The following is a 57,671-nucleotide window of genomic DNA, read 5'->3' as shown; positions in this document are numbered from 1 at the left end:
TAGCTACCGCCGCTGCCTTTTTCTTCGCTAGATCGTCGCCGTCATTTGCCGGTGCTGTTACTGGCTCGGATGCTTCGGCCTTAACTGGTTCCGCCGGTTTTTCCTCCTGCTTCGGAGTTGGTGAGGCTTCCCCTGCGGCCTTCGCCGCCCGTTTCGCCGCCGCTGCCGCTTTGGCCTTTTCAACGGCTTCCTTTTTTAACTGATCAAGATCTTTATCCCCACTCATCGGTTAGATCACCTTCTTCCCAGTCTTCGCCTCATAGCGAATCTTTTCCTTTAATTTATTGATTCCATAAATTAAAGCGGCTGGGTTTGGAGGGCATCCAGGTATATACACATCGACAGGAACGATTTGATCGACTCCTTTAACGACGGAATAAGACTTTACATACGGCCCACCTGCTGTCGCACAAGAACCCATCGCAATGACCCATTTCGGTTCAGGCATTTGGTCATATAATCTTCGTAAAATTGGTGCCATCTTCTTCGTCACCGTTCCAGACACAATCATACAATCCGACTGGCGTGGTGACGTACGGAAAAAGGAACCCGAACGATCCAAATCATAATTCGCTCCGCCTACACCCATCATCTCAATCGCACAACAAGCCAGACCAAATGTCACCGGGTAGATCGAACTGCTTCGAGCCCAAGCTTTAATTTGCTCTAGCGTAGTCATAAATACATTTCTCTGTAACTCGGACATTTCTTGTTGTGAAATGCCATCTAGTTTTAATTCCATCGTAGCACCTTCTTTTTCCAGGCATACACAAGGCCAATTAATAACATAATAACGAAAATCAACATCTCGATTAGTGCAAAAATCCCCAGTTTATCATAAGCCACCGCCCATGGATATAAAAACACGGTTTCTACATCAAAAATAACAAACATCAGGGCAAAAATATAATAGCGGACATTGAACTGTACACGGGAATCGTGAAAAGGCTCAATACCGCTCTCATATGTGGTATACTTCGCTTCGCTCGGTTTATGCGGACGCAGAAGCTTACCTAAATATAAAGCCACCACAGGCAGCAGCACCCCAAGACATAGAAACGCAAAGACGATCAGATAATTATTCTGATATACATTTAGAAGTTCCATGTCTATCCCCTCCAATGTTGTAAATTTTCATACTAATGAATATTGTAACCGAATTCATTATAGCATTGTTACAAACCCATGTCGACAAGCCGAATTCATAATAATTGGAATTCTATCCGCCGAGAAATTCCTGATTAAAAGGCTCTTGAGAGCTCGCTCTCAAAAGAGACTTTCAATCAGGAATTTTGCAAGCTTCAGCGATAGCTGAAGCGCAGGATGCGCTAGCATCCGGAGGGTAGAATTACAATTTACACCTGAACTAAGTCGTCGACATGAAGTCCCCTCCCCTGAGCGTTTGCGTGATCTCACAGAAACACATCCTGAATTACTTCAGAGATGACGCAAGAGCGAACCCGCCACACTAGATTAAAAGGACTTGCTTTAGCTCACGTGATCTGGAGCGTTAGCGGAAGATGACGTGCATAAAGGGTTCGCAAGAACCCAATAACCTACCGAATAATTCGACAACAACCTCTATTTAACAACAAAATGTGTATAATGTCAGTGAGTTTTGTCATTAAAAATACATCGAATATCTCTTTTTTTAGACAAACTTATATTTTTCTAAAAAAGTAATAAACAAACTAAACAAAACTCAACCTCACATTAATGTAAACATGTCCCCTCTACAATCATATTCACACCCAAACTTTTCATGCTTTATTCCGGAATTAGCTCCAGATTTAATAGCCAGTCGGGAGACTGGCTAGGTAACTTTTATTCCCATATCTAGCGGACCACCTAATTCCAACCCCGAAACTCTTTAAAATTACCATCTTTAATAAAACCAATCCCATTTAATTACCCGAAGGACAACTTAAATACCGCCACCAACCCAAAAAGCCAGTCGCAAGACTGGCTAGGTATCTAATTTCCTCAAATAAAAGAACGAGCTGCTCCCTCTTTAACATTTCCAGATACCTCTTTTAATAAATCCTGATATTTACTGTCCACTTTTCCTAATTTACTGTCCATCCCCCAATAAACCCTCAAACCAACCCAAAAAGCCAGTCGCAAGACTGGCTAGGTACCCTTCTTCCCATCATGAATACGCTAAAATCCCCCTCCCTCCACACCACAACCATAGCTACATAAACACCCAAAAACCACAAAAAACCCCTCCAGCAGCATTTAGCCGCCAGAGGGGTTTTACTTTTTTCAAAAAAACTATATTCTTCTATCCGATACGCCGAGGCGATTGATGGCACGCTGCAAGGCAAGCTCAGCACGTCTGAAATCGGTATGATCGACTTGATGGTCTCTCAGACGCTGTTCCGCGCGTTCCTTCGCTCTTAGGGCACGTTCAACATCAATTTCAGACGCAGTTTCCGCTGATTGGGCTAAGATAGTCACCTGATCAGGACGGACCTCTAAAATTCCACCACTGACTGCAACATAATCTGTTTTACCGCCTTTTTTAAGACGAACAGAAGTAATTTCCAGCGGGGCAACCAACGGCATGTGGCCAGGGGAAATCCCCAAATCACCACTTGTTGCCTTGGTACTTACCATTTCTACATCTGATTCATACACCGGGCCATCGGGAGTAACAATACTGACTCGAATCGTCTTCATTTTTTACCCTCCAGGCTCTGTTTAGACCTCTACACCCATACGTTTCGCGCTCTCAATAACATCCTCAATACGGCCAACGAGACGGAATGCATCTTCTGGAAGGTGGTCATACTTGCCTTCAAGAATCTCTTTGAAACCACGAACCGTTTCCTTAACAGGTACATAAGAACCTGGCTGGCCAGTAAACTGTTCAGCAACGTGGAAGTTTTGAGATAAGAACACTTGGATACGACGCGCACGTTGTACCGTTAACTTATCATCATCACTTAATTCATCCATACCAAGGATCGCGATAATATCTTGTAACTCTTTATAACGTTGTAATGTTGATTGTACTTGGCGGGCTACATTATAGTGCTCCTCACCAACAATATCAGGTGACAATGCACGTGATGTCGAAGCCAAAGGATCCACCGCTGGGTAAATACCCATCTCAGAAAGCTTACGCTCAAGGTTTGTTGTTGCATCTAAGTGAGCGAATGTTGTAGCCGGAGCCGGATCCGTATAGTCATCGGCTGGTACATAAATCGCTTGGATCGATGTAACTGATCCTAAGTTTGTAGACGTAATACGCTCTTGTAATTTACCCATCTCAGTAGCAAGAGTTGGCTGGTAACCTACCGCTGATGGCATACGGCCAAGTAGCGCGGAAACCTCAGAACCTGCTTGCGTGAAACGGAAAATGTTATCCATGAAGAAAAGAACGTCTTGTCCTTGCTCATCACGGAAATACTCAGACATTGTCAAACCTGTTAAAGCAACACGCATACGTGCGCCAGGCGGCTCGTTCATTTGTCCGAATACCATCGCAGTTTTCTTGATAACGCCTGAATCAGTCATCTCGTGGTAAAGGTCATTACCTTCACGAGTACGCTCACCAACACCGGCGAATACCGAAATACCACCGTGCTCTTGAGCGATGTTATTGATCAATTCCTGGATTAATACGGTTTTACCTACACCCGCACCACCGAAAAGACCGATTTTTCCACCTTTAATATATGGTGCAAGAAGGTCTACTACCTTAATACCAGTTTCAAGAATTTCAACTTCAGTAGAAAGGTTTTCAAATGTTGGTGCTTCGCGGTGAATCGAATCACGGCGCTCACTTGCAGGAATCTCAGCCGCAAGGTCAATCGTTTCACCCAATACGTTAAATACACGACCAAGTGTTACATCACCAACTGGTACAGAAATCGGTTTACCAGTATCTTCAACTTCTATTCCACGAGTTAAACCATCTGTGGTAGACATCGCGATCGTACGAACTGTATCATCACCTAAATGAAGAGCTACTTCAAGGGTAATGTTGATATCAACTTCGGATGCATTACTCGCTTTACTTGAAATTTTCAACGCATTATAAATCGCAGGCAGATGACCGCTTTCGAACTTAACGTCAACTACCGGACCCATAATCTGAAGAACGCGTCCTTTGCTCATCGTTTTCCCTCCTTACTTACTCTCTCGCAGAAACCACCACAAGCATTGTTATGAAAATGAACTCATTGTGGTCACGCGTCTTGTTCTATAATGAACAAAATGAGTGGGAACGGACCTAGCGTTCCCTGCTCAAAATCTAGTCAAACCCGCTACATCGGGTTCATTTTTAAAATAAAGGTTTTATTCTAGCGCTGCCGCACCGCCAACGATTTCCGTGATTTCTTGGGTGATAGCTGCTTGACGGGCACGGTTGAAAACTAGTGTATAGTGATTAATTAATTCTTTAGCATTATCAGTTGCATTTCTCATTGCCGTCATCCGAGCAGCATGCTCACTCGCTTTGCTGTCTAAGAGTGCTCCGTAGATCAAACTTTCAGCATATTGAGGCAGGAGAACTTCTAATATTTCTTCAGCAGACGGCTCAAATTCATAGGAAATGAGTTTGTTTGAAGTGGCTAAGTCCGATAACGGAAGGAGCTTCTTCTCCTGTACTTCCTGTGAAATGGCACTTACATAATGACTGTAATAGACATATAATTCATCGAAAGTTCCATCGGTAAACATTCCAACCGTTGCTCGGGTAATGTCTTGAATGTCAGCAAAGTTAGGCTGAGCTGGAATCCCAATTGATTCAAGGACCACATTCATGCCGCGTTTGACAAAAAAGTCACGTGCCATTCTCCCGATTGCAATGATCGCGAATTCATCATTCGATTTATGACGGCTTTGGATTGTTTGATAGACATGACGGAGAACGTTGCTGTTAAAACCGCCAGCAAGTCCGCTGTCAGAAGTCATAACAATATAACCGGTTTTCTTAACAGGTCGACTGGTCAGCATGGGATGATTTACTCCGCCTGAGCCAATTGCAATCGATGCTGTTACTTCTTGGATTTTTTCCATATAAGGTACAAATGCTTTCGCATTTACGACGGCACGATTCCACTTTGCAGCAGAGGTCATTTCCATTGCTTTGGTTATTTGACTCGTCTTTTTGGTTGAATTAATACGAGTTTTTATCTCACGTAATGAAGCCATAGGTTCTCACCACCCTTTTTCAAAGAATGTCTGGCAAGGACGTGCGGCACGCCTCACGGGGCCGCACACTCTCACCGTTCTAAATGTCAGACCCTATTATTCGGAAACTGCAAACGTCTTTTTGAAGGCGTTGATTGCAGAAGCCATATCGTCATCAGAAGGAAGGTCCTTCGTTTTTGTAATATGGTCTAACAACTCTTTGCGGTTGTGGTCTAACCAATTAAGGTATTCTGATTCAAAACGACGGACATCCTCTAATGGAATATCATCAAGGAAACCGCGTGTTAATGCGTAAAGGATTGCAACTTGCTTCTCAACTGAAAGTGGCTTGTGAAGCTCTTGTTTCAGAACTTCAACCGTACGTGCACCACGATTAAGTTTCGCTTGGGTTGCTTTATCTAAGTCTGATCCAAACTGAGCAAATGCTTCTAATTCACGGTATGATGCAAGGTCAAGACGTAAGGTACCAGATACCTTTTTCATCGCCTTGATTTGTGCAGATCCACCTACACGTGATACGGAAAGACCCGCGTTGATCGCCGGACGAACACCGGAGAAGAATAAGTCAGATTGTAAGAAAATTTGTCCATCAGTAATTGAGATAACGTTTGTTGGGATATACGCTGAAACGTCGCCTGCTTGCGTTTCAATGAACGGAAGCGCAGTGATTGAACCAGCACCAAGTGTATCGTTAATTTTTGCGGCACGCTCTAGTAAGCGGCTGTGCAAGTAGAAAACATCCCCTGGATAAGCTTCCCGACCTGGAGGACGACGAAGCAGCAAGGAAAGCTCACGGTAGGCAGCTGCTTGTTTAGAAAGATCATCATATACGATCAATACGTGTTTGCCAGCATACATAAACTCTTCAGCCATTGCTACGCCCGCATATGGAGCTAGGTAAAGCAACGGAGCCGGTTGTGATGCAGATGCAGTTACAACGATTGAGTATTCTAACGCACCGTATTTACGAAGCGTTTCAACCGCGTTACGAACAGTTGATTCTTTTTGTCCGATCGCAACATAGATACACACCATGTTTTGACCTTTTTGATTGATAATGGTATCAATCGCAACAGATGTTTTACCAGTTTGACGGTCACCGATAACTAACTCACGTTGACCACGTCCGATTGGCACTAGGGCGTCAATCGCTTTGATACCTGTTTGTAATGGCTCATGAACGGATTTACGAGCCATAACGCCTGGAGCAACTGCTTCTACTGGGCGTGTTTTTGTTGTATTGATTGGACCCATACCATCAACTGGTTGTCCAAGAGAGTTGACAACGCGTCCGATTAGTTCCTCACCAACTGGAACCTCCATGATGCGTCCTGTACGGCGAACCTCGTCACCTTCTTTGATTTCAGTGAAAGGTCCGAGAATGATAATACCAACGTTATTTGCTTCAAGGTTTTGTGCCATACCCATAACGCCGTTTGAAAATTCAACAAGTTCTCCAGCCATGACATTGTCGAGGCCATGAACACGTGCGATACCGTCACCGATTGAGATAACTGTACCGACATCAGTCACTTGAATTTCCGCCTGATAGTTTTCAATTTGCTTTTTTATCAGGGCACTAATTTCTTCAGCTTTGATGCTCATGAGTTTCACCCCTAATCTTTCGAATCTAGCTTAACAATTTACGTTCTAAACGATCGAGTTTTCCTCTTAATGACCCGTCATATATACGATTTCCAATGCGAAGGCGGATACCGCCAAGCAGATTGGAATCTACGATATTTTCAATTTTTAGGGACTTTTTGCCCACTTTTGCTGCAAATACAGACGAGATTGCTTCGCGTTCCGCATCCGTTAATTCACGGGTGCTGTAAACTTTCGCCTCGGCAATGCCCATCTCATCATTTGCCAGCTCTAAAAATTCATTTGCCACGTCAACGATTTGGTCTTCACGGTGGCGGTCGATTAAGATCAACATTGTATTTAATACATTTACATTTACTGTTGCGAAAGATACTTTAATGATTTCTTTTTTCTCTTCAATTGAAAGCTTAGAAGAATTTAAGATATTTTTTAATTCAGGATTGTATTGTACAACTTCCTTCACTACACGAAGTTCTTCTTCAATAACTCCGAGCGCTTGAGTCTCTTTCGCAATTTGGAAAAGAGCCAACGCGTAGCGTTTTGCTACCATTGAGTTACTCATCGCGCTTCTCCTGCCTCTTTAATATATTCGTTAATGAGTTGCTCCTGATCTGCTGCAGTTAATTCCTTTTCAATTACTTTAGAAGCAATTAATACAGATAGAGAGGCAACCTGTTCACGAATAGCGGCAACAGCTTTTTCTTTTTGCTGCTCAATTTCAAGCTTTGCTGCTTCTTTGACGCGTTCAGCTTCTGTACGAGATGCCGCAACGATTTCTTCACGTTGAAGTTCACCTTGCTTTTTGGCATTTTCGATTAAGTTTTGCGCATCATTACGTGCTTCTTTTAAAAGATTTCTTTGTTCTTGTAAAATCTTTTCTGCTTCTAAACGGCTGTTTTCTGCCGCACTAATTTCACTACCAATATGCTCTTCACGCGTCTTCATAATGCCCATTAATGGACCCCATGCAAACTTTTTGAGCAAGGCTAACAATACTAGAAAAACGATAAGCTGGAAGAAAATATCTCCAGTATTAATGTGGCCGCCGCCTTCAGCAGCAGTGGCTAATACTAAACTGTTTGTTAACACCCTCGGTTCACTCCTTTCAAGAGTTGCTTAACGATAGCAAAAACACATAAATGAATGGCGAGGATTTGTTGATCATCGCCATCTGGAATTTTTCTACTATTATCGGTTTAATACCATGAACGCGATAACTACACCGATAATCGGTAATGCTTCTACTAATGCAACCCCGATAAACATAGTTGTTTGAAGCAAACCACGATGTTCAGGTTGACGAGCGATACCTTCTACTGTACGACCTACGATAAGACCGTTACCAATACCTGCACCTACTGCTGCTAAACCGATTGCGATTGCTGCTGCTAAAACACCAATTGATCCTGTCATTACTTTTTTCCTCCTTAAATGTATAAAACATCAATTAATTTTTTATTTTGTTCATAAAAATGAACGGTGTATTATTAATGGTCGTGACTCACTTTATGAGCCAAGTAAACCATTGTTAACATTGTGAAAATATAAGCTTGAATCGTACCAACGAAAATAGAGAACCCTTGCCATACCAATGTTAGCGGCACAGCTGCAATGGTGCCAGCTATTCCTTGATGTGCTAAGCCTGTTGCTAATAATGATAGAAGCAACTCACCCGCGTAAATGTTACCATATAGACGCAGACCAAGAGTCAGCGTATTGGCAAATTCTTCAATGATCTTCAATGGGAATAAGAATTTCATTGGACTGAAGAAACCTTCTGCATAGCCTTTGACACCTTTTAGCTTGACGCCATAATAATGGGAAAGCGCCAGAACCATAACTGCTAGTGTTAAAGTGATGATTGGATCGGCTGTTGGTGATTTCCACCATAGCTTTTCATCCACCACAATCGCAAATGGAAGACCTAGCATATTGGATACAAAAACATACATAATTAATGTAATCCCAAGGATGTGGAATCTTCCGCCATCTTTCCAATCCATCGTGCTGTTGATGATCCCTTTAACAAAGTCCATTACCCATTCAAAAAAGTTTTGCATCCCTGTAGGTTTCATTGCCAGCTTTCGTGTGGAAATGACAGCAATTAGGAAAACAATTAGACTTGCTACTGTGATCATCAGCATATTTGCGCCGTTAAACCAAAGGCCCATAAATTTAAACTCTGGAACCTCATGATGCATGTAAACTCACCTCGCTTCCGCTTCATTTATGTACATGCAATGCATGGTAAAAATAATCTATCATAATGACAATATAGGATGTCATTAATCCTATCACTAAACTAATCATATCGAATTGCTCTGGGTATCTTAATGCGATTAACGCAGCAATTCCCGCCACAGCCATCCTCGAAAGTGAACCTAAGGACTTGGGCTTTTTGCCCTCTGTTACCTTTTTATCAAAGCTTTCCGTCTTTCTAACTAGTATCCAAAGATTTAGATAACTAAAGCATGTCCCAAGAATCAGCCCTAGAAATATGGTTTGGTACGAGGTGAAGCCCCAGCCTAGAACATAAATGGACAACAAGTAAAAAATCCATTTGCGCTGCCTGTTGAACATTACTCTGAAATCTGGCATAGTTATTTATCTCCTGAATAGAAATGGCGGATTGAAAGAAGCATGGAATAGGTACCCGCTCCAAGACCTATAAGCAGTCCGATTATTAAGAAAATTGGTTCGGTACCCCAATGCTGATCCAGCCATCTGCCTGAGAAAATACCTATTAGAATGGAACCTACTAATTGGGAGACGATTGCGGACATTAAAGCCATAGCTTGTAATGGGTTGCGGTTGTTTTTACGCATTATAACACATCCTCACTCTGAGAGAATGTCAATCGGGCAAATGGTAAAATCCATAACCTAAATACTATCTTTAGATAGATTTATTTACATGAAAACCCTATCATTTACACCCTTAGTTAGCATACAATAGCACCCTGTCAATGTCAATGAAATTACGTGAATTATGCCACAAACTATTTCCTTAAGTATTTTCCAATTTAGAATTTACTCAACAATCTTATTGTAGAGTAAATTGTGAAGGAATTTTGTTCATTTTGTGTCTATTTTGTGAACAATTATAATTATACTAATGGTACAATATTATGAACTTTTATTATGATTTTGTTAAAAAGACCATGTCTTGGTGTGGACAAGGTCTTTTCTCAAAATTGCTATTTAGTTTTTTTCCTCTCAATCGTGATCATCCGTTGGATATGGTCCTCTTTGCTGGCCTTTTTGGCAAAAACCTTTACTAAATAGGTCCCGTTTGCTGGAAGCTGGTCGTCTGGGATGTCCTTGCGAACAAGTCCCTTTTTCACATTGGTAATCGTATCTAAATAGCCGACAAACCGATAATCCTCCGGGTTAAACAAGGCAATCCCAAATTCCTCCGCCCCGCCTGGCAAATACACCTCATAGCGGTACTGCCCTGGTTTGTCGCCTTCAGCAAAATCAAAGCCCATGACCCTTGGATAGTCCGGTTCTTCTAAAACATAGAGATAGGGAATCCGAACCGTTGCCCCGCCCCCCTGCAAACGGAGATATCCGTCGTGAATTTTCCCTTTAAACACCTGCGGGTCAACCGTTAACTCGACTGTAATGTCCTTTGTCTGCTTAGGCTCAAGCGTAAACGAAAGCGGCAGCCTCCATTCCAGTCCCTCGACATATGGCGGGATATCAAATGAATAACGCTGGTCTTGCTGGCTTGTATTTTCGACATGCAGATAGGCTTTATGGACGTCACTCTGTTCCGTAAATTTCCCAAACCGGATACTGCTCGGTGTGACGAGTGTGGTGGCTTGGATCGCTTCGTCGACCTGGATTCTGCCTGCCCCCTGTTCAAAGGTGCGGTAGTAGGCGGGTTCCCTCTGTGTCCCAAGGGTTCGGCCATTGATGGTAGTGGTCTTACGTCCGGCTCCGTTCGGGATGGTCGCCGTACGGTCAACACTATTAGACTTTGCGAGCGGTTTTGCCGTGTTCATCAGGGCCGCTTTGATTTGTTCGGGTGTCCAGTCCGGATGGGCCTGCTTAATTAATGCGCAGGCCCCAGCAACGTGAGGCGCCGCCATACTCGTTCCTTGAAGCGACAAATAGCCGCCCGGAATCGTCGAATTAATGGCTACCCCGGGGGCAACAATATCCGGTTTGATTTCCCAAGTCCCCGTCACCGGACCCCGCGAACTAAAGTCAGCAAGCCGGTCTGAATCCTCGCTGACCGTGACCCGTGCCGAGGTGGTTTGTTTTTTTAAGGCCTTTTGTAAAATAACCCCGTCTTCCTTCGAGATGGCCCCGACTGGGATCGACATTTGCGTATCGAGGTTTCCCATGAAACGGCCGCCGCTCATATTGTTGTAGATGAGCACCGCTTTTGCCCCTGCCCGCTTCGCATTTTCCGCTTTTTTTGAAAAAGTTAAGACCCCTCTTTTGATGAGGGCAATTTTCCCTTCAATATTTTTCAATTCATCAGGTCTCCCGATGCCGCCATCGACAAGATCAGCGGAGCGGTCGAGCGCCCACTTGGCTGAGCCTTCAAGCGGTTCAATCTGGAGTTTATCCCGACTTCCTTCTATTAATAGATAGGGTGTCTCCAAAGTTGGGGTCGAGGCACCCACCGATATCGCTTTGGAGGCGGTTCCAGGTGAGCCAACACTCCAAACATTTGGCCCGGAATTACCAGAAGCCGCCACGGCGACAATTCCGCGGTCGACGGCGCGGTTGAGGGCAAGGCTGATTGGCAGGTCAGGCCCGTTTATATCATTTCCGAGCGAGAGATTGACGACATCCACTTTATCCTTAATTGCCTGATCAATCGCCGCGAGCACCTGCTCGGTGGTCCCGCCCCCACCCGGCCCTAGCGCGCGGTACGCAACAATTTTTGCCTCCGGGGCAACGCCTTTTATTTTTCCATTGGCCGCAATAATACCGGCCACATGGGTTCCGTGGATCGTCGCCTTCCCGAGCGCCAGCGTTTCCATCGGATCGCGGTCGTTGTCAACCAGGTCCCGGCCGCCGGCATAATTGCGCTTGAGGTCGGGATGGTTGTAATCGACGCCCGTATCAATGACCCCGACCGTTACCCCTTTCCCCGTCAGCCGTTCATTTTTTTTATCAAAAAAACTGCGGACTTCTTCCCCGCCAATAATTTTGACGCTTTCTTCGGTTTCGGCTTGGTAGGTAATAACAGGCGAGACGTTTTTGATTTGTTTATGGCTGCGGCCGATTTCAGCAAGTGTTTCTGCACTGCCTTCGACCGAGAATCCATCAAGCGCGTGGTGGAAGACACGGCGCAGCTTAACGTCTTTATAGGGTTTCATGAGCTGTTGGATTTCCTGGTCGGTGTGTGGTTTGTCCAAGATTATAATGGCGGTTGTCTCCCGCGTGCTTTTGGTGATCGAAGGATGGATGAGTATTTTCGGAGTTTGAAAAGCTAGCAGTAACGCGAGTAGAAGTTTCATCGATAGATTTCCCCTTTTTCCATATCGTTTTCTTCGAGGGGGAAAAGTATGCACGACTATTTTGGGAAACGGGAATCGGGAATCGGGTATTGGGTATTTCCTATTTACCTGGTGGGAATCGTGTTTGCGTTGATTCCCTTTTTACCTGGTGGGAATTGTGTATGCGTTGATTTCCTTTTTACCTGGTGGGAATTGTGTTTGCGTTGATTTCCTTTTTACCTGGTGGGAATCGTGTATGCGTTGATTTCCTTTTCATCGAGTGGGCACAGGAGTTGATTTTTCGGAAGTGTGTATTTTGTTCCTCGTTTAGATCCATTAGACGTGAGGTTAAGCGCCCTTAGTTGTTTCCCTGCTACAAAGGTGGATTTAATATGTGTAAACTCAGCAAACTGCTTCCTCGTAATCATCGGTCCAATCAAGAGAAAATAATCATCTACAGTTGGAAAATGAGCCGTTTTTGAGATTAACAGGCAATTAGGACAGTGCCAATTTGCTGAATAATAGTCCATCGTGACGTTTTGACACTTAGGACATAACACTCCAGTTATAATGTCGTCTTTTGATAATTTGTAAGTTTGAAGAATATCAGGAATAGGAGTTTGATGGAGGGCTAAAAGGAGGTCCACTAATTGACTGGTTTTTCTTTTGCTAAACACGGGTTTTTGGTACTTCATTTCAAGCTCTTCCACTTTGTCCAGAAGTGACTCGGCATAAATCAACTCATTGAAAATTTGCTGATTGTCAGGAGTTGTTTCCACTTTAGTCGTCGGTTTACTGATGATTACCACTTTTTCAATTGGCAAACCCTGCATTTGCATCTTTCTGAGCCAATTTACGAATTGCAGTTTCTGCCTTTTCACCTGAAGCATTGGATTCGAAATGCCCTCTTCTTCATTATTAAATTCCTTGGTTACATGATTGGTTTCCTTGTTAAAAATCAATTTCTTCGATAGATTTTTGACTTCTGCCAGGAAGATATAATTCTGTGAAAGTATCACTAAATCAATTTGGAATGTCTTCTTGTCAGTTAGCCGCAGGCCATGAAAAATGTAATATTGTTCTTCGGGCAAAAGCGAAAGATAGTAGCTGCATTCCTTCTCGCCGTAGTATCCCTTCAGCCACGATCTTAAATCGCGTTCGACAGTCGGTCTGATTGGATGATTTTTCGATACCCTGCGGAGTATCGCCATACATTGGTAAGCTTGAATTGGTAACTTCAGTTCTAAAACGACCATATACATCACCTCTTTTTATATTCAGTGGTAATTTCTATTAAAAGATTAGATATCCTGCTTAAAAATTAAGCAAATTATATCTTTTTAGTGAAAAATAGTCTTTTTGCCGTTCACTTTTTAGGTCTATTTCGGTTCTTGTTATTGATTTTTGTTCTTTATTCAAGTTTAAAATTGTTCTCGTTGAAGTTTTGTGCCAATTCTCGGTGGTTTTGTGCCATTTTGGGCAGGTTTTGTGGCGATTTCTAGAGTTTTGTGCCATTTCTAAGAGGTTTTGTGCCATTTTCAAGGTGTTTTGTGCTAATAGACAAATTCCCCCAAAAATGGACCCCCTTTTAAAAAAAATAAATGGGTTTCAGTACAGATTTTTCATTTTCTCATTATTTTTCCAAAAAATGACCTATTTTTAATAAAACCAACAAAAAAAAAAGCCGAATAAGCTCGACTTTATTTCAAACGGTATCCTATTTCGTTCCAAACAACCGATCTCCTGCATCACCAAGGCCTGGGACGATGTAGCCGTGGTCATTTAATTTCTCATCCAAAGCAGCGATATAGATATCCACGTCCGGGTGGGCTGACTTTACTGCTTCCACGCCTTCTGGTGCTGCAATTAAACACATAAATTTGATATGTTTCGCGCCGCGCTTCTTCAAGGAGCGAATTGCTTCAATCGCCGAACCGCCTGTTGCAAGCATCGGATCAACCACAATGAAATCACGCTCTTCCACATCACTTGGGAGCTTAATATAATACTCAACCGGCATCAAGGTTTCAGGGTCGCGGTATAAACCGATATGGCCCACTTTCGCAGCTGGGATTAATTTTAAGATGCCATCAACCATTCCGATTCCTGCACGCAAAATGGGCACAATCCCGATTTTCTTACCGGATAGAACCTTGGATTTCGCTGGGCAGACAGGTGTTTCGATATCGATATCCTCAAGCTGCATATCTCTGGTAATTTCAAACGCCATAAGCGTCGCGACTTCATCGACAAGCTCGCGGAACTCCTTTGTTCCTGTGTTTTTATCACGTATGTATGTTAGTTTATGTTGAATGAGTGGATGGTCGAAAACGAATACCTTGGCCATAATCATCGCTCCTTATTTTAAATTATAAACACTTCGTCTCATTTTACAGAAAAAAAAGGCAATGAGCAAATAGAATTCAGCACTTTCAACTAGTTAGATTTTTCAAAAAAAATCGGCCTACGATAGGCCGATTTTCTGTTGCTTAATATTCAGGATAAAGAGTAAATTTGCTTGTTAATGCTTCGACACGACCTTGAGCTTCTTCAAGTTTCGCCTCATCTTCATGGTTCTTCAAGGTAAACGCGATAATTGAAGCGATCTCGTCCATATCTGCTTCAACAAAGCCACGGCTTGTCACTGCTGCCGTACCGATACGGACACCGCTTGTTACAAACGGACTTTGCGGGTCAAATGGAATTGTGTTTTTGTTAACCGTGATGCCAACCTCATCAAGGACCTTTTCAGCAACCTTGCCAGTTAATCCAAGCGTCGTTACGTCCACTAACAAGAGGTGGTTGTCCGTTCCGCCGGATACTAACTTCAAGCCTTCTTTTTGAAGACTTTCAGCTAAGCGCTGAGCGTTCGTGATAATCTGACCAGCATATTCTTTGAAGCTTTCCTGTAATGCTTCACCAAACGCAACAGCTTTTGCAGCAATGACATGCATTAGTGGACCGCCTTGAATTCCTGGGAAGATCGATTTATCAATTTTCTTGCCGAATTCCTCTTTGCAAAGGATCATTCCGCCGCGTGGACCGCGTAATGTTTTATGCGTAGTTGTGGTAACAAAATCAGCGTACGGTACTGGGTTTTGATGCAAGCCTGCTGCAACAAGTCCAGCGATGTGCGCCATATCCACCATGAGGTATGCACCGACTTCATCGGCAATCTCACGGAACTTTGCAAAGTCAATTGCACGCGGGTAGGCACTAGCACCAGCAACAATCATTTTCGGCTTGTGCTCGAGTGCTTTTGCACGCACATCATCATAATTGATGCGGTGCGTTTCTTGGTCCACACCATATTCAACAAAATTATATTGAACACCACTGAAGTTAACTGGGCTGCCGTGTGTTAAGTGGCCGCCGTGGGATAAATTCATGCCAAGCACGGTGTCACCTTGCTCTAGAACTGTGAAGTAAACCGCCATATTAGCTTGTGCACCTGAGTGAGGCTGCACGTTCACGTATTCCGCTCCGAAGATTTCCTTTGCGCGGTTGCGGGCTAAGTCTTCGACGATATCAACATATTCACAGCCGCCGTAATAGCGTCGGCCAGGATAGCCTTCTGCATATTTGTTCGTTAAAACGGACCCCTGGGCTTCCATAACTGCTTCACTTACAAAGTTTTCTGAGGCAATTAATTCGATTTTTGAACGTTGACGACCTAATTCTTTTTGAATCGCTTGAAAAACCTGTTCATCAGCTTGTGGCAAATGCTTCATGACAAAAATCCCCCTTATATGTAAATAAATTAGATACTTTTCGAAAATTCTTTTTTATTTTAGCAGAAACACCCTTAAATTAAAAGAGAAACATTTTTCGGTTTTTAATTATATTTTATACCTAAAGTGAACATCTTTATACGTCAGTACGTTATTTTCCGAACGAAATTAATTTTTATCACATAAACATTCGTGTTTTAGCATAATGCATCAAAATTTACCAGAATATAAAAAACTTTAATGATGGTGCCTGACACCCAAGTTTATTAAGAGCAGCTCGTGTTTTCCTGATTCCGTTCGTATACGGCTCTTGCGCCGCCGATCAGTTTCGGGCGTACTTTGGCGAGTGTTACATGGGCCTGCCCGATGCTTTTTTGCTTCACGCGGACTGGAACGGCGACATGTTTTAAGTGCATCCCGATGAGTGTGTTGCCGATATCAATCCCGGCATCCGCCTTCACGAATTCCACTAAAACCGCGTCATCCATCGCTCCAAACGCGTAAGTCGCCATCGCCCCGCCTGCCTTTCGGACAGGGACAACCGAAACTTCATCGAACCGCCTTTCCTCCGCAACCGCACGTTCGACCACCAAGGCCCGGTTTAAATGCTCGCAACATTGGAAGGCAAGCGCGATCCCCGTCTCCGCCTGAAGGTTTTTCAAACAGCGGTAAATCATTTCCGCCACTTCAACCGTGCCAGAGGTGCCAATTCGCTCCCCAATTACCTCACTCGTACTGCAGCCGACCACTAACAGCTGCCCTTGTCTTAACGCACCCTGCTCTTTGAATTCCGTTAAAATCGCTTCCAGTTCTTGTTCACACGTTTGAATCATATGCCTTGACCTCCCCTAAAAAAGATTTCCAGTCCAGCCCGAGCTAAATTAGAGGTGTTTGTCCTCGTATTCACCAATTTTTCCTATCCTGTTCGCATGACGACCGCCTTTAAATTCACCCGTCAGCCAGATCTCAGCTATATCTCGAGCAAGGCCAGGGCCAATGACGCGTTCACCCATCGTTATGATGTTTGAATCATTATGAGCCCGAGTTGCTTTGGCGCTAAACGTATCATGGACCAAGGCACAGCGAATCCCTTTCACTTTATTAGCAGCAATACTCATGCCAATTCCCGTTCCGCAAATCAGAATCCCGCGGTCAAACTCGCCGCTCGCCACTTTCTCAGCAACTGGCAGCGCGTAATCTGGATAATCAACCGATGTTTCACAGTCACAGCCAAAGTCCTCAAATTCAATCCCCAGTTCGTTAAGTAATTGCGCAATTTCCTTGCGAAGATTCACTCCGCCATGGTCTGATGCTAGTGCCACTTTCATGTGAAAAACCTCCTCTATTCTATTTATCTTTTACAGACTAGCCCCAGCTCCTCGCCACTAGTGTCCGTCACGAAAAGGGGCTTTGCTCTCCTGATTAATTTTGACATACTGCCACAAAAATATAAAGTTTCAATCAAAAAATAAAAGCCCTCTTCGAAAAGAGAGCATCTGTCACTTTAGTTTTCCAATTGTTTTATCAATTAATCCATTTAGTTCACGAAAGGTTTCTTCGTACATGGCGAGCGGTCCGCCGTACGGGTCGACGACATCATGATTGAAGCCTTCCCCGCTGTATTCCTTTAAGGTATATACCTTCTGACCCTCATGAGGGTATTGCTGCAGAATGGCCAACTTATGTGAGGATGTCATCGTTAGGATGAGGTCGGCCCATTCGACTTCATCACTCGTTAACAAACTGGAACGGTGATTGTGCACAATCCCATTGTCCTCCAACACCCTTTTTGCATGTGGCGATGCCTCACTGCCGTTCGCAGCATAAATTCCTGCCGACCTTACTTCGATCTCGTCGACCGCTTTATTTTTCAAAATCGCTTCTGCCATTGGACTCCTGCACGTATTTCCTGTACATACAAACAAAATGCGCTGCAATGTGTTTGCCTCCTTACAAGATTCTTATGTAATTTATTTTATCATAATTAAGTTAGGGATTCGAAAAGGTTGGCCGATCCCGCCCGTTAAAAGAAGGGAGCGAGCAGCTTTAAGCCAAAGGCCAGTAAAATAGCTCCTCCAAGTGCCTCACTATATGACCCGACCCAGCCCTGCATCTTGCGGCCAAGCAGCAGTCCCGCCCATGTTTGGATGGTTGCCATGATTCCAAAACACAAAATAACCATAATCGTCTTCGCACCATAAATGCCTAAGGTAAGCCCTACGGAAAAACTATCCAGACTCACACTCAAGGCAAAGAGCAGCAAGCCGAAACCAATTGGGGAAATAACCTTCTCATCGCTCTTTTTGAGGGTGGACCAAACCATTTGCACACCGAGTAAAATCAGCAGAAAACCGCCGATAAAGGTCGCAAAGGTACCAAATTTATCTGATAAAAATTTCCCAGCAATTAAGCCAAGCAGCGGCATCCATACATGGAACAAACCGATCATGATGCCAATATTAAAAATTTTCTTGAGCCGAAGTTTGTACATCCCCATGCCAAGTCCGACTGAAAATGCATCCATCCCTAGTGCAAACGCCATTAACATAAGAGTTACTATTTCGCCAATCATTTCAGACATTCGGACCCCGCCTCCTTGGACTAACTACCCTAGCATATGCACGTCCAAACTAATTTAGAAGTCATGTTGGGGAAATGGAATATTGGCCGCTTTCGTCTATTATACCGCTTCTTCCACGTTTCTAATTCCAAAATTTGTTACATAATGGTGTTTGCGGCCACATTTAATTGGTGCCTGACACCGAAAAATCCACCAAAAAAATTCAGACTACTACACTACACCCAAAATTAGTGCCTGACACCGAAAAAAAACACCAGGTCCCCTCACAGGAGAACCTAGTGTTTAATCAGCGATTAGTTTATTTCCAGCGGCTTTCTGAAGGCGGTTCATTATTGCATTTCCGACACCTTCGTTCGGAAAGATCTCACTGTAAATGACATCGACCTTTTCTAGATTAAATTTTCGCAGCGTATCATAAAGCGCCGCGGCAACGGTCGTAAGTTCTGCCCGCTTCCCGCAAGCTAGCACCACATCCGCTTCATACACATCCGCCTGCTCTTCCGTTGTCAGCACCCCGACCCGCAATCCCTCCATCCGTTTTTCTTCTATTAGACGCTGGAGAAATTTCGTGGTGCCTGACACCATAAATAGCGGTGCATTCGGGGCGTAGTGTTGGTATTTCATGCCTGGGGCTTTCGGCCGAGCCTCCTCGTCTGTTAACGCGGCATCGACACGTACTTCACCGAGCACAGCCTCAATCTGCTCCTTCGTTACCCCGCCCGGTCTTAAGATAACCGGAATCGCTTCGGTGCAATCGATGACCGTTGATTCCACGCCAATTCCTGTTGCGCCGCCGTCGATCACACCAGCAATTTTCCCATTTAAATCGTCCATGACATGTTGGGCCTTAGTTGGACTTGGTTTGCCCGAACTGTTGGCGCTCGGGGCAGCAATCGGCAGTCCACAACTTTTCAACAATGCCAGTGCGACAGGGTGGTCCGGCATCCTTACCGCAACCGTCGACAATCCCGCCGTGGCTGTTTCCGCTAGGACGCCTTCTTTCTTTTTAAAAATAATCGTCAGTGGTCCCGGCCAAAACGCATCCATCAACACTTCAGCCTTGTCAGGAACCTCAGTTACAAACGTGCTCAGCTGCTTTTTTTCAGCGATGTGGATAATTAGTGGATTATCACTCGGCCTTCCTTTGGCTGCAAAAATCTTCCCAACCGCCAGATCACTTTCCGCGTTCCCGCCAAGACCATAAACCGTCTCTGTCGGCAGGGCAACCACTTCGTTATCCCGTAAAAAATTCGCTGCATCCACAACTTGTGGATTATTTTCAAGATTATCCACATACTTATCCACTTTCCAGACCTTTGTGTTCATAGTTATCCACCTTTATCTCGAATGAGTCTATTAGCGAAATTTGGCGAATTTAGTCACCTAGACTCATATTTTTAGCTCAATACGTTTGAAAGTATAAAAGAAGGTGGGCATAAATACAAGCGTTATCCACAAATTGTGCACAACTTCCTTGAAAAAGTGGATAACTTTGTGGATATATCCACAATTATAGTGAAAATTTTAAAAATATTGAGTTATCCACATTTAAAACGTGTCGAATATGTTCAGATTGATAAAATTCGCTGGGTATATCCTCCCGATCAATCCTCTGGAAGCCCAATATTTCGAAAAACGGTAAGGCCACGCTCTTATTTGTTGCCAAAAACAAACCTTTCATCCCTTTTTCTTTCGCTAATTGCACCATTTGATCAAAAAGAACGAAGATTTCCTTTTCAGCTTGTCCAGGTGTCACAACGAGTGAGCGCAAGAGCCCGAACTCCGTGAAGGCCTCCATGCCAAGCGAACCCTTTAAGGTGCCCTCCTCATTCTCTAGCAGCAAAAAATAGTCAATCGTTTCATCTGTTAGTCCATCCGTCCCCAGATTGGCTCTGGATAAAAACGCTCGTAAACTGCCCAAGTCTTGTTTATTTGCTCTGCGAATCAATGCCTGCATCGCTTCCACCTCTTTTTTTAAGATTCTACTCTATGAATATGGATGAGTTAGAACAAATAGAACCGCTAGATTTGGGAATCTAGTAAAATTTTATTGAAGAAACGACCACAGCCTCGCCGAATTTTTCCACACAAAAAACCAGCCCCATTGCTGGACCTGGTCTAATTAAACATCTTCTCCCACATCTCTACGACGAAAAACTTCACTTCCACCGGCTTTTCATCTTCAGCAGTGTACACGGGTGCATCCTTTTTAGCCAACTTCACTGGCTCATCATCAACCTCAACCATTATCTCATTGAACACCGGTGCATCTTTTTCAATCAGCCTCTCCGGCTTCTTCATTTCTTCTTCGTCCACAGTTGCGGCTTTTTCCTCTTTTTCACTCTTTACCTCAACCTCTTTTTCTACCTTAACCGCAACCTCTTTCTTATCCTCAACTGAGCTTGCTTCTTCTTTTACCCTTTCAACCGTTGCCACCGTTTTTGCCTTTTCAACCTTTTCCTCCGATTTAGCAGGTGCCACTGTTTTTGCTTTCGCCTTTTTCTCTCCTTCAAAGCCATCACTGACAGCTACACCATTTGAAAAATCAAGGAAGCATAATGGCGGGTAAAGCACACACCACCAGTTCGCGCCTTCCCCGCTCCCGAGCGTAATCAAAATCGCTTGATATTCTCCGGCAGGATATAAAAATTGACCATATAATTTCGTCGGAAACTGAACCTTGCCAAACTCCACCTTCACCGATTGATCAGACCCTTGGTCGCGGACCACTTGTTCCGAAATCGCTTGAATCTCAGGAAGCTTCGACTTGATGACCGTTCTTGCTTTTTCCATTGACGTTAAATCCTGAACCCACAGGGTAATCTGCGCATTCACCGCATCGCGCACTTTCCGTTTAATGGCCTGATCTTCTTCAAAATCACTATTCGCAAGAATCCTAAGCCGAATCGCTTCACCAGGAATCACAATCGATTCTTTCGACGCGGCTTCCGTCTTCGGCATATATAAACTCAACATCGTCCCTAAAGACAAAACGATTAGATATCCCCAAACAATCACTTTACTTTTCAATTCTAGCACCGTCCCTTCGATACCTTCATTTTGGACAAAATGCCAGAATCTTAAACTATTAAATTTTGATATTTTTCAAAGAAACGATTGCATGTGCCTCCACTCAAGAGGGTAAAATCTAAATGAATGTTTAAATAAGAGGATGGTCTGTCCTGCGAATGGTTATTTGCTCATTGGACACTATTTTCAGATAAAAGGTGCTGAAATTGCATCCAATCAGGATTATTGGCATCATTTTTTCGATAAAAACTCTATAAATTGCATCCAATCAGGCTTATTGGCATCATTTTTTCGGTAAAAACTCTATAAATTACATCCAATCAGGCTTATTGGCATCACTTTTTCGATAAAAATCTATAAATTGCATCCAATCAGGCTTATTGGCATCACTTTTTCGATAAAAATCTATAAATTGCATCCAATCGCCCCTATTGGCGTCATTATCGAATTAAAAATTAATCTACTGAAAATGGAGTGTAAAAAATGGATCATTCAAAATCTGAATACGTGGACCTAAAAGTAATTTGCCCCGACGATTGCGGCAACGCACCCAAAAAAGCATTTCTTAAAAAATTCAACATATCCTTTGCACAGAATGACCTCGCTTTCTATCAGAGAATATCACCGACGATTTTCACTGGAATATCATCGGTCAACATCAGATCCAAGGAAAAGAAAAAGTGATCGAAATCCTCAAACAAAACCAAAATAATAAAGTAACCGAACTGCAGCTTAACACTATTATCACCCACGGCTATCACGGCTCAGTTAACGGTACCCAAATCGTAGAAAACAAAAAGAAATATGCATTTTGTAACGTATTCCAATTTTCCAGTTCCCGTAATAACTCCAAAATAAAAGAAATGACATCCTATCTAACGGAACTATAAAAAAGCTCAGAGCCAACATACTCTGAGCTTTTTTATAGTTTTCATTATAGTTTTCGCCACATCAATGGAACCTAAGCCCCGAAGCCGATCTCCGCAAACACCATCCGGTCCTTGCCATTCAAATCATTCACAATCTCTACCTTCGCATTGGCAAACGCTTTTTGAAAAAGCTCCGCTACCGCTTCGCCCTGACCGGCCCCAATTTCAAACCCAACCAGTGCACGCTTCTCCAGTACTTGCGGCAGCTCGACCATAAAGCGGCGGTAAAAATCCAAGCCATCCGCCCCCGCAAACAAGGCCCGGTGCGGCTCATGCTCCGTCACAACCTCCGACATCGCCGTCATATCACCGACCGGAATATACGGTGGATTCGAGAGGATCACATCAAACCGAGCCCCGCTCTCGATAAACGGGCCAAGCAAATCCCCCTGAACAAACTCCACCTCAGCCCCAAGCCGGGCCGCATTCTCCCGCGCCACAGCCAGCGACACCTCCGCAATATCAGTGCCTGACACCAATAACACTGGCTCGATAGGAGAATTGGTACCTGACACCATTTCCAACGGCTTGATAGGACTATTGGTGCCTGACACCATTTCCCCTAGCTTGATGGTACTATTGGTGCCTGACACCCTAAGTTCCGCTTCTTCCAGCTTCATGGTAATCGCGATGGCGCCGCTCCCGGTCCCGATATCCGCTAACCTGATAACCTGCTCTCCACTGAACAGCCGCTTGATCCGTTGAAGTGCACCATAGACAAGTTCTTCCGTTTCCGGCCTCGGGATCAGAACCTCTTCATTGACGATAAACGGCCGCCCGTAAAACTCCTCCGTGCCGATGATATATTGGACCGGCACACCCTTCACGTGTTCACCAACCGCTTTTTCAAAGATTTCCCACACGCCCGGCGCTAACTCATCACGCATATTCGCAAACAACTGCGCCCGCGACATTCCGGTGAAATGGCGAAGTAAAAGCTCCCCGGCATTCTCATCACGACGCGCTGAAACTAAAAAAGAAGAAGCCCATTGGAGAGCTTCATAGACTTTTTTACTCATTAGAGGCACTTTCCAGCCTGCGCGCTTGATCATCCATAATCAACGCATCGATGACATCATCGAGCTTGCCTTCTAAAATTTGATCGAGCTTTTGAATCGTCAAGCCGATGCGGTGGTCCGTCACCCGGTTTTGCGGGAAGTTATACGTACGAATCCGCTCCGAACGGTCCCCCGTACCAACCGCAGATTTACGGACAGAATCATACTCCGCCTGCGCTTCCTGTTGATACTTATCATAAATTCGTGCCCGTAAAACCTTCATCGCTTTATCTTTATTCTTGTGCTGCGATTTCTCATCCTGAATCGAAACCACGATCCCAGTTGGAATATGCGTTAACCGAACCGCTGACATCGTCGTGTTAACGGACTGTCCGCCGGCGCCACTTGACGCAAACGCATCAAAACGGATATCTTTATCGTTAATTTCCACTTCTAATTCTTCCGCTTCCGGCAAACAGACAACCGTCGCCGTCGACGTATGAATCCGGCCGCTTGACTCCGTCTCCGGAACACGCTGCACACGGTGTGCGCCGTTCTCATACTTCAACTTCGAATAAGCACCCTGGCCGTTAATCATAAAACTAATTTCCTTATAACCACCAAGACCAGTCGGGTTCGCATCAATCATTTCCGTCTTCCAGCCCTGCGCTTCCGCATAACGGCTGTACATGCGATATAAATTCCCAGCAAACAAGGCCGCTTCGTCTCCGCCCGCTGCCCCCCGGATTTCAAAGATAACATTCTTGTCATCATTCGGATCCTTTGGAATCAACAATAGTTTCATCTTAGCTTCTAACTCAACGATTTGCGCTTCCAGCTCATTAACTTCTTCCTTCACCATTTCGCGCATATCCGCATCCAGCTTCTCATCAAGCATCGCCTTGGCATCCTGAAGCTGTTCGCGTGCCTCTTTATATTCACGATACGTTAGTACAGTTTCTTGTATATCAGATTGTTCTTTTGAATATTCACGAAGTTTCTTTGAATCATTAATAATTTGTGGGTCGCTCAAAAGTTCATTCAACTTATCATAACGATCTTCCACCGATTGAAGACGATCAAACACGGTCTATTCACCTCAATTTTTTGTCCATAACATTCTAATTATAGTATAGGTGAAAACAACCGTCAAAACCAAATTAAGGGGAAATTTTTTCACGGGGTGATTTTTCAGGTCAAAATCCTTTTTTTAAAAAGGAACTCAAGCTACAGCCGTAGAAAAAACATGCCCTGATAATCAGAGCATGCTACCTTCGATCTTCTTTGACACGTACTTCCATTTTATAACGCGGCAAGGCCTGGATTAGTTTCTTATGGAGTCGTGCTTCGGCATTAATTTTTCCCCGCTCAGACTGCATTCCTTTTTTATAAACAGATACCCACATCCGGTCGCCGTTGATCCAGATGGAATCGGCCGTAAACTCATCGGAATCCGCGATAACCTGCTTAGCTTTTTGGATATCGTTGCCTTGATTATTCGCACCAGCTTCGCTGCCGCTTCCTGTCCCCTTCAGGTCAAGGAAGTTCGGATTTTGATTGGTGATATCATCTTCGACCATATGCTGCTTATTCTTGCCCCGATCCGATATATTTGTCGGCGTGTTGCGGTCATTGCCCCGATTGGATATATAATTAGGTTTGGATTGGTCACTCCGTAGGTCATACGCCTCTTCATTCCCATGATTCCCACCCCGATTTCCGTCACAGCCGCTTACTAAAAACAACATACTTAATGAGAGAAACAACATAAATTTTTGCATCTTACACCCCCCATTACTATCATGCCCGGTCACGGCAGCAATAGGTCGAGTGAATTCTTTCCAAGTCCGGGGGCGGATTTTGCGGTCCCACAAGTGATTCCGCTAAAACTGGGTCGGATTCCGCCAACTTCCAAAGTGATTCCGCCAGACTCCCCGGAATTCCGCCGAACTCAAAGTTTATTCCGCCGAACTACCAAACATTCCGCCAAACCGCAAATTTCCCCCTAATCAAACAAAAAAACTGCCTGAGAATCCCTTCTCAGACAGTTTTTCCAATGGTGTCAGGCACTAATTATGTAAACTCAACCAAGCCTGACATTCATTTGTACCTTCTTGCTCTATGCATGAACGGTATAGGACGCCGTTTTTGGGACTTCGTGATGATGACGGCAGCGGGGCTCGTACGCTTCGGAGGCACCCACTAAAATCACTGGGTCATGGTAAGAGGCTGGACGTCCATCAATCAGACGCTGCGTCCGACTTGAAGGCGAACCACAAACAGAACAGACCGCCTGCAGCTTCGTCACCGATTCAGCAATCGCCATCAACGCAGGCATCTGCCCGAACGGCTCACCGCGGAAATCCATATCAAGACCCGCACAAACCACCCGATGGCCTCTGTCAGCCAGCTGCTGAACAACCCTGAGAATCCCCTCATCAAAAAACTGAACCTCATCAATGGCAATAATATCCATATCCGCTTCCACATGGTGAAGAATCTCAATCGAATGAGTAATTGGCTTCGCATCAAAAGAAGATCCATTATGAGAAACGACAGATTGATCGTGATAGCGATTATCAATTTTCGGCTTAAAAACAGCTATCTTTTGTTTGGCGAACTGAGCACGTCTAACGCGGCGAATCAATTCCTCCGATTTCCCAGAAAACATACTGCCACAGATAACCTCAACCCATCCGCTTTGCTTCATTAAATACATAAAACGGCGTCTCCTTCCAAGCAAATCCTTAAATATCTATCAATTATTTGAATTTTATTAAAATAAAAAACAGGCAAGTAAATTGCTGCTTGCCTGTACTTTTTACAATTATTGTTGCTGTTGGCTCTTGATGCCGTATTTCTTGTTGAAACGGTCAACACGTCCGCCAGCTTCAGCGAATTTTTGACGACCAGTATAGAATGGATGACATTCTGAACAAGTTTCAACGCGAATTTCTTTCTTCACTGAACCAGTTTCAAAAGTGTTTCCGCATGCACAAGTCACCTGTACCATTTTATAATTTGGATGAATTCCTGCTTTCATTCTTTTCATCTCCTTCCGCCCTGAATCATTCGAAACAGAGTTATATAATGTGCTTGTCTAACACCAAGCACCAATTTACTTAACACACACTGCACCCATTATAACAAGGCAAACCAAATTTGGCAAGTTGGGATTTATTGGTTTCTTTTTTAAAAAGGAACCCATCATGCCCCCCTTTACCAGGGTTGTCCGATACCTAATTGACTAGGACCGGCTTAATTTGACCGCTTCACCGCATCGACTACGAACGTCTAGATTTCAGCTCTTCCCCTAGTTGCGCGAAGAATTCCTCATTCGATTTAGTTTGTCTTAATTTTTTCAAGAAGCGTTCCGCAAAATCTGGTGAATCTGACATCGATTTTCTGATCGCCCATAATTTATCCAAATGATCCTTCGGAATCAACAGCTCTTCCTTACGCGTTCCCGAACGACGGATATCAAGCGCAGGGAAAATACGGCGTTCAGCCAGCTGACGGTCAAGGTGCAGTTCCATATTACCTGTCCCTTTAAATTCCTCATAAATCACGTCATCCATCCGTGAGCCTGTATCGACTAAAGCCGTCGCAAGAATCGTCAAACTGCCGCCCTCTTCGATATTACGGGCTGCCCCGAAGAAACGCTTTGGACGGTGGAAGGCTGCTGGGTCAATACCACCAGAAAGCGTTCTTCCGCTTGGCGGAATTACAAGATTGTATGCACGAGCCAGACGCGTAATACTATCCATCAGAATCACGACATCGCGTTTGTGCTCGACTAAACGCATCGCGCGGTCAAGCACCAACTCCGCTACTTTAATATGATTTTCAGGTACTTCGTCAAACGTCGAACTGACGACGTCACCGGCAACCGAACGCTCGATGTCGGTCACTTCTTCCGGGCGTTCATCGATTAACAGCATGATTAATTCCACTTCAGGGTGGTTCGTTGTAATGCTGTTCGCAATTTCTTTTAACAGCATTGTTTTACCAGCCTTTGGCGGAGCGACGATTAAGCCACGCTGCCCAAAACCAACCGGTGCCACAACATCCATAATCCTTGTCGATAGATGTTTTTGTGTCGTTTCTAATTTCATCTGTCTGTTTGGATATAATGGTGTGAGGCCCGGGAAGTACACCCGTTCTTTCGCTGATTCCGGATCTTCCCCGTTAACAGCCTCTACGTGCAATAGTCCATAATAACGCTCGTTTTCCTTTGGAGGTCGTACTTTACCGGAAACTTTATCCCCATTACGAAGGTCGAAGCGGCGGATTTGCGAAGCAGAAATATAGATATCCTCTGAGCTTGGCGAGTAGTTAATTGGTCGTAAGAATCCAAATCCTTCTGATTGGATGATTTCCAAGACGCCTTCCATAAAGAAATACCCCTGCTGTTCCGCACGAGATTTCAGGATGGCAAAAATTAATTCTTTTTTTGTTAATTTGCTGTAATAGGTCACTTTATATTCGCGAGCAAGCTCATAAAGCTCCTTCAGCTTCATATTTTCTAAACTTGAAATTGTTAAGTCCATTTGTGCACCACACTTTTATTTTTTTCAATCAGATAATAATTAAGAGAGTTGAGGAATTGAAATAGAAGTAGTAAGAAATGAATAGAATTGCAGAAAAATGAATAAAAACAATTACTATTTTACCCTCTATGCAAAAAATTAATCAACTAAATTTTCTATTTTCATTCATTGGGAATTTTTTCTGTGAAGGAGTTCGTTGAAAATTCCTAATCGAGTGTAATAGGAGTTTTTTAATTTAGGAGAGGTGATGCCATGAAGGGTGCCTGACACGCACTGGTGTCAGGCACCCTTCACGGGGCATCGCCTATTTAATCACTAAATTAGGTTTTTTCTTTAAACTATGACGACCTTCGACAAAGCGGACGGTGCCTGATTTGGCACGCATAACGATTGAGTGGGTCGAACCGTAGGATCCTTTGAATTGAACACCGCGCAGCAATTCTCCGTCGGTAATCCCTGTCGCAGCAAAAATGGCGTCATCGCCTTTGACAAGGTCCTCCATCCGCAGGACGCGATTGACATCGAGGCCCATCTTGATGCAGCGCTCAAGCTCCGCATCATTTTGCGGCAATAGTTTACCGATGATTTCGCCGCCAAGACATTTTAAGGCAACAGCAGACAGAACGCCTTCAGGAGCACCGCCAGAACCAAAGAGAATATCCACACCGGTATTGTCGAATGCCGTATTAATGGCACCTGCCACGTCACCATCATTAATTAACTTGATTCTTGCCCCTGCTTCACGAAGCTGGGCAATGATATGCTCATGGCGCTCACGATTTAAAACAGTCGCGACGACATCCTCGATATCTTTATTTTTCGCTTTGGCAACGGCCTTTAAGTTGTCCAGAACAGACGCATTGATATCAATATGTCCGACTGCTTCGGGCCCAACCGCGATTTTTTCCATGTACATATCAGGAGCATGAAGAAGGTTGCCATGATCAGCAATCGCAAGAACCGCTAAAGCATTCCAGCCGCCTGATGCTAAAATATTGGTACCTTCGAGCGGGTCAACGGCAACATCGACGCGTGGTCCGTAGCCTGTCCCAAGTTTTTCACCAATATAAAGCATTGGTGCTTCATCCATTTCCCCTTCACCAATGACAACTGTACCCTTCATTGGCACGGTGTCAAACACATCGCGCATGGCAGAAGTAGCTGCACCATCGGCCTCATCTTTTTTCCCACGGCCCATCCAACGGGCTGAAGCTAGTGCTGCCGCTTCTGTGACACGGACAAGCTCCATCGTTAAACTTCTTTCCATCGGTCTCCATCTCCCCTATGTCTTTTGTTTATCTCCCGAACTTTGCTTTCTGTCTAGGCTACAGCGCTCTGCGGCTAATGTCACCCCTTGGCAAGGCGCTTCCGCTTTTCTATGTGTTTTTCATCTGTTCTACTTCTTCTTTTGTCAACGCTTCCCGCCAAATGGTTGCACCGAGTCCGTTTAGTTTTCCTACAAGGTCACTATAGCCGCGGTCGATATGTTCAAGACCGGTTACTTCAGTAATTCCTTCGGCAATCAATCCGGCAATGACAAGAGCGGCTCCTGCCCTGAGGTCGCTTGCCTTCACTTTGGCACCTTGAAGCTGAATCGGGCCATTTATGATGGCTGAGCGTCCTTCCACCTTAATATTGGCGTTCATTCTTCTAAGTTCATCGATATGCTTAAAGCGGGCACCGTAAATCGTGTCTGTCACAACACTTGAGCCGGCAGCTTTTGTCAGGAGTGTTGTAAACGGTTGCTGTAAATCGGTAGGAAACCCAGGATAAACAAGCGTTTTAATATCGACAGCCTTTAATTTTGTTGATCCGTCAACAAACACTTGATCATCGCCGGATTCGACACGAACACCCATTTCGCGCAGTTTGGCAATTAATGATTCTAAATGCTGCGGGATGACGTTATCAATTAACACGCCTTCGCCCACTGCTGCGCCTAAAATCATATACGTGCCAGCTTCAATTCGGTCCGGAATAATGGTGTGGCGGCAGCCATGGAGTGATTCCACACCATCGATGCGGATCACGTCGGTTCCTGCGCCTTTAATTTTCGCACCCATACTTGTTAGCAGCGTCGCCACATCAATGATTTCTGGCTCTTTCGCCGCATTTTCAATCACCGTCCGGCCTTTGGCCCGAACAGCCGCCAACATGATATTAATCGTTGCTCCCACACTGACGACGTCGAGATAAATCCGTGCGCCTCGAAGCTCGTCCGCCCGTAAATAAATCGCCCCTTGTTCATTGGTGATTTGGGCCCCAAGTGCTTCGAAACCTTTAATATGCTGATCAATCGGTCTTGGTCCTAAATGGCAGCCGCCAGGTAAGCCAATTACCGCCTTTTTAAACCGGCCGAGCATCGCACCCATTAAGTAATAAGAAGCACGGAGCTTTTTTACTTTCCCGTTTGGCAGGGGCATGGAAATCATCGTAGATGGGTCGACCGTCATATCGTTGTCAGAGAGCTGAACATTTCCGCCGATTTCTTCAAGAAGGTCCTTCAAGATTTCAACATCTGAAATGTCCGGCAATCCCTCAATTGTCACTGGTGATTCCGCTAAAATTGTTGCAGGAATTAACGCGACGGCACTGTTTTTTGCCCCGCTGATCCGTACAGTTCCCTTTAACGGATAACCACCCGCAATTTTAAGTTTTTCCATTTTCGACTCCCTTCTAAGCCCTTGTAAGTCAATCGGTACGCATCCGCTTATTACTGAATGAGGCTATAGGTATATTTTTCCATCATGAAAAGTCAAAATCCGACAGTTTGTCTATCCTTTAGTTTACACCAAAATTCTATTTTCATGTATGGTAATGAAAATTTTTTCATAAAACTGGAAATTTATGCCTCTGTACGAGCTTTCCAGTCTGTTAGGAAGCCTTCAATGCCCTTATTATGGATGATGGAATAATCCCATTAATACTTTGTATGGAATAGTTGCAATATGAGCGCCTCTTAACGCGGCTTCTGTCACGTGAACTGGATTACGAATGGAGGCTGCAATGATTTCTGATTCAATTTTCAGTTTTCTTTACAGACTGAAACCGCCCTTTGGTAAGGACGGTTTCATTTTATCATAATTGGAACAAATATAAAAACGACATTGTTCCGTTTTTTAAAATTGTCTTACGCTTTGCCTGAAGAACCGAATTCACGAATTTTGCCAATAACGGTTTCTTTGATGGCATCACGAGCTGGTCCTAAATATTTACGTGGATCGTATTCTTCAGGTTTAGCAGCTAATGATTCACGAACAGCTTTTGCAGATGCGATTTGATTTTCTGTGTTCACGTTGATTTTGGCTGTTCCAAGTGAAACAGATTTTTGGATATCCTTTAATGGGATACCAGTTCCGCCGTGAAGGACTAATGGAAGACCAGTAATCTTGCCGATTTCTTCCATCTCAGCAAAACCAAGGTTTGGTTCGCCTTTGTATGGACCGTGAACAGAACCTAATGCAGGTGCAAGGCAGTCGATACCTGTGCGTTTTACAAGTTCTTCACATTCTTTTGGATCTGCGTAAATGACGCCTTCAGCGATAACATCGTCTTCTTGGCCGCCAACAGTTCCTAGTTCCGCTTCAACAGAAACACCTTTTGAATGAGCAAAGTCAACTACTTTAGAAGTAATTTCGATATTTTCTTCAAATGGGTGGTGAGAAGCATCGATCATAACAGATGTGAAGCCTGCATCAATCGCTTCTTTACATTTTTCAAAGCTTGAACCGTGGTCAAGGTGAATGGCCACTGGTACTGTCACTTTCAAGTCTTCCATTAAGCCTTCAACCATTTTTACAACGGTTTTGAAGCCGGACATATAACGGGCAGCACCTTCAGATACCCCAAGGATAACCGGTGAATTTTCAGCTTGTGCAGCTTGAAGAATGGCTTGTGTAAATTCTAGGTTATTTAAGTTAAATTGCCCAACCGCATATCCTTCTGCTTTTGCTTTGATGAGCATTTCTTTCATTGAAACTAATGGCATTTCTCTTCCTCCTTAGTTTAGGTCGCTATCTTTTTCAAAAATGAGCCTTCCATATTAAGGTTTTCCCTCAATTTTACGGATTATGTATTACTTGAAAAAGATAACCAAACAGTAAAAAGTTCATATGTATCATATCAAACCAAGGTTCGAAATGCCATTAAAAAGACAGAGTTTTATAAACTTTCATAATGAAAGCGCGTCCATTTAACTTTTCCCAGAGTTCTTATGTTTTTTATAAAAAAATGACGTTAATTCATCTTTTGAGGGATGTGTTTTCGAACGGCTGCACGAATATCATCAATGTCAAAAGGCTTGGCAAAATGAGTAATTGCTCCAAGGTCCTTCGCTTCTTGAATCATATCCAACTCGCCATAAGCTGTCATGATAATGACGCGTATGTCAGGATCGATTACTTTCATTCTTTTTAAAATCTCGATTCCGTCCATTCCAGGAATTTTCATATCCAATAGGACAAGGTCGGGGTCATGCTTTGTTACAATTTCAAGGGCCTGAATGCCATTGGCAGCCTGAAAGGTCTGATACCCTTCTTTTTGAAACACTTCATTTAGCAGGATTCGAATGCCAAACTGATCATCAACAATTAAAATTTTCTCTTTCATAACTCCACCTCTTCCTTATTTTTAAATTACTTTTTTATTATCCCCTATATCTCTCACTTGTTATATTTCTCGCTGAAAGAGAAATTCTCCTGCAGAAATTTTGATATTTTTCTTTTATTTTTGCAGTGGCATAAAAATGCTTATAATAAGAGGGTGAATAGGAGGGTTTTTATGTTAAAAATGTTTACTACTCAATTAACCGGTCTATTGAAGCGGATTGAGGAAAAAGAGGAATATTCCTTTGAAGATGGTGCCCGCTTGCTTGCGCAAGGGCCGATATATATTTTTGCCACGAAGGAAATGAAGGCGGTTGAGTTTGAAGCTTTAGAGGGTGCCGAACCATTAAAGGGCGCAAAGGTGTTTGAGCACGTGGGAGAGCTAACTGACTCGGATCGGGTGCTGATTTTCTCGCGGTATTCAAGTGATGAAGACGCTATGGAGGTGGCCGCTCAACTTCAGGAAAAGATGATACCTTTTGTGGCTGTTTCCACGGCTGTAACGGAGGGTGGAAAATTGCAAGAGTTGGCTGATCTCCATATCGATTTGAGGCTGACGAAAGGCCTCCTCCCCGATGATTTTGGAAATCGCTATGGATATCCATCATCAATGGCAGCATTATTCGTTTATTTCGGCTTGAAATTTACGATTGAGGAGATTTTAGCAGAATATGAGGAGTAAAACGGGGTGAATAACCCTGTTTTTTTATTGCACTTGATTATTTCCCGGGGGGTTAAGAGGTCAAAATTATAGGCTTTGGGCTTTTGTACCATTTTTGGGTGGTTTTGTGCTTTTTGGCAAGCTTTTGTGCCATTTCCAAAGGGTTTTGTGCCATTTTGAAGTAGTTTTGTACAATTAGACAATATATGGAAACTACCCACATGATGTTAATACCATTTTTACAAAAATTCCCTATATATATTTCACTGCAAGTTACCTTTTTATAAAAATCACCTTTGTATAACCTGACACAAATACCCTTTTTATAAAAACCCAAAGATAAAAAAACAGGACCAGCAAACTAAACTGGTCCTGACCACAAAACTTATTTTTGAATTGTTGCTTTAATAAAGTCACGGAACAAGGGCTGCGGACGTGTTGGTCTAGAGACGAATTCCGGATGGAACTGCGAAGCTACAAACCATGGATGGTCCTTCAATTCGACAATCTCCACTAAACGGCCGTCCGGGCTAGTCCCAGAGAACACAAAGCCGCGAGCTTCCATGTCTTGACGATAATGATTGTTAAACTCATAACGATGGCGGTGACGCTCATAAATAACCTCTTCGTTATACGCTTCAAACGCCTTCGAGCCCTCAACAATACGCGCAGGATAAAGACCTAAACGCAACGTGCCGCCTAAATCCTCAACATCCTTCTGCTCTGGAAGCAAATCGATAATCGGATGAGCTGTATCCGCATCAAATTCTGCAGAATGCGCACCTTGAAGTCCAAGCACATTGCGGGCAAATTCAATCGTTGCCAGCTGCATTCCTAAACAAATACCAAGGAAAGGCTTCTTCTGTTCACGAGCATAGCGCGTCGCTTCAATTTTCCCTTCAATCCCGCGGTCACCAAAGCCGCCCGGAACAAGGACACCGTCGACATCATTCAATAACTCAGCCACATTTTCACGTGTAACCTCTTCGGCATTAATCCATTTAATTTCAACATCGGTATCAAACGCATAACCCGCATGTTTCATCGCTTCAACTACAGAAATATAAGCATCCTGAAGCTCCACATATTTTCCGACAAGACCAATGCGCGTCTTATTCGAAAGGTTGATGACGCGGTCAACGAGTGCTTTCCACTCCGTCATATCTGCTTCGTTCGTAACTAATTTCAAATGATCGCAGACGATTTGGTCCATATTTTGATCTTGAAGCGCTAGTGGAATCGAATAAAGTGTATCGGCATCGCGACATTCGATTACAGCTTTTGCATCAATATCACAGAACAAGGCAATTTTATCCTTCATATCCTGTGAAACCGGCATTTCCGTCCGCACGACAATAATGTTTGGCTGAATTCCAAGGCTGCGCAGCTCTTTCACACTGTGCTGGGTCGGCTTGGTTTTCATTTCACCCGCTGCTTTAATATACGGAATCAGCGTACAGTGAATGTACATCACATTTTCCGAGCCGATATCGCTCTTGATTTGGCGAATTGCCTCAAGGAATGGGAGTGATTCAATATCGCCTACCGTTCCGCCGATCTCCGTAATCACGACATCGGCATTCGTTTCTTTACCGGCGCGGAAGCAGCGCTCCTTAATTTCATTGGTGATATGCGGAATAACCTGTACGGTTGCACCCAAATAATCACCGCGGCGCTCTTTCCGTAAAACCGTCGAATAAATTTTTCCTGTTGTTACGTTGCTGTACTTGTTTAAGTTAATGTCAATAAAACGCTCATAGTGACCTAAGTCCAAATCTGTTTCAGCGCCATCACCGGTAACGAATACTTCACCGTGCTGGTACGGACTCATTGTTCCAGGGTCAACGTTAATGTATGGGTCGAATTTTTGAATGGTTACATTCACGCCCCGATTTTTCAATAAGCGTCCTAAAGATGCTGCTGTAATTCCTTTTCCCAGTGATGAAACCACACCACCAGTTACAAAAATATATTTTGTCATAAATATTTCCCCCTCTTATACAGTTTGTACATTATTCAGTTTGTTTAAGGGTTTTTGTAAAAAAATATTTTCCTTACGTCCGAAAAAATTTGGAACAATAAAAAACGCTCTCCTACTCTTGGTAGGGAGCGTATTATAAGTAAATAGCGTATCGTCCTTTTTTAAGGAGCCCAAAAGTGATTCTACAAGGGCACGAATAAAATGTCAAGTCGATTAGTCTTCTTCTACTTCCTCTTCTTCAAACACTTCTTCTTCCTCAAGATCATCATCGAGGTCATCTTCTTCATCCAAGTCAATCTCAAGCTCGTCCTCGATCACATCATCATCATCGTCTTCGTCAAACTCATCTACTTCGTCGATATCAAGATCATCTTCATCATCCAAGAGATCATCTTCATCATCAAAGTCATCAAAATCATCATCAATTTCTTCCACTTCATCGATTTCATCGAAATCTTCTTCGTCGACAACCTTCTTCGCCTTTTTCTTCTTAGGTTTCACAACGGTGACAACTTCTTCCTCAGCAGTATCGACTGGATACCAAACGCGAAGTCCCCAGCGGTTACTTCCTAATGAAAGGAAACGGCCATCTACATTTATGTCGGTGTAAAATTGTGCTAATCTTGATTGAATTTCTTGCTCAGTAATCCCTGATGCCTTCCTTATCTCTTTTAATAGATCATTAAAGGCAATCGGCTCCTTACTATTTTTCAAAAATTCAAAAGCCATTTCCATAAGGGAAAACTCTTTTAATTCCTCTTTTGAGTATTGTGCTAAACTCAATATGGGCACTTCCTTTCTCTATTTAACACTCTTAAATGAGTGATTAACGGACATAACATAATGTTGATTAATATAAACTTGAGAATTTTCCAGCTCCAGCGACTAGCATACTTCGCTAAACGGGTGCTTCCTTTTTTCTCTTAAAAATACATATTCTTCATTATAAACAAATTCTTCCGGTTTATGCTAGTGCTAGTCGTTGTTTCACTTGAATTTTTGCGGATGAGCCTTTTCACTACCCGTTTTCTTGGCTTGCTTCTGCTTTTTCATCTCCTTAATAGATATCACTAGAAAGAAGATTGCTAGCAGCAGGAACGAAATTGCGCCCAACTGACGTTGATAGAGATAATTTAATGGCCAGGCACAAACAATTAAAACCACCAATATATGACTTACCTTCATTTGCTCACCTGCCCAAAACCCTCGAATATGTACGCTAAATCGATTATATAAGATTAACGCAAATATTAATATCTCATAAAATAAGTTTTATTACAAAAATTGGTGTCAGGCACCATGTGAAACATTCACATGGTGCCTGACACCGTACTTTACATATTTCGTCGATATTGTCCGCCCACTTCGTACAGGGCTCTCGTGATTTGCCCGAGGCTGGCTACTTTAACGGTTTCCATTAATTCGGAAAAAATATTGCCATTGTTGACGGCGGCCTCTTTTAAGCGCTTCAACGCTGCTCCTGAAGCATCTGCATGACTTTCCTGGAAGGTGCGTAAATTGACGATTTGCAGTTCCTTCTCTTCGTAGGATGCACGCGCTATTTCCATATTATTGACATCTTCCGCTGACGGAGGATTCGGGTTCAAATACGTATTCACGCCAATAATCGGTAATTCGCCGGTATGCTTTTTCATTTCATAGTACATCGATTCATCTTGAATTTTACCGCGCTGATACTGTGTTTCCATCGAACCAAGCACACCGCCGCGGTCATTCAAACGCTCAAACTCTTGTAGGACCGCTTCCTCGACGAGATCCGTCAGCTCCTCGACAATAAATGAACCTTGCAACGGATTTTCATTTTTCGCTAAACCATGTTCTTTGGTAATAATCATCTGAATCGCCATCGCCCGGCGCACCGATTCTTCCGTTGGCGTCGTAATGGCTTCATCATACGCATTTGTATGGAGCGAATTACAATTATCCTGCAGGGCCATTAATGCCTGCAGTGTCGTCCGGATATCATTAAAGTCAATTTCCTGGGCATGGAGCGAACGGCCAGACGTCTGAACATGATACTTTAATTTTTGGCTGCGCTCGTTGGCGCCGTATTTATTGCGCATCACCGTTGCCCAAATTCGTCGTGCGACACGGCCAATCACCGTATATTCTGGATCCAATCCATTCGAGAAAAAGAACGACAAGTTCGGGGCAAAATCATCAATATTCATGCCGCGGCTTAAATAGTATTCCACATACGTAAACCCATTTGACAATGTAAACGCCAGCTGCGAAATCGGATTCGCACCGGCTTCCGCAATATGATAGCCCGAAATTGACACTGAATAATAATTGCGGACTAGGTGTTCGATGAAATATTGCTGAATATCGCCCATCATCCTTAGAGCAAACTCGGTTGAAAAAATACATGTATTTTGGCCCTGATCTTCTTTTAATATATCGGCCTGAACCGTCCCGCGCACCGTCCGTAACGTATAAGCCCGTACCTCCGCAAACTCTTCAACGGTTAACACGCGGCCAAGTTCCGCTTCCTTCCGCTGCACCTGTTGATCAATCGCGGTATTCATAAACATCGCTAAAATGATCGGTGCTGGTCCATTAATGGTCATCGAAACTGATGTCGACGGATGGCACAAGTCAAAGCCGTCATATAGCTTTTTCATATCATCTAACGTACAAACACTGACACCGCTTTCCCCGATCTTCCCGAAAATATCCGGACGGTAATCCGGATCTTCACCGTACAATGTCACGGAGTCAAACGCGGTACTTAACCGTTTCGCCTCATCATCCTTCGATAAATAATGGAAGCGGCGATTCGTCCGCTCCGGTGTCCCTTCGCCAGCAAACTGCCGTTTCGGATCTTCCCCCTCACGCTTGAACGGGAATACCCCCGCCGTATACGGGAACGAACCCGGCACATTTTCCTGGTAGACCCAGCGCAGAATTTCACCATAATCCTTATACCTCGGCAGCACCACTTTCGGAATGTCGAGCCCTGAAAGGCTTTTCGTTTTTAACACCGTGATAATCTCTTTATCACGAATCCTCGTCACAAACTTATCGCCAGAATAGGCCGCCTTTGTCTGTGCCCACGAATCAAGAATTTTCCGTGATTCTGGTGTCAGACGCGCCTCGGTTTCTTGCTTCACCGCTTCTAAAGCAGCAATCACCGCCGCATCGCTTACCGCTTCGATCGCCCCTTCTAACTGGAATAACTTCCGGGCAATATTCGCCTGTTCTTCGGCTTTCTTATGATAACCGCGCACCGTTTCAGATATTTCACGTAAATAATAACGACGGTCGGTTGGGATAATCACATTTTGCTTCTCCACAAGGGCATTTTTACTAAAAGAAGTCACCCAGCCAGTGCCCATTTTGTCATTAATTTTTTCAATCAAGGCCGCGAACAATGCATTCGTGCCCAGGTCATTGAACTGGCTCGCAATCGTTCCATAAACCGGCATATCATCGATGTCTTTTTCAAACAGCATATGGCTCCGCTGATACTGCTTTTGTACCTGACGCCTTGCATCCTCCGAGCCCTTGCGCTCAAACTTATTAATGACAATCAGGTCAGCAAAATCAATCATATCAATCTTTTCAAGCTGGGACGGCGCTCCAAATTCACTCGTCATCACGTACAAGGAAACATCGCAAATCTCCGTGATTTCCGCATCCCCCTGGCCAATCCCGCTCGTTTCGACAATCACGAGGTCAAAGCCAGCAGCCTTCGTGACGGCAACCGCATCGCTGATCGCCAGTGATAATTCACTTTTCGAATGTCTTGTGGCCAGACTGCGCATATACACATTCGGCGAAAAAATCGCATTCATACGGATCCGGTCCCCTAACAGCGCACCGCCCGTCTTTTGCTTGGTTGGATCCACCGACAGAATCGCCACCTTTTTATCCGGCAATTCATTAATAAAGCGGCGGATCAATTCATCGGTCAAGGAACTTTTTCCCGCACCGCCCGTACCCGTGATCCCGACAACTGGAATCTGCTTCTCCAGTGACTTTACTTGGTCAAGCACCTGCTCAACCGTTGCCGCTGCCTCGTTCCGTTTATCAACATGAAGCTCTGCCAAGGTAATCAACTTCGCCACTGCATTCACATCACCCGTCGGAAGCTTCTCCATTTGTTCGGCCGCATCCAGCGGAACCGTCGCAAAATCGCACTCCTCCAGCATCCGGTCAATCATCCCTTGAAGCCCTAACTTCCGGCCATCTTCCGGTGAAAAAATCCACGCAATCCCGTACTCATGCAGCTCATTTATTTCCCGAGGGATAATCACACCGCCGCCGCCGCCATAAATGCGGATGTTCGGCGCCCCTTTTTCCTTCAGTAAATCGTACATATATTTAAAGTATTCAACATGCCCGCCTTGATACGAAGAAATCGCAATCCCCTGCACATCCTCCTGAATCGCCGCGTTCACAACCTCCTCAACCGAGCGATTATGGCCAAGATGAATGACCTCGGCCCCGCTTGCCTGAAGAATACGCCTCATAATATTAATAGAAGCATCATGACCGTCAAACAAACTCGAAGCCGTGACAAAGCGAATATGATGCTTCGGCTGATAATTTCCCATAGTTCTCCCCCTTTTTTATAAAAGGCTCCGTTAAACTTGGCTGTTGATTTCCGTTCCAGGCGCTTCGCTTTCCTCGGGCGGTCCGGGGAGCCTCCTCGGCGCTAAGCATCTGTGGGGTTTCCCCTGCCCCGTCCTCCCGCAGGAGTCTTCGCGCCTTCCACTCCAATCAACATAGAGAGCACTTTTAACATAGCCTTTTTTATAAAAATGAACTCCATTCACTGTTCGCCATACGTCTAGCATTACGAGCTTGCTTGTGTGGACGAATGAATGCCGTTAAACAATTGATCGGTTTGGAGTTCAATGTATTCATCAAGTGTATATAATTTTTGCAGCGCCCAGCGGCGGAACGCCCACATTTGGCCCTCGACAATAATGTTATGGGAAATCAATTCGATCTGCTTTTCTGATAACTGCAGCTCGCCATTGTCGACGCACCTTGTGATCAAGCTCTCAAACATCGCCGCCATTTCCATTTCTTTTTTCAGCACATAGGGAAGGGCATCCTTCGTCAGCGATTTGGCTTCTTGATACATGACAAGAACCTCATCCTGCATCTCATCAATCACTCGGAAATAATGCCGGACCCCCATCTTCAGGCTCAAAAGCGTGCCTTTTTTCTGCTCGAGATCCTGCTCGAGGCGCTCGCGAACATGATCATAGATTCTGTCGCACACGAGATAAAGGACGTCTTCCTTGGAACGGATGTATTCATAAAGTGTCCCGATGCTAAAACCGGCCGCTTTCGCGATTTCCCTTGTCGTCGTCCGATGAAATCCCTTTTCCTTAAAAAGGCTGACGGCCCCTTTGATCATTTGATCACGCCTTTTTTGAACCAGGCGTTCATCCTTTACTGAAGCTAGTACTTCCCGCTTTTTCATCATGCTCTAACCGCCTTATTTCGTGATCATCCGTGAGATAACGAGGCGTTGAATTTCTTGTGTTCCCTCGTAAATCTGCGTGATTTTTGCATCACGCATAAATCGCTCAACAGGATAATCCTTTGTATAGCCATACCCGCCAAAAACTTGTACGGCTTCGGTTGTTACCTTCATCGCTGTATCGCCAGCAAATAACTTGGACATCGCTGACTCCTTGCCGTAAGGCAGACCTTGTGACTCCAGCCATGCCGCTTGATAAGTTAATAATCTCGATGCCTCAATCCCGGTTGCCATATCCGCCAGCTTAAAGCCGATTCCTTGATTGGCGACGATTGGTTTTCCAAATTGATGGCGTTCCTTTGCATAATCCACTGCAGCATCGAGCGCCCCTTGAGCAATTCCCACGGCTTGCGCAGCGATGCCGTTGCGGCCGCCATCAAGCGTCTGCATGGCAATTTTAAAGCCTTCGCCTTCTGCGCCGAGTCGATTGGCAACAGGAACCTTGCAATCTTCAAAAATAATTTCTGTTGTTGGTGAGGAACGAATGCCGAGTTTCTTTTCTTTTTTTCCAACCGAGAAGCCTGGGAAGTCGCTCTCGATAATAAACGCGGTCGTTCCTCTTTGTTTACTTGTTGGATCGGTTAGTGCAAACACGACATAAATGTCGGCCACGCCGCCGTTTGTAATGAAGATTTTCGAACCATTAAGTACATAGTGATCTCCTTCTAGACGTGCGGTTGTTCTCATCCCGCCTGCATCCGAACCGCTGCCAGGCTCTGTTAAGCCGTACGCGCCAATTTTGGTTCCTTCTGCCATTGGGCGCAGATAGGTTTGCTTTTGCTCCTCACTGCCAAATTTGTAAATCGGCCAGCCGGCTAGAGACGTATGGGCGGAGAGCATCACGCCTGTCGATGCGTCGACGCGGGACAGTTCTTCAACGGCAATACAGTAAGCAAGATAATCGCTGCCAATCCCGCCGTATTCTTCCGGCCACGGAATCCCGGTTAAACCAAGCTCCGCCATTTTGTCAAAAATCTCGCGGTCAAAGCGCTCTTCCTCGTCCCGCTCTGCGGCTGTCGGTGCTACTTCATTGCGCGCAAAATCCCGTACCATTTTCCGGATCATTTCATGTTCTTCAGAAAGTTTAAAGTTCATTTCAAGTCCCCCTAGTGGATGAATATATATTAAAAGATTAAGATTTGAACTCAGATTACTGTCTAGCTCCGGCGCCCAACGGCTAGTGTACTTCGCCCTTTTCCCTACGATAAGTCAACATCGGATCGCTTACGCTCTCCGTGTTTCCTTTATCTCAGTCAAAGGGCTCCAGTCCATACGCCGCTAAACGGGCGCCTCCGCTTTTCTTTAAAGATGTTTACTAATCACAATCCGTTGAATTTCACTCGTGCCTTCATAAATTTCGGTTATTTTCGCGTCACGGAAATAGCGTTCAACCGGATAATCTTCGGTATAGCCGTAACCGCCAAATACTTGGATCGCTTCGGTTGTTACCTCGACCGCTGTTTTGGTCGCGAACAGTTTCGCTATCGACGCCTCCAATGTACATTTCAACCCATGAGTTCGTAAATAAGCAGCCCGATAGACTAATAGTTTTGCCGCTTCGACACTTGTCGCCATGTCGGCTAGTTTGAAACCAATCCCTTGTTGGCGGGCGATCGGCTTGCCAAATTGCTGGCGGTCCCCAGCATAGGTGGTTGCGGCTGACAGTGCGGCCTCGGCAATCCCTAGTGCTTGGGTAGCAATCCCAATACGGCCGACATCAAGGTTCGCCATCGCGATTTTAAAGCCCTCTCCTTCTGCCCCGAGAAGGTTTTCTGCTGGAACTTGCATGTCCTCGAACGTGAGCTGGACAGTTCTCGAACCATGCAAGCCCATTTTCTTCTCATCCTTACCGACGACAAAGCCCGGGGTATTTTTTTCAACAATAAACGCAGAAATTCCCTTGCTGCCTTGTTCCGGATTCGTTTTCGCAAAAACAATATAAACATCGGCCTCGCCGCCGTTCGTAATGAACACCTTTGAGCCGTTGATGACGTAATGATCACCCTTCTTAACCGCACGAGATTTTAAGCTCGCGGCATCGGAACCTGAACTTGGCTCGGTTAAGCAAAACGCACCAAGGTACTCCCCTGAAGCAAGCTTCGGCACATACTTCATTTTCTGTTCTTCTGAGCCAAAATAGAGAATCGGGTTGGTGCAGACCGAGGTATGGACTGATAGAATCACTCCCACCGTCGCACTTACCTTTGAAAGCTCATTAATCGCTAGGATATAGGAGGTGAAGTCCATCGCGGCTCCACCGTATTTTTCAGGTACAGGAATCCCCATCAGGCCAAGTTCGCCCATTTTGCGAAGGATTTCGCGCGGGAATTCGCCTCTTTCCATCTTTTCAATAAACGGTGCAATTTCGCTGTTGGCAAAATCGCGAACCATTTTACGCATCATTTCTTGTTCTTCGGTGAATGACAGATTCATGGTGGTCTCCCCTTTGGAGGAATGTAATATCGTGGTACTCATCATCATCACGACCCCTTTTTCGAAGAAATGCTGTGTTTATTCATACGTATAAAAACCGCGTCCTGTTTTCTTACCGAGCCAGCCTGCTTTCACATATTTACGGAGGAGCGGGCAGGGACGGTATTTGTCGTCGCCAAAACCTTGGTGAAGCGTTTCCATAATATACAGACATGTATCTAAGCCGATAAAATCGGCCAAGGTTAACGGCCCCATGGGGTGGTTCATGCCGAGCTTCATGACTTCGTCGATCGCTTCCTTCGTAGCCACGCCCTCATAAAGCGTGTAAATCGCTTCGTTGATCATTGGCATCAGAATCCGGTTTGAGACAAAACCAGGAAAATCATTGACTTCAACCGGTACCTTGCTTAAGGTTTTTGTCATATCTTCAATAACTTGGTACACTTCGTCGGCAGTCGCGAGGCCGCGGATGATTTCGACGAGCTTCATGACCGGAACCGGGTTCATGAAGTGCATGCCGATGACCTTTTCCGGGCGCTTGGTTGCCGCCGCAATTTCGGTGATTGGCAGTGATGAGGTATTGCTCGCTAGTATTGAATGTGCTGGGGTAATGTCATCGAGTTGGGCAAAGATTTTTGTTTTGATGTCCATATTTTCAACGGCTGCTTCGATGACGAGGTCGACGTCACTGGCATCATTTAGGTCGGTGGAAGTGGTGATGTTGCAGAGAACTTTCTGTTTTTGCTCTTCAGTCAGGCGCCCTTTATCAACGTTCCGTTTAAGTATTTTATTGATCCCTGCTAAGCCGCGTTCCACAAATTCCGGTTTTAGATCATTTAAGATGACCGTGTATCCCGCCTGGGCACAAACTTGAGCAATCCCTGAGCCCATTTGTCCTGCACCGATCACCATAAGCTTTGAAATCTTCATTTTTTCCCCTCCGAAGTAAGGCCGGAACAAGTCCGACCTAGATTTTTTATGTTTTTGTCTATTTTTACATCGGTTTTGTATTAATTTAAGAGTACTTTTGAGCCATCTTAGGTTTTGTGTTTTTTCAAACAAGCTTTTGTGCCATCTCAGGTGTTTTGTTTTTTTTAAATAAGCTTTTCGAGTCATCTCAGGAGTTTTGTGCGTGCTTCTTGGTGTTTTGTGCTATTCCAGGTTTTGTGTCATTTCCCGATAGTTTTGTGCCATTTTCAAATGGTTTTGTGCCAAAATTCTACTGTTTTGTGCAATTAGACATTACTTGGAAAAAAACCACTCTGAAAGTTAGCTCTTAGGAACCCTCCGTTGAACACGACTCCGATTAATTCATTAAAATCTCACCCAAGAGATCAGCCCTTTGGAACCTCGATCATTACGGCATCCCCTTGGCCGCCGCCGCTGCAAATCGCCGCAATCCCAATTCCGCCGCCGCGGCGCTTTAATTCGTGCATTAACGTAAGGATAATGCGCGCCCCACTGGCACCAATCGGATGACCTAAGGCAACCGCACCGCCATTGACATTGACTTTTTCTAGATCAAGACCAGCAATTTTCCCGCTCACTAAAGCAACCGCAGCGAAGGCTTCATTGATTTCAAATAAATCTATTTCCGCCAACGTTTTCCCTGTTTTTCGTAACAGCTCATTAATTACAAGTCCTGGTGTTTTCGGGAAATCCTTTGCTTCCACAGCGACCGCCGTATGGCCGACAATCACCGCTTCCGCCTGCCTGCCTTCACGAATTGCACGCTCTTCACTCATTAACACGAGGGCTGCTGCTCCGTCGTTGACTCCAGGGGCATTTCCAGCTGTAATCGTACCGGTTGAATTAAATACCGGTGCTAATTTAGCTAACCGTTCAATCGATGTGTCTTTACGCGGTGATTCATCATTCTCGACAACAAGTGGCGCACCCTTTCGTTGTGGAACCTCAACCGATACGATTTCTTCCGTAAATTTTCCACTCTCGATTGCGGCAACCGCGCGCTTGTGGCTTCGCAATGCCCACTCGTCCTGTGCTTCCCGGCTAATTTCCATATCGGCAGCCGATACGTTGCCGTATGTGCCCATGTGAGCACCGGTAAAGCTGCAGGTTAACCCGTCAAGAATCATTAAATCTTTGACCTGTGCGTCACCCATTCGGAAGCCCCAGCGTGCTTTTGGTAAAACATATGGTGCATTGCTCATCGATTCCATTCCGCCTGCAACAATCACTTCTTCATCGCCAGCGCGAATGATTTGGTCTGCCAAGGAGACACTGCGCATCCCAGACGCACAAACCTTATTGATTGTTTCGGTTTTCACTTCCCACGGCAATCCGGCATGGTGCGCTGCTTGGCGCGATGGAATCTGCCCCTGGCCCCCTTGTAAAACGGTTCCAAGAATGACTTCCTGTACGTCTCCAGGCTTCACATCTGCACGAACCAATGCTTCTTTTACAGCAATTCCCCCTAGTTGGGAGGCAGTCAAGCTGCTTAATGTTCCCCCTAATTTTCCAAAAGGCGTTCTAACCCCGCTTAAAATGACCGTTCTTCCCATTCAAAACACTCTCCCTTTTCTTAATATTCAGTCAAACTTTTGTATAAAAAATCGCGGCGACTGAACGCTCGCTCGATTAGGAACCAAAAAAGAAACGCAGGCTCCTGCTTTTTTTAAAAAATGTTAATGTAAGCGTTTTTATCTACATACTATATTCTACATAAAAAAGAGCAGAAGTTGAAATGTTTTCCACAAAATTTTTAAAATTTTATGAATATGTAAACAAATCGAACCTCTGCTCTCCCATAAAAACTATGCGACTTCCCCGCAAACCGCTTTTTCAAGCAGCTCGGCCACATCGTAAGTCGAAACCTTTTCTTCCACTTCTTTTGCCTTCGTACCATCTGACAGCATCGTTAAGCAATACGGACAGCCTGAACTGATCACCGATGGATTAACAGCAAGTGCCTGCTCGGTTCTAGCCACGTTAATGCGGTGTCCGGTTTCTTCCTCCATCCACATCAAACCGCCGCCAGCACCACAGCACATCGCCTTCTCTCTGTTCCGCTCCATTTCAATCAACTTCACGCCCGGAATAGATTTAAGAATCTCACGTGGTGCATCATAGACATCATTGTAACGGCCTAAGTAACAAGAATCATGGAAAGTGATCGTTTCATCAACCGAATGTTTCGGCACAAGCTTGCCATCGCGAACTAGCTCATATAAAACCTCGGTATGATGGAACACTTCGACATCCGTTAAGCCAAAATCAGGGTATTCATTTTTGAAAATATTATAAGCATGCGGGTCAATCGTGACGATTTTCTTGACCTCTGCTTTTTCAAATTCCTCAATATTCTTCGCTGCCAGGTCTTGGAACAAGAATTCATTGCCGAGACGGCGCGGTGTGTCACCAGAATTTTTCTCTTTGTTGCCAAGAATCGCAAATTTCACGCCTGCTTCGTTCAGCAGCTTCGCAAACGATAAGGCAATCTTTTGGCTGCGATTATCGTAAGAGCCCATGGCGCCTACCCAGAAAAGGTATTCAAATTCTTCGCCGGCTTTATTCATCTCTTTCACAGTTGGCACATGAACATCTTCGCGGGCCTCACGCCAAGTTTCACGTTCCTTTCGGTTCAAGCCCCATGGATTGCCTTGGCGTTCGATATTCGTCATCGCACGCTGGGCATCGGCATCCAATTTCCCTTCGGTTAAAACCAAATAACGGCGCAGGTCAATAATTTTATCGACATGCTCATTCATGACTGGACATTGGTCTTCACAATTCCGGCACGTTGTACATGCCCAAATTTCTTCTTCGGTAATAACATCGCCAATTAAACTAGGGCTATAAGCTAATGCGGCAGCGGATTCCTGTGCGCCTTGACCTGCAGATGCAAGAGCCAGTTGATTTCCCTTCGTATTCGCAAATGCAATCGTTGGCACCCACGGCTGTTTCGAGGTAACCACAGCACCGTGATTCGTTAAGTGGTCACGAAGTTTGACGATTAAGTCCATCGGTGACAGCATTTTGCCAGTTCCCGTTGCCGGACACATATTCGTACAGCGGCCGCATTCAACACATGCATAAAAATCGATCATTTGGTGCTGCGTAAAGTCTTCTATTTTTCCAACCCCAAACGTTTCTTGGGATTCATCTTCAAAATCAACTTTTTTCAACTTTCCTGGTTTATCTAATCGATTAAAATAAACATTCGCTGGTCCAGCAATTAAGTGAGCATGTTTGGACTGCGGTACATACACTAAGAACGTTAACAAGAATAATAAGTGCGCCCACCAGGCAATGTAAAAAATTACAATGGAGGCGGTTTCATTTATCCCTGAAAAGATCAGCGAAATCAGCGAGGCTACCGGTTCTGTCCATGAAGCTTCTTCCCCATGCCAGATCAGACTCATTCCGTTGCCAAGTAAAACAGAAAGCATTAAACCACCAATAAATATAAGGACAAGACCGGATTTAAAGTTCCGCTTTAGGCGGACTAATTTTTCCACATAGCGGCGGTAAAAAGCCCAAATGACAGCCACTAAGATCATCAGTGTGACAAGCTCTTGGAAAAAAGTGAACCCTGCATAAAGAGGTCCAAGCGGCAAATGTGCCCCAGGTTTAATCCCTTTGATAATAAAATCAATCGCGCCAAATTGGACCAGAATAAAGCCGTAGAAGAACATGACGTGCATGATCCCGCTTTTCTTATCCTTCAGCAGTTTCTTTTGGCCAAACACATTGACCCAAATTTTTTGAAGCCGCTCTTTCACATTGTTATCAAACTCAACCTTTTTACCGAGTTTAATAAATTCAATTCGGGTTTTGACGACATACACAAACAGACTGACTGCGTAAGCGGTTACAACAAGAAATGCAATCAGGTTGACCCAGAGTAAACCATTCATACAAATGCCCCTTTCCGATAACTTCTATAAAATAATTAATTTTCAGAATCTACACTTAACTCTATTATATTATGAATGAGCATTCAGTCAAATAGTTTTTGAAAAGTTTCTCTAACTTATAGAAATGACCGCTTTCGGAAAAACTAACAAAACTGATTGGAGGAAAGAATTCTGATGACGTTTGCACTCTTTTCGAGCGTACTTATTTTTCTCATCATTCTATGGCTTGTTTTAGATTTTATTTTAGGTAAAAGGAAGCATCTTTCCATTGTCAGTCGAAGAGAAACAGCCATCATACATGGGAATTTTGATATTTTCACCCACGGAAAGAAGTTATTCGCCGACTATTTCCATGAACTGCGGAACGCGAAAAAGCATATTCATGTGCTATTTTATATCGTTAAAGACGATGCGATTAGTCAGGAGTTTTTCTCTATTTTAAAAGAAAAGGCCCAGGCCGGGGTCGAAGTTCGGCTGCTTATTGACCGGCTTGGCAGCTGGAAGGTGAGGAAGGAGGCCGTTAAGTCTTTGCAGGAGGCGGGTGTTCGATTTGCTTTTAGCAATACAATCAGGCTCCCCTTCCTTTTTTATTCTTCGCAGATTCGAAATCACCGCAAGATTACGATTATTGACGGGGAAATTGGGTATCTTGGCGGTTATAACGTTGGGAAGGAATATATTGACGAAGAGCCTTCCTTGGGGATCTGGCGCGATTACCATTTAAAAATTACCGGCCGGAGCGTAAATTTTTTACAAAGTGAGTTTTTGCTTGATTGGCACGAGTATGCGGGGGAAGATATCATGGGTAATACGCCCTATTTCCCAACCCTGGCTGATGGTCCTGTCCGCCATCAGTTTATTCCAACGGAAGCCAATCAATTAGAGCAAAATTATCTTCGTCTGATTCAAAAAGCAACCCATTCGATGATCATTGGCACTCCCTACTTTATTCCATGTCATAAGATTTTGGCCGAGTTACTTGCAGCCATAAAACGCGGGGTTCAGCTTTCTGTCATCGTCCCGTATACCGCTGACCATCCGCTTGTCCAAGAGGCATCATTCCGTTATTTACGGAAGCTGATTCGGGCGGGGGCGGCCGTTTATCAATATAAAAAGGGTTTTTATCATGCCAAAACACTCGTCATTGATGACAAACTGTGTGACATCGGCACCGCCAATTTTGATAAACGAAGCATGTATTTAAACAAGGAAATCAATTGCTATATTTATGACCCAGCCTTTATCGAGCGCTTGATGGATATTCTCAAAAAGGACATTGATGACTCAGAAGCACTGACCTTAGCTGAACTTAACAAACCGAACCCTGTCCGCTCCATCAAAGAAGGCATCGCCGCGGCCGTTTCCTATTTTTTATAAGAAAGGAGTTTGTCTATGAAGATTCGGTTTGGGTATGTTTCGCATGCGATAAGCTTATGGGATGCTTCGCCCGCAAAGACGCTAACATTTACTCGTTATCAGCAGTTAAGCCCCGAGGAACGGCAGGAAAAATTGCTTGATGTGACGAAGCAAAATCTGGACCACACCCTCAGGATGCTCTACTACAATATTGCTCATCAACTTGAATTGTATCGAATGTCTAGTTCGATTGTCCCGCTAGCGACCCATCCCGAAGTGAACTGGGACTTTGTGACCCCCTTTCATTCGTTGTGGCAGGAAATTGGTGAACTGGTTAAAAGGAAAGGGCTGCGGGTGAGTTTTCATCCGAATCAATTTACCTTGTTTACCTCACCGCAAACGAAAATTACCGACAATTCAGTGATCGACATGAGTTACCATTACCGAATGTTTGAAGCAATGGGACTGGAGCAAGAAGGACTGATTAATATCCATATCGGTGGTGCATATGGTGATAAACGGAAAACTTTACCACGATTCCATCAAAACTTAACCAAGCTGCCAGCGCCGATTAAACGCGTGATGACGCTGGAAAATGATGATAAAACGTATAATGCTGAAGAAACGTTAGCCGCCTGTGAAAAGGAAACGATTCCGTTTGTATTCGATTATCATCACCATATCGCCAATCTGTGTGAAACCGCACTTGAAGATTTGCTGCCGCGGATTTTTCAGACGTGGGAGCATGCACGCCACATCCCGAAGGTACATATTTCCTCCCCAAAAAACGAAAAGGAATTCCGCTCCCACGCTGATTTTGTTGACCCGGAATTTATCATGCCTTTTTTGAAAATGCTGCGCGAAATCGGTGCGGATATTGATTTCATGATTGAGGCCAAAGCAAAGGATCAAGCCGCCCTGAAATTAATCGAAGATCTCAGCCGGATCCGCGGCTTTAAACGGGTCAGCGGCGGTGCTGTTGAGGTGAAATAGACTAGCCGTTTGGTCCCTGGGCTAGACACAATTAAAAAAGTCTTCGAACGACTTCGAAGACTCTTTTCTATTCCTCAATTAAGTTTAAAACAGGAACTTCCCGCTCATTGTCCGGGTCCGTTCTTGAGTATATTCGCGCCACTTGTGTGGCCTCATCGACATGTTGAATGATCACAGGCTTCCCCTCGTAAGTGACATTAAACATGTCGGCAGATTCGACGATCTCCTTCGCTCTTCCCACATTCATCCGCTTCATCCACTCCTCGCTCAAAGTTCCCTACTAGTATTTGCCTTTTATTAGGTAATATTCATAAATAGGGACAAGTTTACTTTGATAAATTTTGCCTGTTTTTCAGGTTACTGTCCAGGTCTACGATTTACTGTCGACTTTATTCAATTTACTGTCCGCTTTTACCAGTTTACTGTCCACACTTCGATTTACTGTCGACTTTATTCAATTTACTGTCCACTATTAAAAATTTACTGTCCACTCCCCATAATTCCAAATATTCACACAACAATAACATCACCCACAATAAAAAGCCCCCTTAACCAAGTAAGGGAGCCATCATCATTTACATTTTTTCAGGAGCTGAAACCCCAATCAACGCCAGCGCATTGCGGAGTGTAATCTGCACCGCTCGCACCAACGCGAGGCGTGCTTTAGTACGCTCTACATTATCAAGGTCGAGCACTTTTTCCGCATTATAAAAACTGTGGAACGTCGACGCTAAATCAAAGATATAGTTGGTAATCCGGTGTGGGACACGCTTCTGTGCAGCCTCGCCAACAGCCAACGGAAACTCACCAAGCTTCTTCAATAAATCCATTTCCTTCTCCGATGCCACTAACGAAAAATCCGCATCCGAATCAACACGAACACCCTGCTCCTCACCAGAACGCAGAATACTAGAAATCCGTGCATGGGCATAATGCGCATAATAAACCGGATTTTCATTCGATTCCGACACCGCTAAATCCAAATCAAAATCCATATGCGTATCCGAGCTGCGCATCGCAAAGAAATAACGCGTCGCATCAAGGCCGACCTCATCAACCAAATCACGCATCGTGACCGCTTTCCCGGTCCGCTTACTCATCTTCATCTTCTCGCCATTTTTATAAAGGTGAACCAGCTGAATGATTTCCACCTCAAGCGCCTCGCGGCTAAACCCGAGCGCCTGAATCGCCGCCTTCATCCTTGGAATATAGCCATGGTGATCCGCGCCCCAAATATTAATCAACTTCTCAAAGCCGCGGCCTAACTTGTCCTTATGGTAAGCAATATCCGGCGTCAAATACGTATACGATCCATCCTGCTTAATTAACACACGGTCCTTGTCATCGCCAAAGTCCGTCGAACGGAGCCAAGTCGCACCGTCTTCCTCATACACATAACCGCTCGCACGCAATGCTGCCAACGCCTCATCAATTTTTCCATTTTTATAAAGAGACGTCTCCGAGTACCACACATCAAAGCCCACGCGGAAATCCTCAAGGTCCTGCTTCAACTTCGCCATTTCATATTTCAGACCGTACTCACGGAAAAATTCCTGGCGCTCTTCAACGGAAACATGCACATACTTGTCGCCAAATTCTTCAGCCAAAGTTTTCCCAATGCCAATAATATCGGTACCATGGTAACCGCCCTCCGGCATTTCTTTTTCCAAACCAAGTGCCTGGAAATACCGTGCTTCCACCGACAGTGCCAGATTATTAATCTGGTTCCCAGCGTCATTAATATAGTACTCACGCGAAACATCATAGCCCGCTTTGTCCAAAATGTTACATAACGAATCGCCGACCGCTGCACCGCGGGCATGACCCAGGTGCAAGTCACCCGTTGGATTGGCAGACACGAACTCCACCATAATTTTCTCGTTGCCGCCAACCGTGGTCTCACCGTACCGCTCACCAGCCTTTAGAACCGTCGGAATCAGCTCCGTTAAATAACTATTATTCATATAAAAATTAATAAACCCCGGCCCCGCCAGTTCAATTTTTTCAATCGAAGCCTTTGAGCGGTCTATATTCTCAATCAATGCTTCCGCGATCACTCTTGGCGCCTTCTTCGCAACACGAGTCAGCTGCATCGCCATATTCGTCGAATAATCACCGTGCACCTTCTCCTTCGGCGTTTCAAGAACCACAGCAGGAATCTGCTCCTCCGTTGCCAGACCCGCCTTCAACACCGCCGCGCGAATCTCTTCCTTTAACTTACTTTGTACTTGTTCAACTATGTTCATGTTTATCCTCCTGAAAGGTAATTTCCAAATGGTATGTACCGGCATGCGAGCCCTGCATCGTAAAATCATAAAGGATATCAATCAAGCCATCCGAATGCTCAATCCGCTTAGCCAGCGTCATCGTCTCAAAGGTACCAAACGGCATTTCATAACTGCCGCGAAGCTTCTTGTGCAAGCGAAACGGCAAACGCATCTTCACCGCACCACCGCGCAAAATCAGCGCCTCATCCCCAGCCACCTTCACAATCGTCCGAACATTGCCCTCTTCCTGCACCTCTTCATACTTAAGAAACGAGGCCCCATCTTTTTGCATATAACGGCCAAACACCGCCAGCTCATAGACTTCCTTGCCCCCATGCTGATGAATCGTCGTTTTCACATTAATTTTCATAGGAATTTCCGTACTAGACAAACGAAATCGCACTTCCTTTTTTCTTTTTTAAAAAGGAACTCAGTAACACTCTTTGGAATGGTTCTAGTCCTAGTAATTGACTTAACTGCATTATTGCATACTTTTTCTATTATAAACATTGCTGGGGCACAAATCAAAAAATGCCCGCCCTCAAAAAGGGTCAGGCAACTTAAGTTTGAGAATTGGCCAGCTCCAGCGCCTAGGCGCTTCGAATTTTCTGTTTATTTCACCCAGCCAAGCAGCATTTCACGAATTAACTTGCTCGCTGTATTGGCTGTTTGCTCGGATGGGTCGTAGATTGGCGCAACCTCAACCAGGTCCCCGCCGACAACGTTCACTTCAGAACGGGCAATCGCATGAATCGAAGCAAGCAGCTCTTTCGAAGTGATCCCGCCGCAATCAACCGTACCTGTGCCAGGTGCATGCGCTGGATCAAGGACATCGATGTCAATCGTCACATAAACCGGACGTCCGGCAAGTGTCGGCAGGATTTCTTTTAATGGCTCAAGCACTTCAAACTTCGAAATATGCATCCCGTTTTGCTTCGCCCACTCAAACTCTTCCTTCATCCCTGAACGGATCCCGAAGGAATAAACGTTGTTCGGCCCGATATGTTCCGCAATCTTGCGGATTGGGGTTGAGTGCGACAACGGCTCGCCTTCATACTGCTCACGCAAATCGGTATGGGCATCAAAATGGATAATCGCTAGATCCGGATACTTTTTATACATAGCTTTCATGACTGGCCATGAGACCAGATGCTCGCCGCCCATGCCTAGCGGAAACTTGCCGGCAGCAAGGACTTGGTCGACAAAATCTTCAATGATATCAATGCTCTTTTGCGGATTCCCGAATGGAAGCGGAATATCGCCAGCATCGTAATATTTTACTTCCTCAAGTTCACGGTCAAGATAGGCACTGTACTCTTCTAAACCAATCGACACCTCACGGATACGGGCCGGACCAAAACGTGACCCCGGACGATAACTAACCGTCCAATCCATCGGCATCCCGTACAGAACAACCTGACTCTCCTCAAAATTTGGATGACTCTTAATAAACACATTCCCTGAATACGCCTCATCAAAACGCATCTATGTATTCCCCACTTTCTATTAGAGGCGGTGCCCAGTTACTTGGCGGCACTTTGCCATCATATATTATACTTTTTTGTTGCAACCCGCTCTATTGGCGACACTTTGGTGCTTTTTTAGCTTAGTTTTGTCTCCAATAAGCTCTATTGGCGACATTTTGGTGCTTTTTTAGCTCAGTTTTGTCTCCAATAAGCTCTATTGGCGACATTTTGTTGCTTTTCTAGCTCACTTTTGTCTTCAATAAGCCTATTTGGGGGTTGCCCCCTTGACATTACTTCACTAAATCCCCAACAAACTTAGGCAGTACGAATGCTGCTTTGTGAAGCTCTTTTGTGTAGTATTTTGTTTCGATTTCGTGGAAGCGGTCTTCGCTTACTTCTAATGGATCGTATTTCTTTGATCCGATCGTGAAGGCCCATAAGCCGCTTGGGTATGTTGGGATATTTGCAACATATAGCCGTGTAATTGGGAAGATTTCACGAACGTCGCGTTGTACGTTACGGATTAAATCTGCTTTAAACCACGGATTATCAGACTGAGCCACAAAAATTCCGTCTTCTTTCAACGCCTTCGAGATGCCTGCATAGAAACCTTTTGTAAATAGGTTAACCGCTGGTCCGACTGGTTCGGTTGAGTCAACCATAATAACGTCATACTCATTTTCGCTTTTCGCAATGTGCATGAATCCGTCGTCGACTTGGACATCCACGCGCGGGTCATCAAGCATCCCGGCAATCTCCGGAAGGAATTTCTTTGAGTACTCAATTACTTTGCCATCAATATCAACAAGCGTCGCTTTCTTCACGCTTGGGTGCTTTAACACTTCACGAATCACACCGCCATCGCCGCCGCCGACAACAAGAACATTCTCAGGGTTCGGGTGTGTAAATAAAGGAACGTGTGCCACCATTTCATGGTAAACAAACTCATCGCGGACAGAAGTCATCACCATGTCGTCTAATAACAGCATGTTGCCCCACTCTTCTGTTTCAATCATATCGAGCTTTTGAAATTCCGTTTGTTCTGTATGTAAGGTTTTATTTACTTTCATGGTGATTCCAAAGTTTTCGGTTTGCTTTTCTGTAAACCAAATTGACATGTTCATCTTCCTTTCACTTCATTCTATTTAAGCCTCTAGTTAATTACAAAGTAATCACTTCAATTTTATAGTACCCAAACTATTGAATTACAATCACACCAAAAAGTCTAGCAAAATTTAAATAAATCCTACATTAAATGTTTAAAATGACTCTATTTTTTCAATACTATTACTATCTATTTTTTTAAAATCTGGAAATACGGTGGTGAGATATAGTGGAAATCATGACTGATCAAGGGTTTCGGAAGACGATTAAATATTTGCGGGCAGCTATTATCATCAGTTTGATAGGCATGATTTGTATGCTTATTCTCTTCCTTGGAATTCTGGCCTATGCAAAAATCCTCGGCGCGCCGCCGCTCGCTGTGCCGCAATCGACCCTTTTCTTCGCGGATGACGGGACATTGATTGGCGAAAGTAATAGTGGCCAAAAACGGTATTGGGCCCGGTTAGAGGATATTTCACCGGATATTGTCGCGGCAACGATCTCGATTGAGGATAAAAATTTTTACGAGCACCATGGCTTCGATTTTAAGCGTATTGGGGGTGCTGTCTTAGCCGATATTCAAGCCTTCTCAAAGGTACAGGGGGCAAGCACAATTACCCAGCAATATGCCCGAAATCTATTTCTCGAACACGATAAAACGTGGACACGGAAGCTGCACGAGGCTTTTTATACGATCCGCATTGAGATGAATTATTCAAAAAAGGAAATTCTCGAAGGCTATTTAAATACGATTTATTATGGCAACGGTGCCTATGGTGTACAGGCGGCCAGTCAATATTATTTTGGAAAAGATGCAGCTGACTTAAACCTTGCGGAAGCGAGCATGCTCGCCGGAATTCCAAAGGGGCCGGGAATCTACTCTCCGCTGGCCTCGATGGAACATGCCAAAAAGCGCCAGACGATTATTTTGAAAAGTATGGTAACGAATCATTACATCAAGAAAAAAGAAGCAATAGATGCTGCCATGCAGCCGCTGACAATTGTCGGCGCTCATAACACACAAAAAGTGAAGGTGGCTCCTTATTTTCAGGATGCTGTCAGAAATGCCTTAAAAAATCAATTACATTTAGATGACCGCACAATCGCCCTCGGCGGATTAAAAGTCTATACCACGCTTAATCGCAAACAGCAGGAGGCAGCCGAAAGTCAGGTTCATAAATATGTCGCGAATCTCTCGGAAATTCAAGTGGGTTTAGTTGCAATGGATCCAAAAAACGGCTATGTGAAAGCGATGGTTGGCGGCAGGGATTATGAAAAGAGCCCGTTTAACCGCGCCGTTCAGGCAATCAGGCAGCCAGGCTCCACGATCAAGCCGCTGCTTTATTATGCAGCCCTTGAGCATGGGTTCACTCCATCCTCGACGATGCGCAGTGAGTTTACGACCTTCCATTTTGACGATGGCCAGGCTGATTATACCCCGCATAACTTTAACAATAAGTATGCCGACGGCGAAATCACCCTCGCCCAAGCACTTGCTGTTTCTGATAATATCTTTGCCGTCAAAACGCATTTATTTTTAGGAGAAGATACCTTAATTGAAACGGCTAAGAAATTTGGCCTTTCATCCAAAATGGCTCGTGTTCCCTCACTCGCTTTGGGGACTTCAGGTGTAAGGGTCATCGAAATGGCGAATGCCTATAGTCTGTTTGCAAATGGTGGAAAAAAGGTGAATCCAACCTTAATTACCAGAGTGGAAGACTACAATGGCAATGTCATTTTTGAAAAAGAAAATGAGACGAAAAAGGTTTTGGACCCAGCAAAGGCTTTTGTAATGACGCAAATGTTGACGGGGATTTTTGATCCGAAGTTAAACGGCTATGCCAAGGTAACCGGCAGCACGGTCATTAAGGATATTTCGCGCCCTTATGCAGGTAAATCAGGCTCAACGGAAACGGATAGCTGGATGATTGGCTACTCGCCGCAGCTGGTTACCGCTGTTTGGGCCGGCTACGATATGGGAAAACCGATTGAGCTGGTCGCGGAAAAAACATACGCTAAGAATATCTGGGCTAATTTTATGGAAGAAGCCTTAAAAGGCAAGCCCGTGAAGGCGTTTAAAGCACCAAAAGAAGGTGTCAAAGGGGTTTATGTCAATCCTGAGAATGGCAAACTGGCGACAAAGGATTGTCCAGTACGCCGCTTTACCTATTTTGTCGCAGGAACGGAGCCTACCGAATACTGCACAGAGCATCTCAACCATCATCAATCCGCGCCTGCAAATCATAAAGATACCAACAAGAAAGTGCCATGGTACAAAAAGATTATGCCATGGAGTTAAACAAATCTAAATATAGAAAAGCTCCGGAAAAATTTCCGGAGCTTCAGACTGTCGACAAATCCGA

54 protein-coding genes and 1 pseudogene (1 of these 55 running past the window's edge) are annotated in these 57,671 nt (G+C 44.5%); 5 read left to right on the top strand and 50 right to left on the bottom strand.

Going from position 1 to position 57,671, the window contains the following annotated elements:
- The 24 genes from J7E66_RS08895 to spoIIR form a co-directional block, all read right to left on the bottom strand.
- Positions 1–226, bottom strand: the start of a protein-coding gene (locus J7E66_RS08895; RefSeq protein WP_214999304.1) for an NADH-quinone oxidoreductase subunit C. The gene continues 986 nt to the left of window position 1, outside the view; the window shows 226 of its 1,212 coding nt (coding positions 1–226); its start codon is at positions 224–226; its stop codon lies off the left edge, out of view.
- 3 nt (positions 227–229) lie between these two features.
- Positions 230–742 (bottom strand): NuoB/complex I 20 kDa subunit family protein, encoded by a 513-nt coding sequence (locus J7E66_RS08890; protein WP_214999302.1) that lies wholly within the window; start codon positions 740–742, stop codon positions 230–232.
- Positions 733–1,107 (bottom strand): NADH-quinone oxidoreductase subunit A, encoded by a 375-nt coding sequence (locus tag J7E66_RS08885; protein ID WP_168241277.1) that lies wholly within the window; start codon positions 1,105–1,107, stop codon positions 733–735. Before J7E66_RS08885 ends, J7E66_RS08890 begins: the two co-directional genes overlap by 10 nt.
- A gap of 1,167 nt (positions 1,108–2,274) precedes the next feature.
- Positions 2,275–2,682, bottom strand: coding sequence for a F0F1 ATP synthase subunit epsilon (locus J7E66_RS08880; RefSeq protein WP_214999300.1), 408 nt, complete (start codon positions 2,680–2,682; stop codon positions 2,275–2,277).
- Between the two features lie 21 nt (positions 2,683–2,703).
- Positions 2,704–4,125 (bottom strand): F0F1 ATP synthase subunit beta, encoded by a 1,422-nt coding sequence (gene atpD / locus J7E66_RS08875; protein ID WP_214732857.1) that lies wholly within the window; start codon positions 4,123–4,125, stop codon positions 2,704–2,706.
- A 180-nt stretch (positions 4,126–4,305) separates the two neighbouring features.
- A complete protein-coding gene (gene atpG, locus J7E66_RS08870; protein WP_214999298.1) occupies positions 4,306–5,163 on the bottom strand; it encodes an ATP synthase F1 subunit gamma in 858 nt (285 codons plus the stop codon).
- 96 nt (positions 5,164–5,259) lie between these two features.
- The gene (gene atpA, locus J7E66_RS08865) at positions 5,260–6,768 is read right to left on the bottom strand and encodes a F0F1 ATP synthase subunit alpha (RefSeq protein ID WP_214999296.1); all 1,509 of its coding nucleotides are present in this window, start codon (positions 6,766–6,768) and stop codon (positions 5,260–5,262) included.
- 25 nt (positions 6,769–6,793) lie between these two features.
- Positions 6,794–7,330: a F0F1 ATP synthase subunit delta gene (locus J7E66_RS08860; RefSeq protein ID WP_214999294.1), complete on the bottom strand. Its 537-nt coding sequence runs from the start codon at positions 7,328–7,330 to the stop codon at positions 6,794–6,796.
- Positions 7,327–7,857, bottom strand: a complete 531-nt coding sequence (gene atpF / locus J7E66_RS08855) for a F0F1 ATP synthase subunit B (RefSeq protein ID WP_214999292.1) — start codon at positions 7,855–7,857, stop codon at positions 7,327–7,329. Before atpF ends, J7E66_RS08860 begins: the two co-directional genes overlap by 4 nt.
- A gap of 99 nt (positions 7,858–7,956) precedes the next feature.
- The gene (atpE, locus tag J7E66_RS08850; protein ID WP_348982654.1) at positions 7,957–8,169 is read right to left on the bottom strand and encodes a F0F1 ATP synthase subunit C; all 213 of its coding nucleotides are present in this window, start codon (positions 8,167–8,169) and stop codon (positions 7,957–7,959) included.
- 86 nt (positions 8,170–8,255) lie between these two features.
- Positions 8,256–8,969, bottom strand: coding sequence for a F0F1 ATP synthase subunit A (gene atpB, locus J7E66_RS08845; RefSeq protein WP_214999290.1), 714 nt, complete (start codon positions 8,967–8,969; stop codon positions 8,256–8,258).
- Positions 8,970–8,991: 22 nt separating this feature from the next.
- Complete coding sequence (locus J7E66_RS08840; protein ID WP_088090205.1) at positions 8,992–9,366, bottom strand: ATP synthase subunit I; 375 nt, start codon at positions 9,364–9,366, stop codon at positions 8,992–8,994.
- 2 nt (positions 9,367–9,368) lie between these two features.
- Positions 9,369–9,593 carry an AtpZ/AtpI family protein gene (locus tag J7E66_RS08835; RefSeq protein ID WP_088090206.1) on the bottom strand — a complete coding sequence of 75 codons (225 nt, stop codon included), beginning with the start codon at positions 9,591–9,593 and terminating at the stop codon, positions 9,369–9,371.
- Between the two features lie 371 nt (positions 9,594–9,964).
- Positions 9,965–12,247: a S8 family serine peptidase gene (locus J7E66_RS08830; RefSeq protein ID WP_214999287.1), complete on the bottom strand. Its 2,283-nt coding sequence runs from the start codon at positions 12,245–12,247 to the stop codon at positions 9,965–9,967.
- A 215-nt stretch (positions 12,248–12,462) separates the two neighbouring features.
- Positions 12,463–13,482 carry a nuclease-related domain-containing protein gene (locus tag J7E66_RS08825; protein WP_214999285.1) on the bottom strand — a complete coding sequence of 340 codons (1,020 nt, stop codon included), beginning with the start codon at positions 13,480–13,482 and terminating at the stop codon, positions 12,463–12,465.
- 461 nt (positions 13,483–13,943) lie between these two features.
- Positions 13,944–14,573, bottom strand: a complete 630-nt coding sequence (gene upp / locus J7E66_RS08820) for a uracil phosphoribosyltransferase (protein WP_168241286.1) — start codon at positions 14,571–14,573, stop codon at positions 13,944–13,946.
- Positions 14,574–14,715: 142 nt separating this feature from the next.
- On the bottom strand, positions 14,716–15,957 hold the full coding sequence (gene glyA / locus J7E66_RS08815) for a serine hydroxymethyltransferase (RefSeq protein ID WP_214712009.1): 1,242 nt from the start codon (positions 15,955–15,957) through the stop codon (positions 14,716–14,718).
- A 266-nt stretch (positions 15,958–16,223) separates the two neighbouring features.
- Positions 16,224–16,790, bottom strand: coding sequence for a TIGR01440 family protein (locus tag J7E66_RS08810; RefSeq protein WP_214999283.1), 567 nt, complete (start codon positions 16,788–16,790; stop codon positions 16,224–16,226).
- Positions 16,791–16,838: 48 nt separating this feature from the next.
- Positions 16,839–17,285, bottom strand: a complete 447-nt coding sequence (gene rpiB, locus J7E66_RS08805; RefSeq protein WP_214999281.1) for a ribose 5-phosphate isomerase B — start codon at positions 17,283–17,285, stop codon at positions 16,839–16,841.
- 171 nt (positions 17,286–17,456) lie between these two features.
- Complete coding sequence (locus tag J7E66_RS08800) at positions 17,457–17,894, bottom strand: low molecular weight protein arginine phosphatase (RefSeq protein ID WP_214999280.1); 438 nt, start codon at positions 17,892–17,894, stop codon at positions 17,457–17,459.
- Between the two features lie 86 nt (positions 17,895–17,980).
- Positions 17,981–18,538, bottom strand: coding sequence for a manganese efflux pump MntP (locus J7E66_RS08795; protein WP_214999278.1), 558 nt, complete (start codon positions 18,536–18,538; stop codon positions 17,981–17,983).
- A gap of 282 nt (positions 18,539–18,820) precedes the next feature.
- The gene (locus tag J7E66_RS08790) at positions 18,821–19,864 is read right to left on the bottom strand and encodes an L-threonylcarbamoyladenylate synthase (RefSeq protein ID WP_214999276.1); all 1,044 of its coding nucleotides are present in this window, start codon (positions 19,862–19,864) and stop codon (positions 18,821–18,823) included.
- Between the two features lie 184 nt (positions 19,865–20,048).
- Positions 20,049–20,495, bottom strand: coding sequence for a GNAT family N-acetyltransferase (locus tag J7E66_RS08785; protein WP_214999274.1), 447 nt, complete (start codon positions 20,493–20,495; stop codon positions 20,049–20,051).
- Positions 20,496–20,656: 161 nt separating this feature from the next.
- Entirely contained in the window at positions 20,657–21,568 is a 912-nt protein-coding gene (gene spoIIR, locus J7E66_RS08780; protein WP_214999272.1) for a stage II sporulation protein R, read from the bottom strand.
- A 680-nt stretch (positions 21,569–22,248) separates the two neighbouring features.
- Here spoIIR and J7E66_RS08775 point away from each other — a divergent pair.
- Positions 22,249–22,458, top strand: a complete 210-nt coding sequence (locus J7E66_RS08775) for a hypothetical protein (RefSeq protein WP_214999270.1) — start codon at positions 22,249–22,251, stop codon at positions 22,456–22,458.
- 71 nt (positions 22,459–22,529) lie between these two features.
- Here the strand turns inward: J7E66_RS08775 and prmC are convergent, their stop codons facing one another.
- From prmC to J7E66_RS08720, 11 genes and pseudogenes are all read right to left on the bottom strand, one after another.
- Positions 22,530–23,516, bottom strand: coding sequence for a peptide chain release factor N(5)-glutamine methyltransferase (gene prmC, locus J7E66_RS08770; RefSeq protein ID WP_214999268.1), 987 nt, complete (start codon positions 23,514–23,516; stop codon positions 22,530–22,532).
- Positions 23,509–24,582 (bottom strand): peptide chain release factor 1, encoded by a 1,074-nt coding sequence (gene prfA / locus J7E66_RS08765; RefSeq protein ID WP_214999266.1) that lies wholly within the window; start codon positions 24,580–24,582, stop codon positions 23,509–23,511. Before prfA ends, prmC begins: the two co-directional genes overlap by 8 nt.
- A 181-nt stretch (positions 24,583–24,763) precedes the next feature.
- Positions 24,764–25,276 (bottom strand): hypothetical protein, encoded by a 513-nt coding sequence (locus tag J7E66_RS08760; RefSeq protein ID WP_214999264.1) that lies wholly within the window; start codon positions 25,274–25,276, stop codon positions 24,764–24,766.
- A gap of 338 nt (positions 25,277–25,614) precedes the next feature.
- Positions 25,615–26,214 carry a thymidine kinase gene (locus J7E66_RS08755; protein ID WP_214999330.1) on the bottom strand — a complete coding sequence of 200 codons (600 nt, stop codon included), beginning with the start codon at positions 26,212–26,214 and terminating at the stop codon, positions 25,615–25,617.
- A 108-nt stretch (positions 26,215–26,322) separates the two neighbouring features.
- Positions 26,323–26,538: a 50S ribosomal protein L31 gene (rpmE, locus tag J7E66_RS08750; protein ID WP_088090223.1), complete on the bottom strand. Its 216-nt coding sequence runs from the start codon at positions 26,536–26,538 to the stop codon at positions 26,323–26,325.
- Positions 26,539–26,779: 241 nt separating this feature from the next.
- Positions 26,780–28,045, bottom strand: a complete 1,266-nt coding sequence (gene rho, locus J7E66_RS08745; RefSeq protein WP_088090224.1) for a transcription termination factor Rho — start codon at positions 28,043–28,045, stop codon at positions 26,780–26,782.
- A 304-nt stretch (positions 28,046–28,349) separates the two neighbouring features.
- Entirely contained in the window at positions 28,350–29,312 is a 963-nt protein-coding gene (gene glpX, locus J7E66_RS08740) for a class II fructose-bisphosphatase (protein WP_088090225.1), read from the bottom strand.
- A 109-nt stretch (positions 29,313–29,421) separates the two neighbouring features.
- Positions 29,422–30,708, bottom strand: a complete 1,287-nt coding sequence (locus J7E66_RS08735) for a UDP-N-acetylglucosamine 1-carboxyvinyltransferase (RefSeq protein WP_168241299.1) — start codon at positions 30,706–30,708, stop codon at positions 29,422–29,424.
- Positions 30,709–30,890: 182 nt separating this feature from the next.
- Positions 30,891–31,068 (bottom strand): annotated as a pseudogene (locus tag J7E66_RS08730) (fructose-6-phosphate aldolase); the annotation flags it as partial.
- Between the two features lie 107 nt (positions 31,069–31,175).
- Entirely contained in the window at positions 31,176–32,033 is an 858-nt protein-coding gene (locus J7E66_RS08725) for a class II fructose-bisphosphate aldolase (RefSeq protein ID WP_214999262.1), read from the bottom strand.
- Between the two features lie 248 nt (positions 32,034–32,281).
- Positions 32,282–32,653, bottom strand: coding sequence for a response regulator (locus J7E66_RS08720; RefSeq protein ID WP_066248710.1), 372 nt, complete (start codon positions 32,651–32,653; stop codon positions 32,282–32,284).
- A 171-nt stretch (positions 32,654–32,824) separates the two neighbouring features.
- On the opposite strand from J7E66_RS08720, the gene J7E66_RS08715 reads away from it, so the two are divergent.
- The gene (locus J7E66_RS08715; protein WP_214999260.1) at positions 32,825–33,331 is read left to right on the top strand and encodes a DUF2529 domain-containing protein; all 507 of its coding nucleotides are present in this window, start codon (positions 32,825–32,827) and stop codon (positions 33,329–33,331) included.
- Positions 33,332–33,695: 364 nt separating this feature from the next.
- On the opposite strand, the gene J7E66_RS08710 is transcribed toward J7E66_RS08715, so the two are convergent.
- From J7E66_RS08710 to J7E66_RS08665, 10 genes are all read right to left on the bottom strand, one after another.
- Positions 33,696–35,291, bottom strand: coding sequence for a CTP synthase (locus J7E66_RS08710; protein ID WP_214999258.1), 1,596 nt, complete (start codon positions 35,289–35,291; stop codon positions 33,696–33,698).
- Positions 35,292–35,504: 213 nt separating this feature from the next.
- On the bottom strand, positions 35,505–36,074 hold the full coding sequence (gene rpoE, locus J7E66_RS08705; protein ID WP_214999256.1) for a DNA-directed RNA polymerase subunit delta: 570 nt from the start codon (positions 36,072–36,074) through the stop codon (positions 35,505–35,507).
- Between the two features lie 204 nt (positions 36,075–36,278).
- The gene (locus J7E66_RS08700; protein WP_214999254.1) at positions 36,279–36,476 is read right to left on the bottom strand and encodes a hypothetical protein; all 198 of its coding nucleotides are present in this window, start codon (positions 36,474–36,476) and stop codon (positions 36,279–36,281) included.
- Between the two features lie 149 nt (positions 36,477–36,625).
- Positions 36,626–39,871: a fused isobutyryl-CoA mutase/GTPase IcmF gene (gene icmF / locus J7E66_RS08695; RefSeq protein ID WP_214999252.1), complete on the bottom strand. Its 3,246-nt coding sequence runs from the start codon at positions 39,869–39,871 to the stop codon at positions 36,626–36,628.
- Positions 39,872–40,113: 242 nt separating this feature from the next.
- The gene (locus J7E66_RS08690) at positions 40,114–40,752 is read right to left on the bottom strand and encodes a TetR/AcrR family transcriptional regulator (protein ID WP_214999328.1); all 639 of its coding nucleotides are present in this window, start codon (positions 40,750–40,752) and stop codon (positions 40,114–40,116) included.
- A 15-nt stretch (positions 40,753–40,767) separates the two neighbouring features.
- The gene (locus J7E66_RS08685) at positions 40,768–41,907 is read right to left on the bottom strand and encodes an acyl-CoA dehydrogenase (protein WP_098932368.1); all 1,140 of its coding nucleotides are present in this window, start codon (positions 41,905–41,907) and stop codon (positions 40,768–40,770) included.
- A 207-nt stretch (positions 41,908–42,114) separates the two neighbouring features.
- Positions 42,115–43,245: an acyl-CoA dehydrogenase gene (locus J7E66_RS08680; RefSeq protein WP_214999326.1), complete on the bottom strand. Its 1,131-nt coding sequence runs from the start codon at positions 43,243–43,245 to the stop codon at positions 42,115–42,117.
- A gap of 78 nt (positions 43,246–43,323) precedes the next feature.
- Complete coding sequence (locus tag J7E66_RS08675; RefSeq protein ID WP_214999251.1) at positions 43,324–44,175, bottom strand: 3-hydroxybutyryl-CoA dehydrogenase; 852 nt, start codon at positions 44,173–44,175, stop codon at positions 43,324–43,326.
- A 404-nt stretch (positions 44,176–44,579) separates the two neighbouring features.
- Positions 44,580–45,767, bottom strand: a complete 1,188-nt coding sequence (locus tag J7E66_RS08670; protein ID WP_214999249.1) for an acetyl-CoA C-acetyltransferase — start codon at positions 45,765–45,767, stop codon at positions 44,580–44,582.
- 252 nt (positions 45,768–46,019) lie between these two features.
- Positions 46,020–48,122, bottom strand: coding sequence for a 4Fe-4S dicluster domain-containing protein (locus J7E66_RS08665; RefSeq protein ID WP_214999247.1), 2,103 nt, complete (start codon positions 48,120–48,122; stop codon positions 46,020–46,022).
- A 174-nt stretch (positions 48,123–48,296) separates the two neighbouring features.
- Here J7E66_RS08665 and cls point away from each other — a divergent pair, with 174 nt between their 5' ends.
- Both cls and uvsE read left to right on the top strand, forming a co-directional pair.
- Entirely contained in the window at positions 48,297–49,499 is a 1,203-nt protein-coding gene (gene cls / locus J7E66_RS08660) for a cardiolipin synthase (RefSeq protein ID WP_214999245.1), read from the top strand.
- 15 nt (positions 49,500–49,514) lie between these two features.
- Complete coding sequence (gene uvsE, locus J7E66_RS08655; protein WP_214999243.1) at positions 49,515–50,471, top strand: UV DNA damage repair endonuclease UvsE; 957 nt, start codon at positions 49,515–49,517, stop codon at positions 50,469–50,471.
- 67 nt (positions 50,472–50,538) lie between these two features.
- On the opposite strand, the gene J7E66_RS08650 is transcribed toward uvsE, so the two are convergent.
- The 5 genes from J7E66_RS08650 to speE form a co-directional block, all read right to left on the bottom strand.
- A complete protein-coding gene (locus J7E66_RS08650) occupies positions 50,539–50,718 on the bottom strand; it encodes an H-type small acid-soluble spore protein (RefSeq protein WP_214999241.1) in 180 nt (59 codons plus the stop codon).
- Positions 50,719–51,046: 328 nt separating this feature from the next.
- Positions 51,047–52,717: an arginine--tRNA ligase gene (gene argS / locus J7E66_RS08645; RefSeq protein WP_214999239.1), complete on the bottom strand. Its 1,671-nt coding sequence runs from the start codon at positions 52,715–52,717 to the stop codon at positions 51,047–51,049.
- Entirely contained in the window at positions 52,704–53,129 is a 426-nt protein-coding gene (locus tag J7E66_RS08640; RefSeq protein ID WP_251032841.1) for a YwiB family protein, read from the bottom strand. Before J7E66_RS08640 ends, argS begins: the two co-directional genes overlap by 14 nt.
- A 221-nt stretch (positions 53,130–53,350) precedes the next feature.
- The gene (gene speB / locus J7E66_RS08635; protein WP_214999237.1) at positions 53,351–54,223 is read right to left on the bottom strand and encodes an agmatinase; all 873 of its coding nucleotides are present in this window, start codon (positions 54,221–54,223) and stop codon (positions 53,351–53,353) included.
- Between the two features lie 271 nt (positions 54,224–54,494).
- The gene (speE, locus tag J7E66_RS08630; protein WP_168241315.1) at positions 54,495–55,322 is read right to left on the bottom strand and encodes a spermidine synthase; all 828 of its coding nucleotides are present in this window, start codon (positions 55,320–55,322) and stop codon (positions 54,495–54,497) included.
- A gap of 215 nt (positions 55,323–55,537) precedes the next feature.
- On the opposite strand from speE, the gene J7E66_RS08625 reads away from it, so the two are divergent.
- The gene (locus J7E66_RS08625) at positions 55,538–57,607 is read left to right on the top strand and encodes a transglycosylase domain-containing protein (RefSeq protein ID WP_214999235.1); all 2,070 of its coding nucleotides are present in this window, start codon (positions 55,538–55,540) and stop codon (positions 57,605–57,607) included.
- Positions 57,608–57,671 lie beyond the last annotated feature (64 nt).

The organism is Bacillus sp. ISL-7, from assembly GCF_018613065.1.
The sequence above is the reverse complement of the archived record's forward strand: the minus strand, read 5'-3'. Positions and strand labels throughout refer to the sequence as shown.

What these genes read in the sequence shown, in the direction of transcription:
- icmF (WP_214999252.1), bottom strand. Translation starts at nt 39,871, where the DNA reads ATGGGAAATTATCAGCCGAAGCATCATATTCGCTTTGTCACGGCTTCG.
- atpA (WP_214999296.1), bottom strand. Translation starts at nt 6,768, where the DNA reads ATGAGCATCAAAGCTGAAGAAATTAGTGCCCTGATAAAAAAGCAAATT.
- glpX (WP_088090225.1), bottom strand. Translation starts at nt 29,312, where the DNA reads ATGGAAAGAAGTTTAACGATGGAGCTTGTCCGTGTCACAGAAGCGGCA.
- prmC (WP_214999268.1), bottom strand. Translation starts at nt 23,516, where the DNA reads ATGAGTAAAAAAGTCTATGAAGCTCTCCAATGGGCTTCTTCTTTTTTA.
- argS (WP_214999239.1), bottom strand. Translation starts at nt 52,717, where the DNA reads ATGAACATAGTTGAACAAGTACAAAGTAAGTTAAAGGAAGAGATTCGC.
- upp (WP_168241286.1), bottom strand. Translation starts at nt 14,573, where the DNA reads ATGGCCAAGGTATTCGTTTTCGACCATCCACTCATTCAACATAAACTA.
- J7E66_RS08680 (WP_214999326.1), bottom strand. Translation starts at nt 43,245, where the DNA reads ATGAATCTGTCATTCACCGAAGAACAAGAAATGATGCGTAAAATGGTT.
- cls (WP_214999245.1), top strand. Translation starts at nt 48,297, where the DNA reads ATGACGTTTGCACTCTTTTCGAGCGTACTTATTTTTCTCATCATTCTA.
- J7E66_RS08885 (WP_168241277.1), bottom strand. Translation starts at nt 1,107, where the DNA reads ATGGAACTTCTAAATGTATATCAGAATAATTATCTGATCGTCTTTGCG.
- J7E66_RS08880 (WP_214999300.1), bottom strand. Translation starts at nt 2,682, where the DNA reads ATGAAGACGATTCGAGTCAGTATTGTTACTCCCGATGGCCCGGTGTAT.
- J7E66_RS08675 (WP_214999251.1), bottom strand. Translation starts at nt 44,175, where the DNA reads ATGAAGATTTCAAAGCTTATGGTGATCGGTGCAGGACAAATGGGCTCA.
- J7E66_RS08710 (WP_214999258.1), bottom strand. Translation starts at nt 35,291, where the DNA reads ATGACAAAATATATTTTTGTAACTGGTGGTGTGGTTTCATCACTGGGA.
- J7E66_RS08700 (WP_214999254.1), bottom strand. Translation starts at nt 36,476, where the DNA reads ATGAAGGTAAGTCATATATTGGTGGTTTTAATTGTTTGTGCCTGGCCA.
- J7E66_RS08735 (WP_168241299.1), bottom strand. Translation starts at nt 30,708, where the DNA reads ATGGAAAAACTTAAAATTGCGGGTGGTTATCCGTTAAAGGGAACTGTA.
- J7E66_RS08720 (WP_066248710.1), bottom strand. Translation starts at nt 32,653, where the DNA reads ATGAAAGAGAAAATTTTAATTGTTGATGATCAGTTTGGCATTCGAATC.
- atpB (WP_214999290.1), bottom strand. Translation starts at nt 8,969, where the DNA reads ATGCATCATGAGGTTCCAGAGTTTAAATTTATGGGCCTTTGGTTTAAC.
- speB (WP_214999237.1), bottom strand. Translation starts at nt 54,223, where the DNA reads ATGCGTTTTGATGAGGCGTATTCAGGGAATGTGTTTATTAAGAGTCAT.
- atpD (WP_214732857.1), bottom strand. Translation starts at nt 4,125, where the DNA reads ATGAGCAAAGGACGCGTTCTTCAGATTATGGGTCCGGTAGTTGACGTT.
- J7E66_RS08785 (WP_214999274.1), bottom strand. Translation starts at nt 20,495, where the DNA reads ATGCAGGCATTGATTCGCAGAGCAAATAAACAAGACTTGGGCAGTTTA.
- J7E66_RS08755 (WP_214999330.1), bottom strand. Translation starts at nt 26,214, where the DNA reads ATGTATTTAATGAAGCAAAGCGGATGGGTTGAGGTTATCTGTGGCAGT.
- J7E66_RS08795 (WP_214999278.1), bottom strand. Translation starts at nt 18,538, where the DNA reads ATGTCTGAAATGATTGGCGAAATAGTAACTCTTATGTTAATGGCGTTT.
- J7E66_RS08715 (WP_214999260.1), top strand. Translation starts at nt 32,825, where the DNA reads ATGTTAAAAATGTTTACTACTCAATTAACCGGTCTATTGAAGCGGATT.
- rpiB (WP_214999281.1), bottom strand. Translation starts at nt 17,285, where the DNA reads ATGAAAGTGGCACTAGCATCAGACCATGGCGGAGTGAATCTTCGCAAG.
- J7E66_RS08665 (WP_214999247.1), bottom strand. Translation starts at nt 48,122, where the DNA reads ATGAATGGTTTACTCTGGGTCAACCTGATTGCATTTCTTGTTGTAACC.
- J7E66_RS08685 (WP_098932368.1), bottom strand. Translation starts at nt 41,907, where the DNA reads ATGAACTTTAAACTTTCTGAAGAACATGAAATGATCCGGAAAATGGTA.
- J7E66_RS08840 (WP_088090205.1), bottom strand. Translation starts at nt 9,366, where the DNA reads ATGCCAGATTTCAGAGTAATGTTCAACAGGCAGCGCAAATGGATTTTT.
- J7E66_RS08890 (WP_214999302.1), bottom strand. Translation starts at nt 742, where the DNA reads ATGGAATTAAAACTAGATGGCATTTCACAACAAGAAATGTCCGAGTTA.
- J7E66_RS08690 (WP_214999328.1), bottom strand. Translation starts at nt 40,752, where the DNA reads ATGAAAAAGCGGGAAGTACTAGCTTCAGTAAAGGATGAACGCCTGGTT.
- J7E66_RS08825 (WP_214999285.1), bottom strand. Translation starts at nt 13,482, where the DNA reads ATGGTCGTTTTAGAACTGAAGTTACCAATTCAAGCTTACCAATGTATG.
- uvsE (WP_214999243.1), top strand. Translation starts at nt 49,515, where the DNA reads ATGAAGATTCGGTTTGGGTATGTTTCGCATGCGATAAGCTTATGGGAT.
- J7E66_RS08830 (WP_214999287.1), bottom strand. Translation starts at nt 12,247, where the DNA reads ATGAAACTTCTACTCGCGTTACTGCTAGCTTTTCAAACTCCGAAAATA.
- J7E66_RS08790 (WP_214999276.1), bottom strand. Translation starts at nt 19,864, where the DNA reads ATGAACACAAAGGTCTGGAAAGTGGATAAGTATGTGGATAATCTTGAA.
- J7E66_RS08860 (WP_214999294.1), bottom strand. Translation starts at nt 7,330, where the DNA reads ATGAGTAACTCAATGGTAGCAAAACGCTACGCGTTGGCTCTTTTCCAA.
- rho (WP_088090224.1), bottom strand. Translation starts at nt 28,045, where the DNA reads ATGGACTTAACAATTTCAAGTTTAGAAAATATGAAGCTGAAGGAGCTT.
- speE (WP_168241315.1), bottom strand. Translation starts at nt 55,322, where the DNA reads ATGTCAATTTGGTTTACAGAAAAGCAAACCGAAAACTTTGGAATCACC.
- atpG (WP_214999298.1), bottom strand. Translation starts at nt 5,163, where the DNA reads ATGGCTTCATTACGTGAGATAAAAACTCGTATTAATTCAACCAAAAAG.
- J7E66_RS08670 (WP_214999249.1), bottom strand. Translation starts at nt 45,767, where the DNA reads ATGGGAAGAACGGTCATTTTAAGCGGGGTTAGAACGCCTTTTGGAAAA.
- glyA (WP_214712009.1), bottom strand. Translation starts at nt 15,957, where the DNA reads ATGAAGCATTTGCCACAAGCTGATGAACAGGTTTTTCAAGCGATTCAA.
- J7E66_RS08835 (WP_088090206.1), bottom strand. Translation starts at nt 9,593, where the DNA reads ATGCGTAAAAACAACCGCAACCCATTACAAGCTATGGCTTTAATGTCC.
- J7E66_RS08760 (WP_214999264.1), bottom strand. Translation starts at nt 25,276, where the DNA reads ATGCAAAAATTTATGTTGTTTCTCTCATTAAGTATGTTGTTTTTAGTA.
- J7E66_RS08725 (WP_214999262.1), bottom strand. Translation starts at nt 32,033, where the DNA reads ATGCCATTAGTTTCAATGAAAGAAATGCTCATCAAAGCAAAAGCAGAA.
- J7E66_RS08810 (WP_214999283.1), bottom strand. Translation starts at nt 16,790, where the DNA reads ATGATTCAAACGTGTGAACAAGAACTGGAAGCGATTTTAACGGAATTC.
- J7E66_RS08650 (WP_214999241.1), bottom strand. Translation starts at nt 50,718, where the DNA reads ATGAATGTGGGAAGAGCGAAGGAGATCGTCGAATCTGCCGACATGTTT.
- rpmE (WP_088090223.1), bottom strand. Translation starts at nt 26,538, where the DNA reads ATGAAAGCAGGAATTCATCCAAATTATAAAATGGTACAGGTGACTTGT.